66 protein-coding genes are annotated in these 44,660 nt (G+C 64.3%); 31 read left to right on the forward strand and 35 right to left on the reverse strand.

Annotation, left to right across the window (positions count from 1 at the left end):
• Positions 1–958: 958 nt before the first annotated feature.
• The 11 genes from JQ566_RS33120 to JQ566_RS33170 all read right to left on the reverse strand — a co-directional run bounded on the left by JQ566_RS33120 (position 959) and on the right by JQ566_RS33170 (position 8,797).
• Positions 959–1,768, reverse strand: a complete 810-nt coding sequence (locus JQ566_RS33120) for a DNA adenine methylase (RefSeq protein ID WP_212380347.1) — start codon at positions 1,766–1,768, stop codon at positions 959–961.
• A gap of 386 nt (positions 1,769–2,154) precedes the next feature.
• Positions 2,155–2,928: a phage head morphogenesis protein gene (locus JQ566_RS33125; RefSeq protein WP_212380211.1), complete on the reverse strand. Its 774-nt coding sequence runs from the start codon at positions 2,926–2,928 to the stop codon at positions 2,155–2,157.
• Entirely contained in the window at positions 2,921–4,576 is a 1,656-nt protein-coding gene (locus tag JQ566_RS33130; protein ID WP_349643375.1) for a DUF935 domain-containing protein, read from the reverse strand. The genes JQ566_RS33125 and JQ566_RS33130 overlap by 8 nt, the downstream gene beginning before the upstream one ends.
• Positions 4,534–6,168: a terminase large subunit domain-containing protein gene (locus JQ566_RS33135; protein ID WP_212380213.1), complete on the reverse strand. Its 1,635-nt coding sequence runs from the start codon at positions 6,166–6,168 to the stop codon at positions 4,534–4,536. The genes JQ566_RS33130 and JQ566_RS33135 overlap by 43 nt, the downstream gene beginning before the upstream one ends.
• Positions 6,165–6,563: a hypothetical protein gene (locus tag JQ566_RS33140; RefSeq protein ID WP_212380215.1), complete on the reverse strand. Its 399-nt coding sequence runs from the start codon at positions 6,561–6,563 to the stop codon at positions 6,165–6,167. Before JQ566_RS33140 ends, JQ566_RS33135 begins: the two co-directional genes overlap by 4 nt.
• A 20-nt stretch (positions 6,564–6,583) precedes the next feature.
• Positions 6,584–6,799, reverse strand: coding sequence for a hypothetical protein (locus JQ566_RS33145; protein WP_212380217.1), 216 nt, complete (start codon positions 6,797–6,799; stop codon positions 6,584–6,586).
• Positions 6,796–7,179 carry a hypothetical protein gene (locus JQ566_RS33150; RefSeq protein ID WP_212380219.1) on the reverse strand — a complete coding sequence of 128 codons (384 nt, stop codon included), beginning with the start codon at positions 7,177–7,179 and terminating at the stop codon, positions 6,796–6,798. The genes JQ566_RS33145 and JQ566_RS33150 overlap by 4 nt, the downstream gene beginning before the upstream one ends.
• Positions 7,176–7,793, reverse strand: a complete 618-nt coding sequence (locus JQ566_RS33155; protein WP_212380221.1) for a DUF3486 family protein — start codon at positions 7,791–7,793, stop codon at positions 7,176–7,178. Before JQ566_RS33155 ends, JQ566_RS33150 begins: the two co-directional genes overlap by 4 nt.
• Positions 7,794–7,799: 6 nt before the next feature.
• Complete coding sequence (locus JQ566_RS33160) at positions 7,800–8,096, reverse strand: VpaChn25_0724 family phage protein (protein ID WP_212380222.1); 297 nt, start codon at positions 8,094–8,096, stop codon at positions 7,800–7,802.
• A complete protein-coding gene (locus JQ566_RS33165) occupies positions 8,093–8,500 on the reverse strand; it encodes a hypothetical protein (protein WP_212380224.1) in 408 nt (135 codons plus the stop codon). Before JQ566_RS33165 ends, JQ566_RS33160 begins: the two co-directional genes overlap by 4 nt.
• A 3-nt stretch (positions 8,501–8,503) precedes the next feature.
• Positions 8,504–8,797 (reverse strand): hypothetical protein, encoded by a 294-nt coding sequence (locus JQ566_RS33170; RefSeq protein WP_212380226.1) that lies wholly within the window; start codon positions 8,795–8,797, stop codon positions 8,504–8,506.
• On the opposite strand from JQ566_RS33170, the gene JQ566_RS33175 reads away from it, so the two are divergent.
• A complete protein-coding gene (locus JQ566_RS33175; RefSeq protein ID WP_212380228.1) occupies positions 8,787–9,218 on the forward strand; it encodes a hypothetical protein in 432 nt (143 codons plus the stop codon). The two genes, JQ566_RS33170 and JQ566_RS33175, sit on opposite strands and share 11 nt — an antisense overlap.
• A gap of 14 nt (positions 9,219–9,232) precedes the next feature.
• On the opposite strand, the gene JQ566_RS33180 is transcribed toward JQ566_RS33175, so the two are convergent.
• The 21 genes from JQ566_RS33180 to JQ566_RS33280 form a co-directional block, all read right to left on the reverse strand.
• Positions 9,233–10,117 carry a glycoside hydrolase family 108 protein gene (locus tag JQ566_RS33180; protein ID WP_212380229.1) on the reverse strand — a complete coding sequence of 295 codons (885 nt, stop codon included), beginning with the start codon at positions 10,115–10,117 and terminating at the stop codon, positions 9,233–9,235.
• On the reverse strand, positions 10,114–10,455 hold the full coding sequence (locus JQ566_RS33185; RefSeq protein WP_349643376.1) for a septal ring lytic transglycosylase RlpA family protein: 342 nt from the start codon (positions 10,453–10,455) through the stop codon (positions 10,114–10,116). The genes JQ566_RS33180 and JQ566_RS33185 overlap by 4 nt, the downstream gene beginning before the upstream one ends.
• A 121-nt stretch (positions 10,456–10,576) precedes the next feature.
• Positions 10,577–10,963, reverse strand: a complete 387-nt coding sequence (locus JQ566_RS33190; RefSeq protein WP_212380231.1) for a helix-turn-helix domain-containing protein — start codon at positions 10,961–10,963, stop codon at positions 10,577–10,579.
• On the reverse strand, positions 10,960–11,211 hold the full coding sequence (locus JQ566_RS33195; RefSeq protein ID WP_212380233.1) for a hypothetical protein: 252 nt from the start codon (positions 11,209–11,211) through the stop codon (positions 10,960–10,962). The genes JQ566_RS33190 and JQ566_RS33195 overlap by 4 nt, the downstream gene beginning before the upstream one ends.
• 3 nt (positions 11,212–11,214) lie before the next feature.
• Positions 11,215–11,787, reverse strand: coding sequence for a GcrA family cell cycle regulator (locus JQ566_RS33200; protein ID WP_212380235.1), 573 nt, complete (start codon positions 11,785–11,787; stop codon positions 11,215–11,217).
• Positions 11,788–11,799: 12 nt separating this feature from the next.
• Positions 11,800–12,189, reverse strand: a complete 390-nt coding sequence (locus tag JQ566_RS33205) for a hypothetical protein (RefSeq protein WP_212380237.1) — start codon at positions 12,187–12,189, stop codon at positions 11,800–11,802.
• 1 nt (position 12,190) lies between these two features.
• Positions 12,191–12,922, reverse strand: a complete 732-nt coding sequence (locus JQ566_RS33210; RefSeq protein ID WP_212380239.1) for a regulatory protein GemA — start codon at positions 12,920–12,922, stop codon at positions 12,191–12,193.
• Positions 12,923–12,925: 3 nt separating this feature from the next.
• Entirely contained in the window at positions 12,926–13,399 is a 474-nt protein-coding gene (locus tag JQ566_RS33215; RefSeq protein WP_212380241.1) for a hypothetical protein, read from the reverse strand.
• Positions 13,396–13,779, reverse strand: a complete 384-nt coding sequence (locus JQ566_RS33220; protein ID WP_212380243.1) for a LexA family protein — start codon at positions 13,777–13,779, stop codon at positions 13,396–13,398. Before JQ566_RS33220 ends, JQ566_RS33215 begins: the two co-directional genes overlap by 4 nt.
• Positions 13,776–14,345, reverse strand: a complete 570-nt coding sequence (locus JQ566_RS33225) for a host-nuclease inhibitor Gam family protein (protein ID WP_212380245.1) — start codon at positions 14,343–14,345, stop codon at positions 13,776–13,778. Before JQ566_RS33225 ends, JQ566_RS33220 begins: the two co-directional genes overlap by 4 nt.
• Before the next feature lie 6 nt (positions 14,346–14,351).
• Positions 14,352–14,744 carry a hypothetical protein gene (locus JQ566_RS33230; protein ID WP_212380247.1) on the reverse strand — a complete coding sequence of 131 codons (393 nt, stop codon included), beginning with the start codon at positions 14,742–14,744 and terminating at the stop codon, positions 14,352–14,354.
• Positions 14,741–15,070: a hypothetical protein gene (locus tag JQ566_RS33235; protein WP_212380249.1), complete on the reverse strand. Its 330-nt coding sequence runs from the start codon at positions 15,068–15,070 to the stop codon at positions 14,741–14,743. The genes JQ566_RS33230 and JQ566_RS33235 overlap by 4 nt, the downstream gene beginning before the upstream one ends.
• Before the next feature lie 5 nt (positions 15,071–15,075).
• Positions 15,076–15,474: a transcriptional regulator gene (locus tag JQ566_RS33240; protein ID WP_212380251.1), complete on the reverse strand. Its 399-nt coding sequence runs from the start codon at positions 15,472–15,474 to the stop codon at positions 15,076–15,078.
• Positions 15,471–16,133: a hypothetical protein gene (locus JQ566_RS33245; protein ID WP_212380252.1), complete on the reverse strand. Its 663-nt coding sequence runs from the start codon at positions 16,131–16,133 to the stop codon at positions 15,471–15,473. Before JQ566_RS33245 ends, JQ566_RS33240 begins: the two co-directional genes overlap by 4 nt.
• Positions 16,133–16,921: an AAA family ATPase gene (locus JQ566_RS33250; protein ID WP_249139954.1), complete on the reverse strand. Its 789-nt coding sequence runs from the start codon at positions 16,919–16,921 to the stop codon at positions 16,133–16,135. The genes JQ566_RS33245 and JQ566_RS33250 overlap by 1 nt, the downstream gene beginning before the upstream one ends.
• Positions 16,922–16,949: 28 nt before the next feature.
• Entirely contained in the window at positions 16,950–19,121 is a 2,172-nt protein-coding gene (locus JQ566_RS33255) for a DNA-binding protein (protein WP_249139956.1), read from the reverse strand.
• A 56-nt stretch (positions 19,122–19,177) separates the two neighbouring features.
• Entirely contained in the window at positions 19,178–19,351 is a 174-nt protein-coding gene (locus JQ566_RS33260) for a hypothetical protein (protein ID WP_212380258.1), read from the reverse strand.
• Positions 19,348–19,791: a hypothetical protein gene (locus tag JQ566_RS33265; RefSeq protein ID WP_212380260.1), complete on the reverse strand. Its 444-nt coding sequence runs from the start codon at positions 19,789–19,791 to the stop codon at positions 19,348–19,350. Before JQ566_RS33265 ends, JQ566_RS33260 begins: the two co-directional genes overlap by 4 nt.
• A complete protein-coding gene (locus tag JQ566_RS33270) occupies positions 19,788–20,036 on the reverse strand; it encodes a hypothetical protein (RefSeq protein WP_212380262.1) in 249 nt (82 codons plus the stop codon). Before JQ566_RS33270 ends, JQ566_RS33265 begins: the two co-directional genes overlap by 4 nt.
• The gene (locus tag JQ566_RS33275; RefSeq protein ID WP_212380263.1) at positions 20,033–20,194 is read right to left on the reverse strand and encodes a hypothetical protein; all 162 of its coding nucleotides are present in this window, start codon (positions 20,192–20,194) and stop codon (positions 20,033–20,035) included. Before JQ566_RS33275 ends, JQ566_RS33270 begins: the two co-directional genes overlap by 4 nt.
• Positions 20,191–20,415 (reverse strand): hypothetical protein, encoded by a 225-nt coding sequence (locus JQ566_RS33280; RefSeq protein ID WP_212380266.1) that lies wholly within the window; start codon positions 20,413–20,415, stop codon positions 20,191–20,193. Before JQ566_RS33280 ends, JQ566_RS33275 begins: the two co-directional genes overlap by 4 nt.
• 104 nt (positions 20,416–20,519) lie before the next feature.
• Here JQ566_RS33280 and JQ566_RS33285 point away from each other — a divergent pair, with 104 nt between their 5' ends.
• The 9 genes from JQ566_RS33285 to JQ566_RS33330 all read left to right on the forward strand — a co-directional run bounded on the left by JQ566_RS33285 (position 20,520) and on the right by JQ566_RS33330 (position 25,516).
• Positions 20,520–20,774, forward strand: coding sequence for a hypothetical protein (locus JQ566_RS33285; RefSeq protein WP_212380267.1), 255 nt, complete (start codon positions 20,520–20,522; stop codon positions 20,772–20,774).
• Between the two features lie 2 nt (positions 20,775–20,776).
• On the forward strand, positions 20,777–21,754 hold the full coding sequence (locus tag JQ566_RS33295; protein WP_249139957.1) for an XRE family transcriptional regulator: 978 nt from the start codon (positions 20,777–20,779) through the stop codon (positions 21,752–21,754).
• A 13-nt stretch (positions 21,755–21,767) separates the two neighbouring features.
• Positions 21,768–22,220 (forward strand): hypothetical protein, encoded by a 453-nt coding sequence (locus JQ566_RS33300; RefSeq protein ID WP_212380273.1) that lies wholly within the window; start codon positions 21,768–21,770, stop codon positions 22,218–22,220.
• A 188-nt stretch (positions 22,221–22,408) separates the two neighbouring features.
• On the forward strand, positions 22,409–22,636 hold the full coding sequence (locus JQ566_RS33305; protein ID WP_212380275.1) for a hypothetical protein: 228 nt from the start codon (positions 22,409–22,411) through the stop codon (positions 22,634–22,636).
• Positions 22,633–22,878 (forward strand): hypothetical protein, encoded by a 246-nt coding sequence (locus JQ566_RS33310; RefSeq protein ID WP_212380277.1) that lies wholly within the window; start codon positions 22,633–22,635, stop codon positions 22,876–22,878. Before JQ566_RS33305 ends, JQ566_RS33310 begins: the two co-directional genes overlap by 4 nt.
• A 38-nt stretch (positions 22,879–22,916) precedes the next feature.
• Positions 22,917–23,495 (forward strand): hypothetical protein, encoded by a 579-nt coding sequence (locus tag JQ566_RS33315; protein WP_212380279.1) that lies wholly within the window; start codon positions 22,917–22,919, stop codon positions 23,493–23,495.
• Positions 23,496–23,517: 22 nt separating this feature from the next.
• Positions 23,518–23,790: a hypothetical protein gene (locus tag JQ566_RS33320; protein WP_212380281.1), complete on the forward strand. Its 273-nt coding sequence runs from the start codon at positions 23,518–23,520 to the stop codon at positions 23,788–23,790.
• Positions 23,791–24,015: 225 nt separating this feature from the next.
• Positions 24,016–24,429: a hypothetical protein gene (locus JQ566_RS33325; RefSeq protein ID WP_212380283.1), complete on the forward strand. Its 414-nt coding sequence runs from the start codon at positions 24,016–24,018 to the stop codon at positions 24,427–24,429.
• Positions 24,430–24,790: 361 nt separating this feature from the next.
• Positions 24,791–25,516 (forward strand): hypothetical protein, encoded by a 726-nt coding sequence (locus tag JQ566_RS33330; RefSeq protein WP_212380286.1) that lies wholly within the window; start codon positions 24,791–24,793, stop codon positions 25,514–25,516.
• A gap of 116 nt (positions 25,517–25,632) precedes the next feature.
• On the opposite strand, the gene JQ566_RS33335 is transcribed toward JQ566_RS33330, so the two are convergent.
• From JQ566_RS33335 to JQ566_RS33345, 3 genes are read right to left on the reverse strand one after another with little or no spacing between them, the layout of a single operon-like run.
• Complete coding sequence (locus tag JQ566_RS33335; RefSeq protein WP_212380288.1) at positions 25,633–26,001, reverse strand: hypothetical protein; 369 nt, start codon at positions 25,999–26,001, stop codon at positions 25,633–25,635.
• A gap of 18 nt (positions 26,002–26,019) precedes the next feature.
• Positions 26,020–27,369, reverse strand: coding sequence for a phage head spike fiber domain-containing protein (locus JQ566_RS33340; RefSeq protein ID WP_212380290.1), 1,350 nt, complete (start codon positions 27,367–27,369; stop codon positions 26,020–26,022).
• Positions 27,362–27,640 (reverse strand): hypothetical protein, encoded by a 279-nt coding sequence (locus tag JQ566_RS33345; protein ID WP_212380292.1) that lies wholly within the window; start codon positions 27,638–27,640, stop codon positions 27,362–27,364. Before JQ566_RS33345 ends, JQ566_RS33340 begins: the two co-directional genes overlap by 8 nt.
• A 188-nt stretch (positions 27,641–27,828) precedes the next feature.
• On the opposite strand from JQ566_RS33345, the gene JQ566_RS33350 reads away from it, so the two are divergent.
• The 21 genes from JQ566_RS33350 (at position 27,829) to JQ566_RS33450 (ending at position 44,186) form a co-directional block, all read left to right on the forward strand.
• Positions 27,829–29,016 carry a phage protease gene (locus JQ566_RS33350; protein WP_212380294.1) on the forward strand — a complete coding sequence of 396 codons (1,188 nt, stop codon included), beginning with the start codon at positions 27,829–27,831 and terminating at the stop codon, positions 29,014–29,016.
• Positions 29,017–29,057: 41 nt separating this feature from the next.
• Positions 29,058–29,438, forward strand: coding sequence for a capsid cement protein (locus JQ566_RS33355; RefSeq protein WP_212380296.1), 381 nt, complete (start codon positions 29,058–29,060; stop codon positions 29,436–29,438).
• Between the two features lie 44 nt (positions 29,439–29,482).
• A complete protein-coding gene (locus JQ566_RS33360; protein WP_212380298.1) occupies positions 29,483–30,457 on the forward strand; it encodes a major capsid protein in 975 nt (324 codons plus the stop codon).
• Positions 30,458–30,466: 9 nt separating this feature from the next.
• Positions 30,467–30,970 carry a hypothetical protein gene (locus JQ566_RS33365; RefSeq protein WP_212380300.1) on the forward strand — a complete coding sequence of 168 codons (504 nt, stop codon included), beginning with the start codon at positions 30,467–30,469 and terminating at the stop codon, positions 30,968–30,970.
• 149 nt (positions 30,971–31,119) lie between these two features.
• Positions 31,120–31,320 carry a hypothetical protein gene (locus JQ566_RS33370; protein WP_212380303.1) on the forward strand — a complete coding sequence of 67 codons (201 nt, stop codon included), beginning with the start codon at positions 31,120–31,122 and terminating at the stop codon, positions 31,318–31,320.
• 11 nt (positions 31,321–31,331) lie between these two features.
• On the forward strand, positions 31,332–31,490 hold the full coding sequence (locus tag JQ566_RS33375) for a hypothetical protein (RefSeq protein WP_212380306.1): 159 nt from the start codon (positions 31,332–31,334) through the stop codon (positions 31,488–31,490).
• A 1-nt stretch (position 31,491) separates the two neighbouring features.
• Positions 31,492–31,683, forward strand: coding sequence for a hypothetical protein (locus tag JQ566_RS33380; protein ID WP_212380309.1), 192 nt, complete (start codon positions 31,492–31,494; stop codon positions 31,681–31,683).
• Complete coding sequence (locus JQ566_RS33385) at positions 31,680–31,844, forward strand: hypothetical protein (RefSeq protein WP_212380312.1); 165 nt, start codon at positions 31,680–31,682, stop codon at positions 31,842–31,844. The genes JQ566_RS33380 and JQ566_RS33385 overlap by 4 nt, the downstream gene beginning before the upstream one ends.
• Positions 31,841–32,269 (forward strand): gp436 family protein, encoded by a 429-nt coding sequence (locus JQ566_RS33390; protein ID WP_212380314.1) that lies wholly within the window; start codon positions 31,841–31,843, stop codon positions 32,267–32,269. Before JQ566_RS33385 ends, JQ566_RS33390 begins: the two co-directional genes overlap by 4 nt.
• Positions 32,269–32,829: a phage virion morphogenesis protein gene (locus JQ566_RS33395; RefSeq protein ID WP_212380317.1), complete on the forward strand. Its 561-nt coding sequence runs from the start codon at positions 32,269–32,271 to the stop codon at positions 32,827–32,829. The genes JQ566_RS33390 and JQ566_RS33395 overlap by 1 nt, the downstream gene beginning before the upstream one ends.
• Positions 32,826–33,266, forward strand: a complete 441-nt coding sequence (locus JQ566_RS33400) for a phage tail terminator protein (RefSeq protein WP_212380320.1) — start codon at positions 32,826–32,828, stop codon at positions 33,264–33,266. Before JQ566_RS33395 ends, JQ566_RS33400 begins: the two co-directional genes overlap by 4 nt.
• Positions 33,263–33,418 carry a hypothetical protein gene (locus JQ566_RS33405; protein ID WP_212380323.1) on the forward strand — a complete coding sequence of 52 codons (156 nt, stop codon included), beginning with the start codon at positions 33,263–33,265 and terminating at the stop codon, positions 33,416–33,418. Before JQ566_RS33400 ends, JQ566_RS33405 begins: the two co-directional genes overlap by 4 nt.
• A gap of 3 nt (positions 33,419–33,421) precedes the next feature.
• Complete coding sequence (locus JQ566_RS33410; protein ID WP_212380326.1) at positions 33,422–34,351, forward strand: phage tail tube protein; 930 nt, start codon at positions 33,422–33,424, stop codon at positions 34,349–34,351.
• A gap of 40 nt (positions 34,352–34,391) precedes the next feature.
• Positions 34,392–34,691 carry a hypothetical protein gene (locus JQ566_RS33415; protein WP_212380328.1) on the forward strand — a complete coding sequence of 100 codons (300 nt, stop codon included), beginning with the start codon at positions 34,392–34,394 and terminating at the stop codon, positions 34,689–34,691.
• A gap of 92 nt (positions 34,692–34,783) precedes the next feature.
• Positions 34,784–35,167, forward strand: a complete 384-nt coding sequence (locus tag JQ566_RS33420) for a DUF1799 domain-containing protein (RefSeq protein ID WP_212380329.1) — start codon at positions 34,784–34,786, stop codon at positions 35,165–35,167.
• A complete protein-coding gene (locus JQ566_RS33425; RefSeq protein ID WP_212380332.1) occupies positions 35,164–37,746 on the forward strand; it encodes a phage tail length tape measure family protein in 2,583 nt (860 codons plus the stop codon). Before JQ566_RS33420 ends, JQ566_RS33425 begins: the two co-directional genes overlap by 4 nt.
• Position 37,747: 1 nt before the next feature.
• Positions 37,748–38,383, forward strand: coding sequence for a hypothetical protein (locus JQ566_RS33430; protein ID WP_212380334.1), 636 nt, complete (start codon positions 37,748–37,750; stop codon positions 38,381–38,383).
• The gene (locus tag JQ566_RS33435) at positions 38,380–39,060 is read left to right on the forward strand and encodes a hypothetical protein (protein ID WP_212380337.1); all 681 of its coding nucleotides are present in this window, start codon (positions 38,380–38,382) and stop codon (positions 39,058–39,060) included. Before JQ566_RS33430 ends, JQ566_RS33435 begins: the two co-directional genes overlap by 4 nt.
• Positions 39,057–39,515: a GNAT family N-acetyltransferase gene (locus JQ566_RS33440; protein WP_212380340.1), complete on the forward strand. Its 459-nt coding sequence runs from the start codon at positions 39,057–39,059 to the stop codon at positions 39,513–39,515. The genes JQ566_RS33435 and JQ566_RS33440 overlap by 4 nt, the downstream gene beginning before the upstream one ends.
• A gap of 1 nt (position 39,516) precedes the next feature.
• The gene (locus tag JQ566_RS33445) at positions 39,517–42,441 is read left to right on the forward strand and encodes a phage tail protein (protein ID WP_212380343.1); all 2,925 of its coding nucleotides are present in this window, start codon (positions 39,517–39,519) and stop codon (positions 42,439–42,441) included.
• 17 nt (positions 42,442–42,458) lie between these two features.
• The gene (locus tag JQ566_RS33450; RefSeq protein ID WP_212380345.1) at positions 42,459–44,186 is read left to right on the forward strand and encodes a hypothetical protein; all 1,728 of its coding nucleotides are present in this window, start codon (positions 42,459–42,461) and stop codon (positions 44,184–44,186) included.
• The last annotated feature ends 474 nt before the right edge of the window (positions 44,187–44,660 follow it).

Raw genomic sequence — 44,660 nt, forward strand, 5'->3', positions numbered from 1 at the left:
CTGGAATTTGGCGCCGCCGCACGAAAGCCGTCGTCTGGCGCGCACTCGTCTCAAGCTGCTCAGCTCCACCCAGCTGCTGTGACGCGCAGTTTCATATGGCACCTCCCGGGATCAGCCGGGATTATCCGGGAAACAGCGGGAAGTGGTTGGAATACAAGGGCTTGCGCGGCCCTTGGCGCGAGTTGACGGGGCAGACGGCGCGTAGGTTCAGATGTCACCCTGCGGCGTCGGCGCGCTCGGAAAGCCTGAAAAACAAGGGAGCGGCCCGCGAACTCGGACTCAAAACCGGGCTTTGGCGCCGGGGAGTCCGAGTTTGGCTGAATCGCCGCAAAATGCTTGCTCTACAAGGGTTTGGCGGCGACCCGCCGAACCGGCTCCGAGGCGAACCCGGACCCGGAACCCGGACTCATCAGCGGAAATATTTCTCGAAAGAAAGCTACTGCTTTTGAGGTGCCATTATCGCCTGAAGAACGGCGGCGCACGCTCCCGGCGGTACTCCGAAGCGTCGGCAAACTGACGAGAGAACAGTTGCGCCCTCAGCAGGGCTAGCCTTTGCAATCGTCGAGTTCACCTCCTCGATCGTGCCCTGTCGGGGGCAATACAGCTGATCCAGCTTGCGGTGCTCTTCACCCATGTATTGGGAAGCGCCAGTTAATTTGATGCAGTTCGAACCGGAGAAGGACCAAGCCCCCTGTTGGCAGATCAACCTTCTACTGGTCACACTCCCGGGCGGCCCTCCAGTGGCAAAGCCCGCTTCAGCTTTCAGACTTGGACACTCGCATATCGTGGCGCCCTCGGTGTATTCGAGTCCGGCATTCTTGCACGGTGGGAATTGTCCCGATTGCGCATTTGCGACGGGAATCATCCAGAGCGCCAGCGCGACAGCGAGGTAGGATCGATACATCGGAATTCTCCAAACTGACTCTTCCAGGTTGTATGGCCTATCCCCTCCAACTGTCTATGTTTTCCCGCTGCCCCCCGTAATGATCAACTCCCGCGCCTGGTGCGCCTTGTTGCTGCGGGCGACCGAATAGGTCAGGCGCACAGGTCGCTGGCGGAAGCCGGCGAAGGTTTTCCGGATCTCCGGGACGTCGTTGATCGACATGATGAAGCGCCCTTTCAGGCCCCTTAAGACCTCCGCCATCTGCGCATATTCCGAGCGCTCGAACAGGCCGGCGCCGTAGTCCTTCTCGCCGCCCCAATACGGCGGGTCGAGAAAGAACAGCACGCCCGGCCGGTCGTAGCGGCTGATGAACTCCGCCCATGGTAGGCACTCGATCGTGACACCGGCAAGCCGCTCGTGCAGCTCGTCCAGCATCGGCGCGAGCTTGGCCACGTTGAAGCGAGCACCGGCCGGATCGACACCGAAATTCCGGCCCGCAACCTTGCCGCCAAAGGCGGTTCGTTGGAGGAAGAGAAAGCGAGCGGCGCGCTCCAGGTCAGTCAGCGTCGACGGATCGGTTGCTTTCAATCGCTCGAACTCGACCCGCCCCGTGATCTGCCACTTCAGCATGTCCATGAAGGGCACGTAGTGGCGCTGCAGGATGCGAAAGAACGTCGCCACGTCCCCAGATCGGTCGTTGATGATCTCGCCCTTCCTCGGCCGGCGCCGGCGTAGGAAGACGCCGCCCATGCCAACGAACGGCTCGGCATAGGTGTCGTGCGGAATCCGCTCGATGCTGGCGACGATCGTCTTCGCCAATTGCTTCTTGCCGCCGATATAGCCCGCGGTCGGCTTCACCGGCTTGTAGACAACCCTTGAACCCATCTCTTCGAATCGCTCCGGCCCGCCTACGGTCGCCGTGCTGCGCAGCAGCGGCGGGTCGGCGAGGACGGTTGCTCTCGTCGTGCGGGTCAGTCTGCCAGGATAGGCCCGCGGTTGCAGCGTTTGCGCGCTGTCGACCCCCGCCACTACCGTGGCCAGGGAAAGTTGTTTCGGTACTTGACCGCTCAGATTGGGCCGCTAGTCTCTGGCCCGCCGGGGATGGCAATCTGCGACCTAAAAGGATCGAGCGATGCCAATTCCTAGTATCCTTCAACACATCATGAAACGTGCTTCGGAGGCGCCAAGCGCGGTCTCCAAGATGATCATTGAAAGCAGTCTGCGCCGCGCCGCCAGCGAGCGTGGATTGATGTCGGAGGACTCTCCTAATCCTACTCATCCACCGCCTCGTCGAGACTAGCTGGCAACTCGCCGGGCCGGTACGCGAAGCCGGGATCGATGCCTTCGGGCACCGAGACCGTCTTTAGGCTGCCATCGGATAGCCGCACCGTCTTCTCCACCATCTTGATCGGCGGCGCCTGGTCGGAAACCTTGTAGCCGTAGCGGCGCAAGTCGTCGTCGGAGAGGCTGTCGACCCAGCAATGGCAGCCCCAGCCGTTCGGCGGGTAATGGGTCTGCCACCATGGATCGTCGACGGGCAGAATCGTGCCGTCCCAGCTCTTATGCAGCGGGCGCGGATGCTTCTGGCCTTCGAGATGGCGATAGATCAAATACGGCCGCGTGCGCTTGACGCGCTGGATCTGCTCCCAGCGGCCGGCCGCATAGGCCGTCGACATGTTGGTGTCGAAGATCACGCGGCTGCGCCAGCCGCGCGAGCCGTTGTAGCTCCAGCCGTGCTCCTCGACGATGCGGTCGAAGTCCTTGCGGAAGGATTCCAGCGTCTCGCCGTTCTCGATCGCCTTGTTGACGGCGTCGTGGAAGTCGGCGACCAGGCCGTCCGTCATCGCGCCGGCGACGGTGAAGCTCGCCGAATGCTCCTGTTGCCAGAGATCGGTCCAGGCGGCGGTCGGAATGTTCACTTTCCGCCTCAGGAAATCGATCGCCTCCATCGGCTTGACAGCGAACGGAAGCACCTCGGCATGCAGCGATGCCCAGGAGCAGCCGCAGGGGCGGCGCAGGATCGGCGTTCCGTGGCTCTTAAGCATCGGGAATGTTCGATCGGCCCATCAGGTTGGCGACGGTGCGCGAGATCCGCATCAAAGTGGCAAGGTTGCGCTCGGCTATGCCCGGATTGAACCGCTTCAGCTCGTTCTTCACTTCATCAAGGGAGCTGCATCGCGCAATGACCTCTCGAAGCTCGTGGATCAGCGCCTCGACACCTGGCCCCGCGAGCCTTTCCACCTGCTCGGTGAGATAGGCGATCGGATCGTGCGCTTCGTGCAGGCGAAACGCTGAATTGAGTGCCGGTTGCTCGGCAGGATTTCCGACCGGGTTGCCGAGTGGACTCGTCAGGCCTGGTGACGATGACGGCGCCGTCAAAAGCTGGGCATTCGGAGGCGGAATCGGAATGCCGAGCAGCCCATTGAAGAACGTTCTCTCCACCTGCAACCCCATCGGCACGAGCTTGTCGACGGAATTGACGATCAATTCGACGTTGGCCTCTTCGGCTCGGCCGATCTTGACCTTGGGATACTTCTTCTGAGGCCCGAACTGAAGCTGCACTGCGGGGCGAACCAGGTCGCGATTGAGAATGGCATCAATCGCCTTGGCGTCGGCGCGCTCGATGTCTTCCTCGACCTCGCGATGTTCCTTGCCGACGGCGTGCCCACCGGCAATCGCGTCTGTCGTCGCGGTCTGCCCGAGCACGGCCTTCGAGATCTGCTGATCGAGCCAGTTGACGCGCTTGATGTAGAGGTCGCTGCCGGTCCCGACGTTCTTGGACTCGATGAAATCGATATCCATCATCTCGGGGATGATGGCCGCGCAGTCGCCCGCGATGTTCGCGACCGCGTTGAACAGCGTGTCCTTATCGGCTTGTGAAGAGCCGGCTGGATATTTGCCGACGCGCACCGGCTGCCCGAAGGTCTGGGTGAAGATTGCCCAATCTCGCTGGGTAAATGCCTTGAACATCCACGCCCACAGCGCAATGCGAGCGATGCCGGAGCGCACCGGCAGGCCGGACTTGGCCCGGATCACCGTGTTGATGAATTTGAACGGCGGGAATGGCGCTTCGCCGAGCGATCCTGTGACATGTCCGACCCCGTCGGCGTCATAGCCGCCGATGATCAGCGGCGTGGAACCGTCGCGGCGATCGAAACGGAACCAGCGCGGATCGCGCCAGGCGAGCTGCGCAACGCTCCAGTCGCCTTCCGACGTGTCCCAGACGATCTCGACGCAGCTCCAGCCTTTGCCGATCGCATCCAGCATGTCGAACAGCTCGGCCTGGATGGTCTCGCGCTTCACGATGCCTTCAATGAAGACGGCGTGCTTCTTCGCCTCGGCCGACTCGTCGGCGGCCTCGACCGTGATGTCGAGCTGCGCCACCTGACGCTTACGCTTGCCGAGCACGCCGACATAGTGAAGATCGCGCTCCTCGATCGTCTCAGCCAGCTCGAAATAGCGCAAGGGATCGCCGTAGTCGGCCGCGCGCAGGATGTTGGCGAGCCTAACGGGGTTGAGGCCGTCGCCGGGATAGCCGGTGATCGGCGAACGGACGCCGGTGGTCGACGGCGCGGCGATCTCCTTCGTCAGGATCTCGCGTTGGATTGGCCGACCGTACTGATCGACGATCGACGACGTTGAAACCGCCATTAAATGCCTCCCCTCAGGCGTGCGCCGAGCGGCGTGCGCCACATTCCATCGCCTTCCTGGTCGCCGAAGATGCCGTTCTCTTCAGGGAGCGCCTCCGGCGACGCCGGACGGTAGGCGAACTCGATCAGGTCGGACCGCGTCTGCGCGTAGGCCAGCACCAACGCGATGGCGAGATCGCCGTGGCGCTTCTTGCCGTCCGCGCCCTTGGTGCGGACGTCGGGTACACGCGGCACTCCCTTGATCGTCTGGACGGTCGCAAGATCGTCGATGCCGTCCGCGTCCTTCGGCAGCAAGATGCTGCCCTCCTCGAACGCGCCCTTGAGCGGCGGAAAGTTCTCCAGGTACCACTCCGTCGACATCTTGACCTGCTCGATGCGGAGTGGCCCGTACTTCTGCGCGGCGACCTCGGCGAGGTAGGCGCCATTGCCGGAAGCGTCCATCTTGCCGCCGACGAAGCGCGGTAGGCCATCGCACAGATAGAACAGCACCTGCTTTTGCTGCTCGAACGGGATGTTCGACATCTCGATCCAGAACGGCACGGTCCGCCGCAGCGTCTTACCGATCTCGATCGGCAGCAGCACCGAGAGGTCGAGGTTGCGGGCGAAGTCCTGGCCGAAGGCGTGTTGGCGCTCCGGATCGAGCTTCTTCAATAGAGGTTCAAGATGCTCCTTGCACCAGGCCAGAATGTCGGCCTCGCGGTGCTCCTTCGGCAGGAAGGTGAACTCGGCCGGGCGCGACAGCCGCAGCACCGGCGCGTCCAGCACCATCCGCGCCTCGATCAGGGCGCGAGCCAAGTAGATTCCGCCACCTTCCGACGGCACGCAGAACAACTCTTCGTCGGCGTCGTCGCCATAGGACGCGACGATCTCGGCGCGCCACTTCGCTTCGGCTTCCGGCGACCACTCCTTGCCAGTCACGAGGCAAATGCGCTGGTAGAGGCCGTCCTTCAGCGCATCGTCGAAATCGTACTTTTCGACGTGGTAGGGCTTGCGGCCCGCGCGCGCGTCCTCGATCAGCTTGTTGAAGGCATTGGCGACGCCGTAATGCGTCGAGATCACCAGCACGCGGCCGCCCCACATTAGCAGCGCCAGCGCGGCCTTCATCATGGCGTCGAGATCGTCGTGGAACGCGGCCTCGTCCAGGATGACGAAGCCCTGCATGCCGCGCAGCGAGCGCGGGCGTGACGGCAGCGCGATGATCTCGAAGCCGGAGGCGAAGCGGATGCGGAAGGCCTGGATGTTGCTGTCGGGATCGCCGTCGTCGAAGACGAACTCCTGCACCTCGGAGGCCGCCTGCTCGAAGCTCTTGGCCCACATGCCGCAGACGTCAATGAACTCCCGCGCCATCTCCTTGTTGTAGCCGATGTAGAACACGTCCATGCCGCCGGCCGACTTGACGGCGGCAGCGGTCAGCGCGGCATCGGATGCGACGCCCCAGGTCGCCCCGATGCGGCGGGACTTTTCGCAGATCGTGACGGCGTGCTCCGAGGTCGAACGGAGCAGACGCTTCTGGTAGCCGAGCAGCACGCCTTCGACGCCACCGGCGTCGCGCGCGAGCTGCGCGCCGACCGCAAGGCCGGCGCGGCGCGTTTCTGCCCATTCGGCATCGGTGATGGTGCGGGCGACCGTGTTCATTCGTCGCGCGCGTTCTCGTCGAAACCTTCGTCGTCGTGCGTCGGCTCTTCCTCGCTGGTGACGGGCTGATCGTCCTCGACGGGTCCGTGATCACGATAGGGAATCGCCGGCACGAAGTAGCGCTCGGCATAGCGCATGACCGTCTTCTCGTCGGTCAACGTGTATGAGAAGATCGAGCCGACGCCGTAGAAATGGGTCGACCAGGTCACCTCACCATCGGAAAGCGAATAATGCTCTCTGCCGCCAAGCTTTGGCACGTCGATCCGTAGCATCTTTCCGCCGAACTTCTCTTCCTCGCGCGCACGCCCGACGTGGCGGCGGTGTCCTAAGATCTCGACGATGGCCCATTCCCAGCCTTCATCGATCGCCGCGGTTTCAGTGATTGGCTTGTTCACGGAATGCCTCCTGTAAGATTTCAATGAAACGATTGGTTCGGCCAACGAGGGTCGGCCGGCAACTTGGCGACTTCGGTCGGTCGATCGAGGAAGTCGGGTCCGTTCAGGATATTGCGAACCTCCCACCACGCTCTCCAACCAGCGGCGTACTCCGGCGAGGCGTCGTTGAAGAGCGGCTCGCCATCGATCGCGTCGAAGAATCCGTCGCAATAGGCCGGGTGTTCTTGAAGGATCATGCTATCGGCCTCACAACCAGGGACCGATGAAGAAGCGCGTCAGCTAACGCGTCGCCAACGAGCAGCTCGGCGATCTGCTTGCCGCGTTCCTCGCCGAGATGGAGCGAGACGCCGTAGTCCACGTAGGGGTTGGCGCGTAGCCCGTCGACGACGACCACGCCATCCCACGCCGCCAGCCGCTTGGGATTGATCCTGCGTAGTTCGCTCGCGAAGCGCTCTCGACTATGGCTGATTGCCGGCGTTTCTCGACTGTTCATCTCGCATCTCCCTCCTGACTGAAAGATGTGGTTCACAACAAAACGGATCGACGCCGCCACGCCGATCCCGGCGAAGGCGATCCAGAGCAGCAGGATCACGGCGCCGCGTGCTTTCTCGCTCATGTCTTCTTCCTCTCGATGCCGAGAATCTTGCTCTTGATCGCGTCGACCGTCTCGGCCGACAGTCCTTTCGCCTTCGCGACGGTCTCGACCGCCTCGGTCGCCTTGCTCTTCAGCTCGGTCTCGATCTTGCGGCGGCCGTCCGCGCTGATCTTCTTGGCTTCCTCGGCATGCTTCAGCGCGCGCGAGGTCATCATCAGCATTTCGGCGGTGTCACCATCTGCGCCGAGCTCGCCGGCGTTGCCGAGCATCTCAAGCACGAGGGTCTTGATGGTCTCGGCCACCATCAGCGTCAGCGAGCTGTCACCGGCCTCGTCCAGCTTCGGCGCGAGGATTGCCGCGATCTCGCGGGTCTCTTCCAGCCGCCGGCCGAGCAGCGCCACGCGCATGGCGGTCCGGTTGAAGGCGGAGCGCGAGATCACAGGCACCTCTGCGCTGACGTCGTGAGCCAATGAGGCCGCCTTCAAACGGGCGTTGAACTCGTCGAGGATCTCGAGCTGCGAGAGCTTGCGCTCCTTGAGCTGCTCGAACGCCCAGACCTTGGCTTCGTCCGCCCAGTCCGGCAGCTTGTCGATCTCCGCCAGCCGGCCGCGGCGCGCCTTTGCGTGGGGTGCCATCGGGCGCTAGCCCTCCGGCGGGCTGGAACGCTTGATGCCTTCGATCACCAGGCGTCGCTCGACGTGTTCGAGGCCCTTGGGCGTCAGAGTGACTATGACCACGGTGCCGGCGCTCACTTTCGTCACCGCGCCCATGTCAGTCAGCCAATTCAGCTCATCCCTGATCCAGTCGCGGGATTTGGCGATGGCGAACATCTCCAGCACTTCCTGAAGCATGCTGTCGCTCGACGAATAGTTCGGCTGTTTCTGCAGCTCGCGCAGGATGATCAGCCGCGCGTGCTCTCGAATGATGTCCCGGCTCATCGGTCAAACCCCGCCTGTTCCAGAATTTTCTCCTGCAGCCGGTCGGCGATCGATGCGATCGGCCGGATGCGCTCCGAGAGAACGCCGACATCGCCGCTCAACTTGCCGATCAGGTTTTCGAGCCTGTTGACGGTCGTATGGTCCGGCAGATGACGAAGATCGGACTCGATCCGCGTGGCGCGGTCTTCGAGAATGTCGAGCTTGCCAACGGCGATCGACACGGTCTCCTTGCTGGCCTTGCCTTCGAGGCCGGACTTGATGTCATCCACCTTGTCGGTGATCCGCTCCTCCAGAACGGCGAACCGCTTTTCGTTCTCCTTTGACCTGCCATTGAAGAACGAATGCAGGAACGACGCCGCGGCAATCAGGATGGCGACCCACGGCGCCCAGTCGTTGACGTTCACGCTTCACTTCCCCCTTGCGAGCCGCTCGCGCTGCCGTCTCTGGCACTCGCGCGACGCGTCGATGTTGGCGTTGGCTTCACCGAGCGCGACGGCGTATTCGCCGATCTTCTGCCACGGGTCGATTTTTTCGGTGACGACGGGATCATCGACGTTCCGATCCAGGTCTTCGCAGGCGGGCGACAAGGCCACGCTTTGCTTTGGCGGCGTGGGCGCCGGCGCGCTGCTTTCGACGTTGGAGGTCGCGCACCCACTCAACAACGCCAGGGCGAGGAGGACAAACGGCGGCATGAGGATCATTGCCAAACTTCTCCTGGTACTCTCTGAGCCGCGCCTTCGTGAGCGACGCCGCGGCTTCCGCCGCGGTCTTCAGCTCGGCGGCGTCGTCGGCAGTATGTTTCTGAGCCGAGAGCTGGAATTCGGTCCAGGCGAGATCGCCTCTGGCGCGCTCCAGCTCGTTGCGCTGATCGGCGTCCCGGTGGCCGATCAGGAAGATCAGCGCGGCGGCGCTGGCGAGGCAGACGACCCGCGCCAGCTTGATGAACGGCGCGGCGGCAGGAACGAATTTCTCGACGAACGGCACATGCGCGATGACGTAGGCGGCGATGCCGACCACGGCGATGATGATCAGCGTCAGCGGCGCCGTCGCGAGCTGCCAGAACAGCTCTGCGGAGAAGCCGTTGATGGTCTCGACGACATCGAGGACGCATTGCGCGGGTGAGAGGATGCTGCAGCTCATGCCGGCGCCCCCGCCGGCACGTCGGCGAGCACGTCGCCGTCGATCGCGCGATTGGCCTTCTTGCTCTTGAAGCTAGACCAGAACGAGTAGACGAGCGCGCCGAGCGAAGCCACGAGACATAGGATCACGATGGCGGTATAGACCTTCGTGATGATCTCCGACGTGTATGCCGCCGGCGCGATCGTGTCGCGCGCGCTTTCGAGCACGGCGACGACAGAGCCACCACCGACGCCGGCCTTGACGGCATCGTTGGCGTCGACCGCCGGCTGGGCCACGTCCGAGGCATAGGCCTTGGCGTCGCCACGCTCCTGATGCGCGGCCACCGGCTGCGGGCCGACCGATCCCATAGCCCAGGCCTGGCCGATCTGCTTGACGTTGGCGATACGCTTCGACCAGCCCCTGCCGAAGTCCTCCCAGGTGTCGAGGTGCTGAAGCATGCCGAGACGACGCGACAGCAGCTCGGCGATCAACGCATCATGGTCAGGATGGTTGTTGATGGCCGCGAGTGTGGCCTGACCCAGGTGCCCGTCGCAATCGTTCATGCGCAGCGCGCGTTGCAGCCACATGATGGCGCGCGGCGGGCCGGAGTTGACGCCAGAGTCGAACATCACGAGATCCAGACCGGCCGGAAGTTCGTCGCCCCGAACCGCGTCCCAATACTGCAAGCGGTAGATCTCGTTCCGCTCGGCGATCCACTCCGGCGTGCCGCGCATTTCGGGGACGAGCTTGTGCCGGGGCCGGCCTTTCTTGTCACGGAATCCGTCGTAGACACGCTGGATGATGCCTTCCAGCGTGACACCGCCCGGATCGCGCTTGTGGTTCGACCAACCGCCCTCGTAGACGAGGATCACCGGCATGCTCTTTGGGAAACTCTCTCTCATTCGAGCATCTTTCCGAGCTTCTCGATGATGACGTGCACGCGGCCGGCATCGATCATCCCCAACACGCGAGCGGAGCCCCGTGAGAGGTCGATGGCGACGCCGGTGGATTTGGCAGGTCCCCGGTCATTGACGCGGCAGATGACGCTCCGGCCGCGCCAGTACACGCGCACCAGCGTGTCGAAGGCAAAGGTCGGATGGGCGCAGGTCAGGTCGTCGGCGTCATAGGTCTCGCCGTTCGCGGTGTAACGGCCGCTCTCGTCGCCGTACCAGGTCGCGACGCCGGCATAGATCATCTCCGTGCGGGCAGGCGCGGCGAAAACCGACAGCACGAGGGCCACGCATGCCCTTTTCAAAGCTCGTTTGAATGATGGTTGAAGCAAGCTGGCCCCCGGCTGAGGAGGCCACAATCCCGGAATTGCCCGGAATTGACCAAACTGACAGCTGTCAGTGGATCAAAGCTTAGAAAAGCGAGCCTTGGCCGTCGTCACGGCGGCTGCGCTCACGATGCCGGTGAACCGTTCGCTGTGATACGCCGACTTCGCGCGCGATGGTCTTGGAGGACTTGTTGTCCGCCTGGGCTTGCGCGATGTCCCGGACGATGGCGCGCCGGAAGCGCGCATAGGAGCCGTGCCCTGCCTGCGGGATGTCGCAGGTATCTCCTGCGAAGCGCTCCAGCAATTTCGTCGTAGCTTCCAGGCCGATGCACTGGACGAGCCAGTGATCGGGATGGACCTTGCTTGGGAAATAGACTCGGGTGCCGCCGGCATGCGCCGCAATCTGCAACGCTTTTGCGTTGCCGACAAGCTCGGCGATCTCCGCCAGCACGCCGGGCAGCACCTCGTTCATCGCTTCGGCTTCATCCGCTTCGGCTTCATCGCCGGGGTCAGGACGGTGACGACGACGCCTTTGACGACGACATAGTGCGTGCCGTCGGCGGCGATCGTCATCTCCTTCGCGCCGAGTTGCTCGGCTGCGCCGGCGGCGCGGTTGAGCGACTCCGCAAGGTGCCGGCGCACGGCCTCGACATCGAGGCCGCCGACGCGTTCGAGAAAGCGGAGCAACGCATGGTCGCAGACGCGCAATGGCCGGGCCATGGCTCACCCCGCGCGCCAGGCCGCGCCAGGCCCAGCATTGGCAAAGAAGCCAGCGCCTTTGCGAGGCCGCACGTCGCGCTGTTGCGATCGGAACAGGTGCGACGGGCAGTAGGGAATGCCGGCGTCGTCAGTCTTCGGCGCCCCGCAGAAGAAGAACTCCGGCGTTTGCGGATCTCCGACCGGCCAATGGCAGCACGCGCTGTCGAGCTGGGCCAGCGTGCGGCGCTGCCCGACCGGGATCTGCTGATCGATGATATTAGGCGGCGGCGCATCTTTCGGAGGCAGCTTCCTGACGCTCACCACCGGACCGCGTTCAGCCGTTGCGGATCGGCTTCGCCGGCGCTCGGCTCTGGCCTGGCCGGCCGCCCGGCTCACCTTGCGATCGGCGTCCTTGAGGCCGTCGCGGTTGATCTTGCCGATCACGGCATTGCGCGTGACGCCTCCGATCAGGCAGGCGACCTGGGCCGCCGACTTGCCACTGTTGAAGAGTGCCTTGGCGACGCTGATGCGCGTCGCCGTCCAGCCGCGGCCGGCTTCGGCCTGGGCTTGCGCGAGCTGCGGGTGATGCACGGTCATGGGCGGGCGCTCCTATGCGAGCGCCCAGGGCGGCAGCGTGATCTCGATCGAGCCGGTCTCGTCGTCGACCAGCTCCGCCGCGCAGTACTCCTTCTCGCGCGGCTCGCTACCGAACCGTTCGATATGGCCGCAGAAGAACCGCGCGCCGCCCTTGCCGTTGAATTGCGCGGCAATCAGGCCCGTTGCATTGGGAGCGAGACGGATCACGCCGGCTTCCTCGTCGGTGCCGATCAGGAGATCGTACTTGTCGCCGTCACCGATAGCGGCCTGCGCCGCGAACTCCTTCGACAGATTGACGATGAAGGCGGGCCGGCCCGACTTGCTGCCGCCATGAAGCATGATCGATGCCGGCAGGCCGGCGCGGCCGGAACGGATGATGGTTTCGAGCTTCTCAAAGGCCATTTCAATCCTCCTGGTGATGCTGAGACTGAGCAATCTTGGCCAGGGCGCTGCGCAGCTTGTTGCCGAGCGCCTTCTGGACCTCGTCGTAATCGCGAGAAGACATCGTCTCGAACGGCCGATTCTGGCGGACGATCTTGCCGGCATAGAATTGCAGATCCTCCATGGGGTCGACGGCCTGGCCGATCGCCTTGACCGCGCCGACCTCGATGAGCTTCTTCCACTGTGCCTTGAGGATGGCGCGCTTGCTGGCGATGACGCGGTCGCCTTCGGTGAGGTCTTCGAGATCCTTACCGCTCGGCCACTCGACGCCGCCATCGCGCTCGAGCCACGACTTCAGCCCCTCGATCGCGCTGGAGGCAGCCTGCGCATCCTTCAGGAAGCGCACATGAGACACGCCGGTCTGCCGCTCCAGGAAGGCCAGCATGGCGCGATCGGTGCGCTCGCGGACGATGCCGAGATTGTAGCCGGCGATCCACAATGCGCGCAGCTTGCCGCCGATCGCGCTGTCGAGGCCCGCGACGGCGCCGCGGATCGCGGCCTCGCCGGCGACGCTGCGCAGATCCTCGATGACGCGGCCGGCCTCGCTGGTCGTCAGCTCCTTGGCGGAGCGCTTGCCATTGGCGCGCTGTGCGAGGAAGTCCCGATAGGTGTCGTCGTCGAACTTGGCTTTCGATTTCAGCACGTGGATGGTCGAGATCATCGACGTGGTCGCAAGATGGGCAGACAAGGGCATGGGTTACTCTCCTGTTGAACTCTTCTTGGTCGCAAAGCCGTTGGGACCGCGCCGGCCGATCGGCACGATCGCGAGTTCGAAGCCGAGCACGTTGAGCGCGGCGTCGAGGGCGTCGAGCTGCGGCATGTGATGCCGCCGCCAGTTGATGAGGGTGCTGCGGCAGATGCCGACCGGCGCCGCGATCCTCTCGCAGGAGGCGCGCTGCCTCTTCATCTCGAGAAACAGCCCGCGCACGAGCGGATGAACGTGCCCGGCGGCGACGTCATTGAGCCCGTTGGCCACGCCGACGCGCCGCTTGGCCTGGAAGGCCGGATCGAGATTGCGAGCCTTCAGCTCGGCGCTCTTCGCCGCGCGCCGCGCCTCGCTCCAGCCGGCGCTGCGGCGGGCTTTCGTCATCACCACATTGTTGAGCGTCGTCATGCGCGCGGCCTGCGCCGCGCGACGCTCCGGAGTCCATCCTGCCGACGTGCCGCTCATGCCGCGACCTGGCCTTCGGCTTCGTCGAGGAAGAGCGCAACGGCGTCGGCGACGACGTCCTCGGGCTTCTCGCCGTGCTCGGTGCAGTAACGGCGCAGCGCCGCATCGAGCGCGAGCGGCAGCTGATAGCCGCCGGTGCGCGGGGTCGGCTTCTCCAGCACGGTGATGGAGTGTGCCCGGTTCGGCAGGAAGGTGATCCAGCCGCGCTCCTGCAAGGCGTGAAGCAGCTCGGTGACGCGGCCGGTCGATTTGAACCCGAACATCGTGGCAATCTCCCTGTAGCTCGGCGCCTGGCCGAATTGCTTGATGTGGCTCTTGATGATCTCAAGGCACTTCCGCTGCGCCCTGGTAAGACCAATCTGGATGGGTGCGTTGCTCATGCCGCCGACTCCGACAGCTCGGCGCCGAACGGCTCGACCTCGAAGATCTCGCTGCCCTTCGGGATGCTGACGCCGGGAATCGTGCGCGCGAGGTCGGGGTTCTTGAGCATGGCCTCGCGGTCGATCTCGATCTTCACGCGAAGGAAGTTGCCGTAGGACGCCGCAACGCCTTCGAGATCCGCCGCCTCGGCGATCATCTTCTTTTCGTTGATGAGGTCGATCACGGCGTCGTCGCCGCCGCTGATCCTCACCTTCGGCGGATTGAAGCGCCATTTGACGGTGCCGGTTCCGAAGTCGACCGTCTTGGTGCCGGTGTTGGCGAGCAGCTGCTGACGGTTGGCCTCGCAATACATGTGCAGGCCGCGGAACAGGTCGAGCGCCTTCTTCACGTGTGGCCTGGACTCGTCCTCCGCCGCCGTCTTGACGTCAGCCAGCTTCTTCTGCATGGCCGTCTCGATCGCCGCGACCTGACGCGCCACGTCGCCATATTCCGCGATCATGGCCGCCGCCTCGTCGCGGTTCTGCGGAATGCGGACATCGGCTGCCGCGGCCTTCGCTTTCACCATGGATAGTCACTCCTGTTGTGCTGGTACGGTTGCGGGGGAACGGCCGAAGCCGAGCGCCTCTAACGAAGCGCCGACGACGGCAATCTTGTCGCGGGTCTCGCGGAGCAGCTCGGCGCGTGCCGTGCTGCCTTTCGGCTGCTCGTCCATGAGGTCGGCAGTCCGAAACATGTCGTAGGTGAGATCGGCGATATCCTGGAGCCGCAGCAGGTACGCCGCCATGGCGATGATATCGACGGTTGAGGCCTGCATCGCGAAGCGCTGCTTGGCCTGGTGCGAGGCGTGGCCGGTGATCTGTTCGGCCACGCGGCCGGGATCGACTGCCGCGATCTGCGCGGCGAGCCTGGTCTCGACGAGTTCGGCGGCTGAGGCGGACAACGCGCCGCGTTGCTCGGCGCTCATGAGGCGCCTCCGTCCGGCCTCTGGCCTGAGAGGATGCGAGCAACGATGCGATCGAGCCGCTTCTTGGAAAACGAGACGACGTTCGGGCCGGACTCGCCGGCCATGTCGAGCGGCGCGATGTTCGAGGGCGGCAGCTCCGTCCGCGCCTCCGCTTCCAGCGCCGCGTCGAACGTGTCGTTTGCGACGCCCAGCTCCATCAGCCCGACGCGGGCCATCACCGCGCGCAGCTCGCGCTTGAACTCGGCCGCCTCGTAGGTGGTCATCGGCGCGCGACCGGTGATCATTGCGTCGAAGCGCTCATAGAGAGCTTGCAATTGTCTGGTCACGCCCATCATCGCGCACCGTCCGGAATGCGCGAGTTCGGGCACTTCGGGATGCCGCCGATACCGCGGCAGGAGCGATAGCAACGGCCGCTGGCCTCGGAGGAGAACGGCGGTCCATTCTTTTGCAGGTCGAGACACTGGTCGCGCCCGATCTCGCCATAGACCGGGCACATGACCTTCACGCCGAGCAGTGCGCCGCGCACCTTCTGCTCGACGGCCCCCAGGTCACCTTTGTAGTTATTGGCGAAGACATGCGAGAGCACGGCGGCGGAATAGCCGATATTCTTCGCCGCGCGCGTCGCGGTGACGCGATCGGCTTCCTCCGCCAGTACCTGAATCCAGTCCGGTGCGGGAGTGCCCCAGGCCAAGCGCGCCTTCTCCACGAAGGTCTGCTTTTCGTACCTCACGACTTCACCTCCTTCGCGATCGACGGCTCGCCCACGAACTTCTTCAGGTTCGGGTCCCAGACCGTCTTGCCGTTGATCTGCTTGAGGCTCGGCGCCAGCGGGCCGGTGTTCATGCCTGGCTTGAGCCGCCAGGCCGCTGCGCCGCCGCGCCCCTTGACGCCGCCGCGCCGCGTCGTCCTGGTGACCGCGAGATAGCCGGCGCTGTGCAGCTGGCGGACGAAACGGCCCGCCGTCTGCTTGTTCGGCTTCACGTCTTCGGTCGTGGCGGCAAACATCAGCTCGGCCAGGCTGAAGCCGGTCGCGAGGTTGCGCATCGCGATCCAGAGTTGCTCATGCACCGTCAAGGCCGGCACAACGCTGCCGTCAGGGCGCAGCCGCGGCGCCTTCGTGGGGTGCTTCAAGAGCTTGTAAAGCGGCGTCGGATACTTGCCCTTGATGCCGTGCTCGCGGGTCGTAATCTGCTCGGCAAAGCCGGCCCTGGTCAGGGCCGTCAGATATTTCGAGATGCACTTGACCGAGACGTTGCTCTCGCCGTCGACGTCGGCGACGGTGAAGCAGCCTTGCTCCTTGTCGAGCCGGACCATGATCTCCCAGAAGCCCTCGTAACCGCGCGGCACGCGGACCGGGAGGTTCGCCGTTTGGAAATGCTCTTTGTGCATCAGGCGACCCTCAGGGTGGTCCGGCGCGGAAACTGCTCGATGTCGCGTGGCGCCGGCGGCTCGCCGGTGTAGAAGTCCTGGTTGCCCCAGACCTTCAGGTCGAGCACCTTGTGGCCGCGGTTGCGGGCATGCTCGGCCGCCTTTTCGAGGTTGACCACGATGCGGCGCGCACGACCGCCGGAACGCTGGCGGATGGTGTCGAGCAGATCGTCCTCGATCCTGACCTTCGGCACGAAGGCGTTGGAGAGCACGCGGGTGTCGTCGAGATCGCAAGGCTGTGCCGGAAACCACTCCAGTACCCGATTGTGCATACGCTCGACCGTGAGCAGCTTGGCCGGAAGCTTTTCCTCGCCGATCAGGATGACCGGCACACCGGATTCCTGCTGAAGCTCGCGGATGACCTCGATCATGTTCTTGTCGACCAGCTTGTCGGCTTCGTCGACGATCAGCGGGCGCGTGGCATCGGCGCCGAGCGAAGCCTTCGCCAGCTCGGCCAGGTCGGACGCGCTCCAGCTTTTGCGCACCGTCTCGCCGCATTCTTTCAGGATGTGGCGGAGCAGCGTGCGGCGTGTCCAGGTCTCGCCGACCTCGATGCGGCGCGCCTTCACCTTCATCTGCACGTACATCGAGGCCCAGCTCTTGCCGAGGCCGGAAGGCCCCTGGCAGACGCCGAAGCCGGGCAGATGCGGTGCGCGCTCGATCAGCTTCACCGTCATCGCCATGAAGCTGGCGACGTTCTTGAGAGCGACGGGTCCTTGAACTTGGCCTTGTATGTTTGCGTTCGTCATGGAGTCCTGACCTTTCCATTGGTTTGACTTAAGAAGACGAGGCAGCCTCGTCGGTTGATGCGATCTCGCCGGCGACGCCATTCAGCGCGCCGTAGACGGCGAGGAAGCCGCGGTACACGGAGCCTTCGCGGAAGCTGCCGAGCCAGAGCAGCTCGTCCGGTTCGACGAATTCGCGACGCGCGATGCGCGCTTCGAGCGCGCGGGCGCGATTCCAGAGTTGATGATTGGTCTCGGCGGCGCGCAGCGGCGTGACGTTGACGTCGGGAGCCTTGGTCTCTTCGGCGCGGAGCTTTTCGGCGAGCGCTGCGATCTCCGGGGCGTGGCCGGTCTCGACCACCGTGTGCGCATCGCGCGCCGCGGCGAGCGCCGGCGTGTCGTGCGCCTCGACCGGCTTGGGGAACTCGATCAGCTTACCTTGCGCGGCCAGCGCCTGCCGGTGGATCGCACCGGCGAAGTCCTTCGCCTTGATCTTGCGCGCGGTCCGCTTGACCTCGGCCATGGTCTCGTCGTGACGGCGCTTCTGCTCGGCACGGGCCATGGCGATGGCCTTGGCGGGATCGACGCCGGCGAGCTCCGGCGCGATGGCCTGGCCGAGATAGGTCTCGCCGTCCTCGGTGTAGACATAGGCGCGGCCCATGTCGTGGGCGTCCATGCGCACGAACACGGTGTCGCCGACGTTGAGGAAGCCGCCGAGATAGTGGCTGTCGTTGATGCGCAGGCCGGTCTTGGTGACGGTGCGCAGTCCGTTCTTCCCCGCGACCGGCGCCAGCAGCATGTCGAGCGCGCGGACGTCTTCGATCCTGCGGATGCTGCCGGCCGCCATCGCGGCGGCCTCAAACGGCGTGCGGCCCTTGAGGCCATCGTTGGACTTGGTGCCGTAGACATCGGCGCACCAGGCATCCAGCTTGGCCTGCAGCTCGGCGGCCGATAGCGCGACCTGGAACATGTCCTCCGGAGCTTCGCCGAGGCGCTGCGAGAACGCCTTGCGATTCTCGATCACCTTGCGGTCGGCGACGCTGTGGCCGATGAAGCCTTCCAGCGTGCGCATCAGGCCGCGCTGCAGCGTGCCGATGGCGCGCTCGACATGACCCTTCTGCTCGGGCGAGAACGGCGCCGAGGTCTCGTGATCGATGCCGAGCGCGGCGAACAGCCGGCGCGTGGTGTGTGCGATGAAGTCGCTGCCGTTGTCGGTCTTGATGCGCTCAGGCACGCCCCAGGCGAGGATCGCTTTGCGGATCAGCAGGCCGACCGCCGCAGCGCGCGGTGTCGCGCTCACCAGCGTGATCATGCGGCGCGAGAAGATGTCGAGGCAGACATAGATGGTCTGGCGCCCATCGGTGGTGAGCACGTCGGCAGGGCTCGCGTCGATCTGCCAGATCTCGTTGAGCCGCAGAGCGGGGTTGGCGACGCGGGCAGAAAAGCGGATCGCGCTCTTGTAGCCGTCCGGATTGCGGATCTGCTCGATCTCGTTGCGGAAGGTGGTTCGCCAGCTCTTCAACGCCGCTTGAAAGGTGCGTATCGGCGGCAGCGCCACCGGATTGCCGGCGATGGTGATTTGCGCGAAGGCGTCGGCGACCAGGTCGCGAATATGGTGCGTCGTGAGGTGCGGCTGCTTGGCGACCAGGGCGAGGATGTAGGTGCGCAGCTGGCCGTCATTGGCGCGGTCGAGAACGCCGGTGCCGCGGCGCGCGGCGGCGCGGTTGACGGCGAGCTTGTTCTTGTGCCCGGCCTTGGCGGCGGCACGCCAGCGCGCCAGCGTGCGCGGGGTGAGGCTCTTCACCTCGGCTTTGATCCAGGGCGCGACCTCGAGCTGCGAGGTGTTGTAGAGATCGCAGAGCTGGCGATCGGCGCGCTTGTGACCGACGCCGGCTTCGCGGGCGATGCGCTCGGCCTGGCCGAGCAGCGCCAGGCGCGCGTCGCGCGCATCGGCGGCACCGGCGCTGACGCTCGAAGCTTCCGGCTCGCTGGCCGCCTCACGCGCCATCGCCGCCGGGATCTCGACCGCCTCGATGTGCCTGCCGACATAGGCCGCGCGTGCTTCCGCAGGAAGCGACTCCAGAGCATATTCCAGTCCACCGCCGCGGCCCGCACGCGGACGCGACTGCCAGCCCTGCTTCTTTGCCGTGCGCTTGACCGCGCGCTCGGCAGAGGACAAGCCCGGCAGCTTCTCTGCGGCGATCTCTGCGGCTGACAAGAACATCTTCACGTCCAAACTTCCCCCGTGCCCAATTCTGGGCGAGCCCTGCGCCAGCGCGTTCAGCGCAGGCGGTCGTCGTAATCCGAGTGTTGCGGCCAGAGCGCGCTGGCTTCATCGTGGCCGAGCGCCTTGCCGCGTGTGATCCCGCGGCGGTAGCTCGCGTAGGACGCGGCGATGAGAACCGGCAGGTAGAGCACCGCCAGCAGAGTGGTGATGATGTCGAGCTTGCTCACTTGCTGGCCCTCCATTGCGCGTCGGCGTCTGCGATTTCCTGCTGAAGCAGATCTTTCAGCTGCTCCTTGCGCACCTCGCGCCGGAGCAGCGGCTCGTACCTCGCCTCGACGGCGACGAAAGGCGTGCCTTCGAGCGCGGCGTTGAGCAGGCGTGCATCGCCGGTCACCATCGCGAGCGCGATCAGGCGATGCGCGGGAATGTTGTTCCGCTCGTTGGCCTCGGACGAATATTGGTAGAGCGTGCCTGCGGTGACGCTTTCGTCGAGAAACGCCGTCATGCCGGCGGCGATCTGCTCGCGCGACTGACCGGAATCCTTGATCGCCGCGGCGACCGCCTTGGAGATCCGGCTCGCCACCTTCGGCGAACGTACGCGGTCGTCGGCGAACCGGTCGACCACCGGTGCGAGGCGATGGTCCTGCTCGTCGCGACGCCGGCTCACTTGCGCGCCTCCGGCAGAGGGAGGACGGCCCAGGGCTTCAGGCGGATGGTGATGCTGGCGATCGTGTTGAGGTAATCGCAGACGAGCCGTGCAACGTGCCGGTCGTCATAGGCTTGCGCCTTGTCATGCCGGCCTGTCGTCTTCGGCAACGGAAGCAGCTGCGCCGTGCGGCGGGTGTTGGCGAAGCGGCCCGTGAAGAAGCGCTGCCGCGGTCCGTCCATGCGGGTGACGCAGTGCTTCGTCATGGCCGCACCGTCGCGATCGAAACCGCGGGCTGCACGCGTACGACGCCCGCCGAGCGGCGCTGGTCGTGCGCGCTGCCGGCGATCAGCACGATCGACGCGACCGTGAGCACGGCGACCGCGATCAGGCAGCGCAGATGCAGGGCTGTGCGCGTGCTCATTCGCAAAACCCCTGCATCCTCGCGAGCACGCGCGGCATGATCAGCGTGTAGGCGTCGCCAGCGGCATTGGCGCCGATGGCGATGCCGTCATAGGCGAGTGCGTGTGTGCTGCCATCGGCGCGGTCGCGCACGACGAGGTGAACGCGACTGACCTCGATCAGATCGACCGTGATCTCGACGTTGGTGTCGGGATCGAATGCGGAGCGCGGCCCGTGACTCATGTACGCCCCCTCATCGACTCAAGGCAGGCCTGCGTTTCTGAGTCTCGCTGCGCGGCGCATCCAGTAGAAGTACGAGCGCCGGAGAGTTCAGTCAGGAGTACCCGATGGCGCCGCGCCGACACGATCACCGCAGACCGCTGCTCGATCCCCACGGGCTCAGTGACGACTTCGCCTCCGGCTGCGACGTGCAGGACCATGAAGACTGGCTGCGCGTAGTGTTCTGGGTGGATGGGCCGGGTAACAGCCACGGCGCCCGCTGCAAGGTGCGCAGCATCGTGCTGCCGCGAGCGTCGCTGCATCAGGTCGTCTTGGATTTGCGCGACAGCGTCGGCTATGGCCGAGAAACGCGACGGCATTGACCATGCGGCAATCATGCTGCGCGCTCCTCGGCCAAAAAAACGCGGTCATCCCATCGCAACCGGCGGCGGCGCGCTTCAGCGCGGATCAATCTGACGTGCCTGAGCGATGGCTCGCCGATGTCGGCTTCCCAACGCGAGATCGTCGCCTGTCGAACGCGACAGATCTTCGCCATCTCCTCCTGGGTGACGCCGAAGACCTCGCAGCGGATGTGCTTGATGGGGTTCATCCATCTATGGATATCCAAAAAAGGATAAAAAATCAACCAACAAATCGCGGTATGGATTGGAAACCGGGATATACAGAAATGTATATTTCAGGGATGGAGATAAGCCACTTAATACAAGGGCTTCTGACCGCCCGGGGCTGGACGCAAGAAGATCTGGCCGCCGCCGTGGACACGAAGCAGAACAACGTGTCCCGTTGGCTCGCCGGCGTGGAGCCGCGCGGCAAAGCGCGAGACCGCATCATGGAACTCGCGCGTGAGTCGGGTCTCATCGAGGGTGAGCGTGATGGCGTCACGATCATCGCCATCATGGGCAAGATCGGAGCCGGAGCGGTCATCGACCCGGATTATGAGCAGGTGCCTCCAGAAGGTTTGGAGCAAGTCGAGCTTCCGATCGCTATCGCGGATGACGTGATCGGCTTCCGCGTGGAGGGCGATTCGATGTTGCCCAAATATGGAGACGGCACGGTCATCGTGGTCCACCGAGGTCAGGTCCAGTCGGTCATGAGTCTCGTCGGCGAAGAGGTTGCCGTCCTGACATATGATGGCAAGCGCTACCTCAAGACACTGAAGCCCGGATCAGGGCGCGACCTCTACAATCTGGAGAGCCTGAACAGTTCGCGCGCCATCACCGGCGTAAGGATCAGATGGGCCAGCGCGATCGTAGCGATCATCCCGCCGAGGCAAGTGCGCCGTGTCGGTCGCACGAAACCGACGAAGTCCGCAGCGCGGCCGCAACGCGGAGTATCGAAGTGACGAGGAGCGAGTGATGGAATACGTCCGTTTTGCTGTGAAGTTCACGGCCATCGCGCTGCTCTTTGGTGCCATCGCTGGCTATGCCTATCTCGTCTCTACAGGGGACCTTCCAAAGCCGGACCTGACCTGGGTCGGCGGGTCGCTCAATACGGGCGGGTCGATCGTCCTCTTCCTGGTCGTCGCTATTTTGGTCGTACTCGCGGCCATGGCTCCGATCGTCTACGCGGCGCGATCCGGCGATGTCTTCACGTTCCTCATCTGCATCGTGGCTTTGGTCGTGTGCGTCGGCCTCTTCATCCAGAGCCGGACGGTGATGGACCAGGTGCTCGCCGCGATCGTCTACTTCACCAGCGCCTTCATCGCGGTCATCGTCTTTGCCGCCGCCCGGATCGAGGCCGCAATCAAAGGTGGGCCCGCCGGCGGCGAGAAGCACGCCGGACCAGTCCGAATCTCGCGACCCGATTAGAAGCCCTCCCATGCGTTTGAGCCTTGGAACGGACAAATCCGCCCGGAGGTCTTTGAAGATAGAATTGAAGCTCCTGAGGCCCGGCGCGGGCCGGTTTGACGCCATCCCCTCGGTCCCCGTCGGCCCCAGGGGCGCCGCCCGGGCTGTTTCACGGGAAACTGGGTGTTTCACAGCCTTGAGGACTACCCATGCCCATCATCCCCGACTGTGACCCCAACGAGGCCTATGAGGTGGTCCCGATGAAGCCTGAGCCCCATGGCCCGCCGCCGGGATGGTGGACGGTGACCTGCAACGGCATCCCGGTCTACCATTTCGGGCCTCAGCGGCGGGCCGATGCCGAACGCTATGCCACCGACCCGGCGTACCGGCTGAGCCGGGAGCGGCAATACCTGCATGACCGGGGGCCGACACGATGAAGAAATTCGCCACGGACTACGCCAACCCCGAGCTTGCCGCTCGCAAGCTGATCGAGATCGCTCCCGGCGTCGAGCCGGTCCAGGACGGCCGCATCCACATCGAGAAGATCAACGCGCCGTTCCTGTACGAGCACAAGGCCAAGGGCAGCGAGTTCGGCGCCGGCATCAGGTTCGCCGTCGAGCGCGGCTGGCTGGAGCTGCACGAGAGCGGGACCTATGTGCGGCTGAAGGCGGCGGGCTAGGATTTGTTGGCGCGCTGATGGGCCTGAAGGGGGAAACGATGGCAGATGACAATCAACAGACCTTCGAGGAACGCAAGTGGGCTCGTGAGCAGCAGATCGAGGAGGAAAAGTGGAAGACTGAGAAAAGGCGCGAAGACGCGCATCGTGCGCACGATAAAAGCACCGAATTCCATACTTACATCAACCAGGCCACGATCGATGCCGGGAGCCTGGCCCTGCGAACACTGGTGCTCATCAACGGTGGTGCGGCCGTCGCGATCCTCGCCTTTCTCGGCGCAGTTGCTTCCAAGGACAAGATCGACTTCGTCCAGATCGGTGCCGTCGCCAACACGCTCAAATACTATGCCGCCGGAGTGGCGTCGGCTTTCGTGGCGATGACCCTCGCATATTTGACCAACTACCTGATGGTGTCGGTAGAGACCTTCAAAAACAAAATCTATGTGCACCCGTTCGTGGTCGAAACAGACCGGTCCCGTAAGATGGCGCGGCTGAATAGGATTTTCCACGTGCTCACGCTTCTTGCGTCGCTTGGTTCTCTGGGGTGCTTCGTCATAGGCATGTGGTCAACGAGCGCCAAGGTTACGTCGATGATCGAGAGCAGAGTCACGAAGCCGTAGGCTGCCACCCGGCGATTGTCAGATGCCCTGGTCCGCGCGCTTCGACGATCCGATTCCGCTGCCCGACGGCGGCGAGCTGACGACGCTGCTCGATGCCGGGCGATACATCGCAGGACTGCCGGCGAAGATCCAGCAGCGGCCGGAATGGCAGGCAGCGACCGAGGCGCTGCTCCTGGTCGCCGAACGCGACGGGCCGGTAATGATGGCGCGGATCGGCATGATGCGTGCGCTCAACGGCGAAGCGCCGGGAATAGAGATGGTGAAGCTACCGGCGAGATTAGTCCGCCATCCCTGAGACAGTGAACGCCTGGCGGCGTAATGAGCACGTCCCCGTAGGGATAGGAGGCCTTTTGTAAAGGGTCCGGACTTGTGGCGGATTACGCCGGTGCTAGGCTGCCGGCCATGAACTGGCATCGGGGGCCTATTCACCGCTCTTTGATCTGGCTGGCCGTCCTTGCGGCCGCGTTGCTCGATGTGCTGTTCGCTAGGTGAGCGCCAGCCCGGGAAAGGGGGAACTACCATGAGAGTTGAGACCGAGCTGGGCCACGCCCTCCGCATCGAGCGAAGCAAACAACAACGCCTTTTAAGAACGCATCGCAGCCAACAGGCCCCCACAAGGGCCACCAAGTTTTGGCGCCGCGTGTTCTTGCTCGATATTCCTGATCTTCAGGGCAAGTTGGCACGAAACGAAAGGCGTAAGCTTCTGAGTACATTTTGCAACAACGTAGGTGTCGCATTGATGGTGACCGCCTACGTCACGCCTTTGATATCAATTCTTACAAAAGCGTTTGAGCAGGACGCTGAGAAAGCGCTGGGGTTCTACATGCAATTGCTTTTTCAAAAGCCGACGCTAGTGGTCATGATCTGCGGAGTCTTAGGGGGCACTTTGTGCCATTCGCTAGGGTTAGCGGTCTTACGTGGCTTAGAAGATTGAGGCAGGTCACACGCCCCTGAGAGGAGCGAGCTGGAATCCCTGAGGGAGTGGACGGCGCCGCGTTTACGGTTAAACTCCCCGGACTCAACCTTGGGGGGGAAAGTTGATGTCCACGGATTGGCGCCTTGAACTCTACGCGAAGACGAGCGGCGAGCCGCCGAAGCGTTGGACCGAAACTGACTTCACGTCTGTTCTAGCGCATGCCAGGGAGGGTCTATCGCGGCTCGAAACGCATACTCTGCGGATAATGCCGCCGGACACCGCGACTGCCAGCGAACTGCGTGAGTTGGCTGAGATCGGCATCGAGCCAACATTCCCTCCGCCACGAGAGAGGTAAAGGCGCGGACACGAAGGGGGCAACATGCTCGAAAAGTTTCCGTCAATGGTCGCGGCAGCCACCTTTATCGTGCTGTCTTTGGCGGTCACTCACGAGTGGGGCTACTACGCACAATTCGATCCGCACATCCAAGGCTTGGTAGCGCCGAGCGATTACCTCAAGAGCGCCTTGCTTTGGTTGCCTACCATCGCCATCACCTACTTCGTCATGGCAACATTGACCGTGCTGCAATGGCGCGCAGCAGATTTTAACCTTCGTCCCCAACGGGGCGAGTGGATGCTCCACCTTGTCGGCCTAAACTTCGTAGCGCTGTCAGCGATTAGTTTTTTCTACAACTCACCGATCGAAGCTTGGACCGTTTATAGCATTGCCATCGCCTATTTGTGGTCGCTGATTGTAGGCTACGTGGCGAGACACGAAGAGGTGCCAAAGCGGTTCACTTTTGGCGCGCTATTGCTCATCATGTTTTTGCCGACGGGTCTCGCGTTTGCCTATTCCTTCGGAACAAGCGAGGGCAGGAGAGATCTCTCGAAAAGGAACGAACCAACCTACACTCTAACCATCAAAGGCAAGTACGAGCGCACACGCCCTGTAATCCTCTTAAGAGCTTTGGATAAGGGGGCTCTGGTACGCGATCAGAACGAGGTTCAGTTTTACGGCTGGGGTGACGTGCTTTCGCTGCAGCTATCGCCCCAGCCATCGGACAGTTCACACAGCTGCCGACTCTTTGGCGTTCATTGCAAACCGTAGCTAGACCGGCCAGGCATTATTGAGCCAGCCCGGTGCCTTGGGCGAGAGCGAACCGGCTCCCCTGAGAGGAGTGAGCGTTAGCGACGGCCGCCCCTCAGGCAGCGACGGGGAGCGGACTATTCCGGCGCTGCGCCGTTCCACGGGTTATAGGCGCCAGCCGGCACAGGCGAGACGAACAACGCGGACATGTCATTGCCGGTATAGGTGCCTCCAAGGATCACAGCGCTCATATTGTCCCAAGCTAGGCGACAGTTGGGATGCTGCGCCAGTGCCGTGTTCGCGTCGTCGGTCGCGATGATGATCCAAAAGCCGGCTTGCGAGGCTTGCAAGATAAAGACCGAAGTGTTCGGAAATGTCCGGCTCTGGTCCCAGCCGCCCGGAAAAGGGAATTCGCCGCCCTCCGTTGGGGGCAGCCAATAAGCACCAACGACCACATCGTTCTGTGCAGCCTGTTCGTCGTCGAATTGCAGCAAATGCAGCTTCATAGCTTGCGATCCCATTTCTTATGCAGCAAGATTTAGAGCGGCGGCGTCGGACAGTCTTGTCCTCCAGAGCGCTGCCCGCGACAGATAGAGGCTGCTCATATTCCCACCGTTGTTCGAGCCAAGATACGCCGTCGACGCGCCATTATTTCCGATCGGGTTGGCATCGGAAGTAACTGCGGCGGAGCCCGTCATGGTAACGGTCCTGCCTGTCGCATCCCACGTCGTCACGGCATTGCGAACGCCGGTCGTCCAGTCAGCTAATACCCCAGTGCTCGAAAGCGACGCGGTGCCATTCCACGCTTGCCACCTTCCGTTGCTGCCGTTGGCCATCGGGCTTCCAAAAGTTTGTGAAGCACCAAACCCGATCGATCTTGGAACGCTCTCTCCAGCCGTGCCGAACCCATTCACACGAGCACTAAAGAACGCTGATCCCGCAGGGGACAGTGACATAGATGAGGCCAACCCCAGCAAGGTGATATTGTCGCTAGCGCGCACCGCTGTGCTCGCGGTGGTCGGAATATAGCTGGTGGCGTAAGCAGAGTTTTCCATCTGCGCATTGGCAAGATAGACGCCGGACGTCCCGTCACCTGCGAATGAGCCATACACATTGATGTAGATGGCACCGAACGCGGGGACCCCGGCCTGAGTAGCCGCGGCCAGAGCAGAGAACTTGAGCCTGCGCCAACCGTTTGCAAGAAGTTCGGAACTCCAAGATGAGAGCCCCCCGGTGTTCGACCACGTGTCGGTCGAAGCATCGTATTGTATCGCGGTCGTCCAAGGAAATGGTGTGTTATGCGGCTTCTCGAAGCGAAGTATGTTGTACCCTGCGGGCTTAAAGTAGATCGACCACGTATAGTATTGCCCTGATGTGAAGGTGACAATGTTCAAGCCGCTGTCGGCTTTCAGATAGTGGCTGGCACTGGTCGTTGTGGGGACAAGAGCCACCACGTTAAACAGCGGGTCGGGGCCTGCAACAGTGCTTCCGCTGATGAAGTTGGGCTTACTCCAATTTGCGGAAAAGTCTCGGCTCTGAACCAGATTGTTGGTCTTACCTACTTCGAGCAGCGAGCCTTTGTCGCTGCGTGGAAATACGTTCGCCCCAAGCGAAACGAGAATGCCGGAGGCTGTCGTCACATACTTGGTGGAAGCTCTCGACGTCGAAAACAAATCCGAGGCCGAGACTAGCCCAACGCCGCGAACCCAATAACGATCATTGTCGATATCGGCATCAACATCGGCCGGGACGTCACCTGCCCGCAGCACCCAATCCGGCGGCGGGTTCGCTATCCCAAGGTCAATCAACGACGCCGGCTCAACCGCGAGCGGGTGCGTCAGCGGTCGTGTCAGAGGTTGCGTGATGCTAGCCACTGAAGACGCCGCAGGACGTGCTGCCAGCCAGGCGGCTGAAACGATAGGTGCCAGGAGCCTGGATCAACAGCGCCGGCTTGTCGGTGTTGATGTTGTCGACCTTGAAGTACTCGCCGGTGTCTGCCTTCAGCAGGATGTCGACCGAGGCATACTTGCCGACATCGGGCCCGGCGGCATCTTTCAGGCAGACGGTGAGAGACGAGCCGGCTGCGATGACGACATCAGCGGAATTCGCGGCGCCGGTGCCGGTCGCGAGGATCTCGGTCGGCATTTCAAATCCCCTTCAAGCGAGCGCCGGGGATGACGCAAAAATTTACCAGCATGGGATTGTGTGGCACTGCGCGATGCTCCAGCGTTGACGGCGAGCGTTGCGCTACACTTACGGCGGCGACCTCGAATTCCGCACCCTGACACGTGTCAGGGTTACGAATCCCGCGCCGGTGCGGCCATTGTGGCGGCATGTCGGGACAAAACACAAGCACAGCGCTCAACATCATTCGCGGCGTCGGCGTCGAGATCGCCTTCAACGCGCAAGGCGCCGTGCCCGAATGGATCATGATCGTGCCGGCCGGCAAAGGCGGCGTGATCGAGACCGTCGACGGCCGCGGTCCTTACCTCATGAAGGATGCGGCCAAGCTCGCCAGTGAGAGCATGAAGGCGGCGCCGGGTGGCCAGTTCGTCCTCGACGAAACGCACGCGACGGATCTTGCTGCGACCGAAGGGCGGCCGGCGCCTGCGCGCGGCTGGTTCACCGATCTGCAGGCGCGCGCCGATGGCATCTATGCCCGCGTCGACTGGAATGCCGCCGGCAAGGCGCTGATGGCCGACAAGGCTTATCGCTTCATCTCGCCCGTGTTCGCCCACGACAAGGCCGGCAACATCATGCGGCTGCTGCGGGCGTCGCTCACCAACACACCTAACCTCGTCGGCATGGCCGCGCTCAACGCACAGGAGACTTCTGACATGGATTTGCTCGCCCAGCTTCGCCAGGCGCTCGGCCTCGCTGACACGGTCGATGAGGCCGCCGTGATCACCACGATCAAGAGCCTCAATGCCGGCGGCACGGCGATGCAGTCGATCTCGACGGCGTTCGGCCTCGCCAAGGATGCGAGCGGTGAAGTCGTGCTCAGCGCCGCCAGGAAGGCGGGCGAAGCGCTCGCCTCGATCGCCAAGGCGGCGGGCCTTCAGAATGCGAGCGATCCCGCGGCGGTCGTCACGGCGGTGGAGAAGCTCGCGACCGGCGTACCCGACCAGGTCAAGGCGCTTCAGAGCGAGCTGACGACCGTCTCGACCCGTCTCAAGACCGTGATCCAGACATCGGCGACGAAGGATGCCACCGTGTTCATTGACGGCGAGATCGGCAAGGGGCGCATGGGCGTGAAAGGCCTGCGTGAGCACTACATCGCGCGTCACTCATCCAGTCCGGAAGAAGCGGCCGTCGTTGAAAAAGAGATCGCCGCGCTTCCCATCATGCCGCTCGGCCCGATGCTGACAACTACGCCGCCCGGCGAAACCAAGTCTCTGGCGAGCGACCCGGTCGCGCTCGCAGCCGCCGCGACCGCGCATCAGAAGAAGCTCGCGGAGCAAGGCCAGGCCATCGACTACGCGACCGCGGTCACCTTCGTCGCCGCCAACGGCGTGAAGTAGTCGCAGCCACCCATCGAACAACTGGAGCCGAGAGCGCGCCCATGATCCCCACCTTCATCCGGTCCTACATCACGACAGCCGACGTCGCGGCCTTCAAGTTCGTCAAATTCTCCGACGCCGCCGCCTCGAAGAAGGTCGCGACCGCGAGCGCGGCCACCGATCCCATCATCGGCGCATCCGACAGCCAGGGCGGCTCCTCCGGCAACACGGTCGACGTGATCCGCCGCGGGCTCGCCCAGGTCACGCTCGGCGGTACCGTCGCGGCGGGTGACCCGCTCACCTCGGACGCCAGCGGCAACGCCATCAAGCTCGTCGCCGCCTCCGGCGTAATCAAGCGGCTCGGCGGCTTCGCCGAAGAGCCGGGCGTCGCCGGCGATGTCATCGACTTCATGGTCGCCGACGGCATCGTCCAGCTGCCGTAACCGCCCCCCGCCAAAACCCCGCATCACCAGCTCACGAGAACATCATGGCTCCCAATCGTCCCTTCGTCGTCGATCCGGTCCTTACCGCCATCGCGATCGGCTACCGCAATCCCGCGCAGACCCTGATCGCGGATCTCGTGTTGCCGCGCGTGCCGGTCGGCGGCGAGAAGTTCAAGTGGACGCTCTACAACCTCGCCGAAGCCTTCAACGTTCCCGACGCGCGGGTCGGTCGCCGTGGCCGTGTTCAGCAGCTCGAGTTCGGCGGCACCGAGCAGAACGACGCGGTCGACGATTACGGCCTCGACGCGCCGATCCCGAACTCGGATATCGATTCCGCGGCGAATGCGCGCGCGCACGGCCTCTCGGCCTATGATCCGGAGGCGCATTCGACGCAGATGCTGACCGACACCATCAACAACATCCGTGAGGTGCGCGTCGCCGGCATCGTCCAGAACGCTGCCAACTACAACGGCGCGCGCCAGATCACGCTCTCCGGCACCTCGCAGCTCTCGGACTACACCAACTCCGATCCGCTCGGCGTGATCAAGACCGGTTGCGAATCCACCCTGGTCTATCCGCCGAACATCATGGTGATGGGCCGCGCGGTGTGGTCGAAGCTGTCGAGCCATCCCAAGGTCGTCAATGCGGTGAAGGGCAACCTCACCAACTCCGGCATGGTCACGCGGCAACAGTTCGCCGAGCTGTTCTCCGACCAGGGTATCACGCAGGTGCTGGTCGGCGATGCCTATTACAACACCGCCAAGCCCGGCCAGGCCGCCTCGCTCGCCCGAGCCTGGGGCAAGCACATCTCGCTGATCTACGTCAATCCGATCGCGCAGCCCGAGGCCGGCGGCATCACGTTTGGTCTGACGGCCACCTACGGCACCAAGATCGCCGGCCGCATCGAAGACAAGGACATCGGCCTTCAGGGCGGCGTGCGCATCCGGTCCGGCGAGCGTCTCAAGGAGATCGTGGTCGCCCAGGACGTCGGCTACTTCATCCAGAACGCAGTCGCCTGAGGTCGCGCAATGGTAACGAAAGCAGAAAAGGCGGCCGCAGCCGCCGCGAAGGCCGAGGCCGAAGCAGTCGCGCGTGAGAAAGCCGCCGCCGACGAGGCGGCAGCGGCCGCCAAGGCAGAGCTGGAACGCGCGGATCGTCTGGCCGCCGAACAAGCCGCTCGCGAGAAGGAGGCGGCGGATGCCGCCGCTGCCGCCAGGGCCGAAGCCGAGCGCCAGGCCGAGCAAGCGCGGCTCGCCGAGGAAGCTCGCCTTGCGGAGACCGCGGCCCGGGAGAGAGCGGAAACGGACGCTGCCGCCGCAAAGGTCGCAGCCGAGACGCGCATACGCGCAGCCACTGACACGGCGCGCGCGGCGCAGTCCGGCGAGCTGCGCGCCTTCCGCGTGCAGCGTCCGCTCAACCACGATGGCGAAGAGCGCGAGATCGGCTCGTTCGTGGCGCTCACACGCAAGCAGTTCATCGCCCTCAAGGCCGCCACCGTCGTCGACGGCGAATGGCCGGAAGATCAATCCTGAACTCACCTGTTCCAATTCGTGTGACGCCCCAGATCAACCACGCAACCTGATCCGGAGTCCTGACAGACAGCGGCACACGAGTCCCTCGGCCGGCGGGCTTGGCCTTTCACCGCCGGCCGAGGGTCCAGCTTTTCCAGGAGACCGTGCCGATGGAATCCGAGATCGACGAACAAGCCTACCAGCTCGGCAAGCAGGCCTTCGACGCCGGCGCTTCGCTGCGCTCGATCCTTGCCGCCTGCCACGCCCAGCCGCCGGCGGACGAGGAGAAGACCTTCTCTAGCCTCGTCGGCTATGTCGACGGCGCCTTCGATCAGCTCCGCGCCATCAGCAAGGCCTTGAAGGCATCTTGAACGAGGCATCCATGTTCTTTGTCGTGAGAACCGACGTGTCCGCGCAGGATGGCATGCAGCGGGTTTTTGGCGCCTTCGACACGCGCGCAGAGGCGGAGCGCTTCATGGTGACTCTGCAGGCTCACATGCGCGGGGAATTCGCCGTCTATGAGGCTTCGAAGGTTTCTTGAAATGCACGAGATCGGCAACGCCCTGGTCGGCCTGTTCGTGTTCGCAGCTTTCGCGGCGCCGGCACTGTTCGGCTGCCTGGTCGCGTTGGTCTTCGCGACCTTCGGGTTCTCCGCGCTGGTCTACGCCGGCATCGCCATGGCCGGTGTCGTCGCTGGGTTGGTCTTCGCGATCTGGGTCAAGGTGCGTGCATGAGCGTCCTGCCCGAGCAACGCCAGCCGCGTGAAGTCGTCGTCGATCACGGCGACGGCACGGTCTCGCCGTTGATGGAGGCGCGGTTCCTTGAAGTCGTCGACGGCATCGTACGGGGCCGCCGCGCCGGCGACGTGTTCCGCAAGCGCGCGGAGGCCGCATGACCTACGCCACGCAAGACGACCTGGTCAAACGCTTCGGCGAGGAGATGCTGATCCAGCTCACCGACCGGGACGAGCCGCCGGCGGGCGCGATCGACGCGGCCGTAGTGGCGAAGGCGCTCACGGACACGGATGCGCAGATCGACGGTTATCTGCTCGGCCGCTACCTGCTGCCGATGGCGTCCACGCCGGACCTGATCGTCGATCTCGCCGAGGCAATCGCGATCTACAAGTTGCATCGCGATTCCGTCGCCGACAAGATCCGCGACGACTACACCGACGCCCTGAAGACGCTGCGCGACATCTCGAACGGCACCATCCGCCTCAACGTCGCCGGCGTCGAGCCCGCGTCGTCGGGAGCGAGCGGTGTCCGGACCACCGACCGGCCGCGCGACTTCACGCCCGACAATCTGAAGGGCTTCATCTGATGGCGGGCGTGCAGCTCCAGGTCGACCTGAAAGACAACGAGATTTCGCTTGCCGTTCTCGGCGAGCTGATCGCGCGCCTCGACGATCCGACGGCCGTCTACGAGAGCATCGGCCTGGCGCTGGCCAAATCCACGCATCATCGCTGGGACCAGGGCATCACGCCATCGGGCTCGCCGTGGCCGAAGAGCCTGCGTGTCATCAAGCACGGCGGCAAGACGCTGATGCTGTCGGCGCGGCTCTACCGGTCGATCGCGACCAACGCGTCGCGGACCGGCGTCGAGATCGGCACCAACGTCGTCTATGCCGCGATCCATCAGTTTGGGGGCGTCGTCAACAAGGACGCGCGCGACGCGGTGCTGCACTTCAAGGTGAACAAGCGCACCGGCACGTGGCGCTTTGCCAAGGCGAACAAGCGGGCCACGCTGGCGCAGAAGCGGCGGATCGGCGCGCACAGCGTCAGGATTCCGGCGCGGCCGTTCCTCGGCCTCGACCAGGACGATCCGCGGACGATCCGCACCATCTTCGAGAATTACCTGTCGATCGGAGGCAAGCTGCAATGAGCACGCTGGAGCAGCTCGTCTCTGATCGCATCAAGGACCGGGTGCCGGCGCTCGCGGGCCGGATCGAGGACATCGCTGCGCTGGCGGCACTGATCGCCGCTGAGGCGCTGCCACAGCACGACGTGTTCGCGTTCGTCTGCCCGCTCGGCTTCGACGATAAGGGCGGCGCATCATCGACCGGCTTTCACACGCAGATGATCGAGGACGCCATCGGCGTCGTGCTCGGCATCAAGGCGCGCGGCGACGCCAAGGCGAAGAAGGCGCTGCCCACGATCGGCGAACTGAAGAAGGCCGTGATCGAAGCCGTCGCGGGCTGGGGGCCCGACAACAGCGCCAACGTCTTCTTCGTCCGCCGCGGCCGGCTGCTCTCGGCCGACAAGGGTCTGGTGCTCTACCAGCTCGATTTCTCTTTGACCGACCAACTGAGGATCACATGAGCGACGACACCAAGCACGAGCAGCCGTCCGCGGGCGGCCGCTACATCAGGCAATCCGATGGCTCGCTCGTGCGCGAGCAGCCCGAAGCTGCGGCGCCGGCCGAGCCCGAGACCACCGACGCGGCGCCCGCCGCGCGCACCAAGAGGAAGTGAGCCATGCCGATCTATTATCGCAAGATGGTGCTGCTCGCGAAGATCGAGACCAGCTACGCGACCGACCCGACGCTCACCGGCGCCGCCAATGCCTTGCTGGCGCGCAACGTCACCATCGCCGACATGGAAGGCAACGACGTCTCGCGTGACCTGGTGCAGCCGAACTTCGGCAACCAGCCGACCGTCCCGGCCGACTTGCACGTGACGATCGAGTTCGATTCCGAGCTGGCCGGCTCCGGCACCGCCGGCACCGCGCCGGCCTGGGGGCCATTGTTCCGCGCCGCCGGCTGCGCCGAGGTGATCGTGCCCGCGACCTCGGTGACCTATTCGCCGATCACCGACTCGATCGAGAGCGCCTATCTCAAGTTCTGGATGGGCGCGACCCTGCACGCGATCAAGGGCGCACGCGGCACCGGCAAGCTCAATGTCAACGCTCAGGGCATTCCCTTCGTGCATTGGAAGTTCTGGGGCCTTTACACGCCGCCGAGCGAAGTGGCCGCGGCCGTGCCCGTGTTCACGGCCTGGAAGAAGCCGCTGATCGTCAACAAGGCGAACACGCAGTTCACCGTCAACGCCGTGGCGCTGGTGATGCGCAGCTTCTCGCTCGACCTCGCCAACCCGGTCGAGCCGCGTCTCCTGGTCAACAAGGAGAGCATCGAGCTGACCGACCACAAGGAGGAGATCGAGTTCACCGCGGAAGCCGTGCCGGTGACCACGATGGACATCCACGGTCTCGCCAACAGCCAGGCGACGGTCCCGGTGTCGCTGATCCACGGCGTGACCGCTGGCAACATCATCACCTTGAGCGCGCCGACCGCGCAATTCCAGCGGCCGAGCGGCTACCAGAACAGCCAGGGCATCGCCGAGCGCGGGCTGAAGATGCTGGCATTGCCGAATGCTGGCAATGACCAATGGTCGCTCGCTGCGACCTGATCCAAACGCACACGTACCCAGATCCAGTCAGGAGGATTGATTGTTCAAGATCGTCGAGACCCGTACCTTCACCCACGACGTCAAGATCATGCTGCCGGTCGACGGCGGCTTCGTCGAGGAGACGTTGAATACCACCTTCAACTATTTGCCGGCGGACGAGCTCGGCCCGGGTTTTCTGGAGAAGGCCGTGGTCAGGTTCAACAACTTGGTCGACGACAACGAGCAGCCGGTCACCTGCACCGATGAGCTGCGCGCCAAGATTCTCGCCAGCCCGAATGTCGTGCACGGGCTCACCGACTACTATTCGCGCGTCATCCAGAAGGTCGCGCCGGGAAACTGAAATGGGCTGCCAGGCGCTGGGTCGCCGATGCGCGATCGGCGGGGTCGGAGCAGCCCGACGACGATCTCATCCAGGGCATGGCCGAGACGGGCATGGATGCAACGTCACTGGCGACTCTGCGCGATGCGCTCGACGACAATGCCGGCGCTTCCGCCGCACCGGACCGTGATCCATTCGCGAAGGTGTGGGCCAGGGCGAATGCCTTCGACGGCATCTGGCCGGAGCACGTCGCGATCGTCAGGGCCTTCCTCGCGGTGTCATCGCAATGGCGGGTCACGCCGGTCAGCGGCGGCGGCATGATGACGCCGGCCGGCAACGTCATCGCGCCGACCGTGCCGCTCTACATCGGGCTGGACTATGCGGCGGCGCGCGCCGGGCTAGAGGCCGAGCTGATCGAGGTGACGCCGACGATATGGCAGGGATTGCGGGTGATGGAAGCCGAAGCCTGCAAGGCATTGAATGAGGATCTGAGTTGAGAGTTTCGCTCGTCATCGACGGTGATGCCTCCGGCGCCAAGAAGGCGGCGCAAGAGACGAGCGCTGCCGTCAAGGACGTGGGCACCTCGGCGACGAGCGCAAATGCCGCCACGAAGTCGGCGAACGACAACGTCGCCAAGAGCGCCGGTCTCGCGCGGCACGAGATGATCAACCTCTCGCGCCAGATCCAGGACGTCGGCGTGTCGCTGGTCTCCGGCCAGTCGCCGTTCATGGTGCTGGCGCAACAGGGCACGCAGGTCGTCGACATCTTCGCCAACTCGACCGGCACGGTCGGCGGCTTCTTCGGCCAGGTCACGAGCGGCCTCGGCAAGATCCTGACGCCGGCGCGCCTGGTCGCCGGCTCGATCGCGGCGATTGGCCTCACCGCGGGATCGGCCGCGATCAGCTGGCAGGATTCGCAGAAGACCATCGTGGCGGGCCTGCAAGGCATCGGGCGGGCCTCGGGTGCAACGGTCGGCGACATCAACACGATCGTCACAGCAACCGCGTCGCTTGGCGAGGTCTCGACGTCGCAAGCACGTGAGTTCGCGACGGCGCTCGCTTCGACCGGCAAGATCGGCGTTGAGAACATCGACCTCCTCACGAAGCAGGCCAAGAGCTTCGCCAATGTGCTGGGTACCGACATTCCCAAGGCCGGGGAATTCGTCGCGAAGGTGTTCGCATCGCCCGGCGAAGGTGCCAAGGAGCTGGCGCAGCGCATCGGCGGCATCGACGCGTCCACGATCAAGTACATCGCGACACTTGAACAGCAGGGCAACCGTCAGGCTGCGATCAAGGCGCTGTCAGACGCAATTGCTCCGGCACTCTCCAAGGCCTCGGATCAAACCGGCTTCTGGGCGAGCCAATGGAATCGGGTTGAGGTCGGCGCCAGCCGCGCCTCGGAGGTGATCGGCAAGGCTTTCGGCCAGGTTGGCGTCAACGGCCTCGACAGCCAGAGCGAGTCCGCGCTGGAAAAGCAGCGCAAGGAGCTGGAAGCGCTGATCCAGACGGCGCAGACGGCAAAGCTTCCGGCTTTCGACGTCTCGCAGATGGTCGAGCAGCTCGCCGCCGTCAACGACGCGCTGACGAAGATCCAGCAGAGCCGCAAGGCCGCGCTCGGCGTCGATGCCGCGCAGACCACGCTGCAGGCGTCGCCGATCGTCGACGCGCTGGCGCCGGCGCCGGCCATCATCAGGAACGTCACCGCCAATCTCGAACTGCTGACCAAGGTCATGAACGACCCGGCGTTCGAGGCCTTCCGGCAGAAGGTCGGCGAGCAGCTGCCGCTGGCGCTGGCGCGTCTGCAAAACCAGGCCTCGGCGCTGGCGCTGAACCCGCGGCTCGCCGATCCGGTCCAGTCGCAGATCGACAGCCTGACGCTCCAGAACAAGCTGCTGTCGGATCAGTCGCCGGCGATGCGCCAGCGCGTCGAATCCCAGCTTGCCTACAACGAGGCAATCAAGGCGGGAGCATCCGCGGAAGAAGCCGCGACAATCGCGCGGGAGCGAGGCAAACAGGCCTACGGCGGAGTCGCGACGGACATTCAGCAGGCCCAAACGCGCCTCTCACTCTATGGCCAGACCACCACGGCCGCGGAGGCACAGCGCGCAGTCGAGCTGAACCTGCAGGCTGCGCATCTGCAAGGCATCGACATCGACAGCCGGCGCGCCGCGCTGCTGAAGCAGCTGGCGGCCGACCAGGCGATCGGCGTGACGCAGATCCGCGCAAGCACCGATGCACAGAACATCGAAGCCGCGACCGTCGGCATGTCGGCCGGCAAGGCGGCCGAGTACGCCGCCGCGCAGAACGCGATCAACGAGGCGCGGCGATCGGGGCGTGAGCTCACGCCGGAGAACATCAGCCAGATCGAGCGCGAAGCCGCGGCGCTCGGGCGTGCCACGTCCAACGCGGATCTGCTGAGGTCGGCCTATACCGGGCTGGTGCAGGGTCCGCTGCAAACCTTCAACTCGTCGATCGCCAGCGGCGCGAGCGCGATGGACGCGCTCAAGAAGGCCGGCGTGAGCGCATTGAATGCGCTTTCAAGCAAGCTGATCGATATCGCCGCGCAGAATCTCTGGGGCTCCGCGTTCGGCGGCTCGGGCGGCGGCGGGCTGCTCGGCCTGATCGGCCTCGGCGGCGGCGGTGGCGGCGGAATCGGCACGATGCAGGTCGGCAGTCAGTTGTTCCCGACTGTCGGATTCGATGCCGGCGGCTACACCGGCCGCGGCGGGCGCCTGGAGCCCGCCGGCATCGTGCACAAGGGCGAGTACGTGTTCGACCAGGCCTCGGTCGGCCGCGCCGGCGTCGGCTTTTTGTCGGGGCTGCATCGCAGCCTGCGCGGCTACGCCGACGGTGGCCTGGTCGGCGGTTCATCCGCCGGCGGCTGGAGCGGCTCCTCCGGGCGACAGAAGGTCGAGGTCGTCGTCTCCTTCGACAACAACGGCAACCTGCAAGCCTTCGTGAAGGACGTCTCGATGCAGTCGGCCGCCGACACGCTGGGCAGCTATGTCGGCAGCCCGCAATTCGTCGACCACGTCGGCGACGCCGCGACCCGCGCTGTCACGCAGCGGAAGTTCTGACATGGCGATCACCTTTCCCCGCTCGGACATCCTCACCCTGGTCGGCTTCGAGCAGCCGTTCACGTTCGAGCCCGTGTCGCAGCAGGAGCAGAGCCGGCTCGCGAGCGGCGTGACGATCGGCAAGGATCTCGGCCCGGCGCTGTGGTTCGGCAGCTACACCACGGAGGAGCTGCACAACGACGACATGGTCGACTACCAGGCCGTGCTGGCCTCGCTCGACGGCATCATCAACCCGTTCGAGGGCTGGGACCTGCGCCGGCCGGCGCCGCGGCTCTATCCCGGCGGTGTCGGCGCCAACGACGGCGTGTTGGCGTCCGTGAACGCCAACAACAAGGCGCTCGCATTGTCCGGCCTCGTCGTCGGACAGGTGATCTCGCGCGGCGATTATCTGTCGTTCGACTACACGGGTGGGCGCGCGCTGCACCAGGCGATGGAGACGGTGACGGCGAACGGCGCCGGCGTGACGGCGCAATTCGAGGTGCGGCCGCACTTGCGCGCCGGCTGGACGCTGTCGACGGCGGTGAACCTGACGGCACCGCGCGGGATATTCACCCTGATGCCCGGCTCGCTGACGCCAACGCAGACGCGCGGCAAGTTCGGCCGGCTCAGCTTCAAGACCGGGCAGTACCTGCCATGACGCTGTCGGTCGACGCACCGGGCCATTCCGAGAATTTTACGGCGCTGCAGGCGCGCCTATTGTACAAGCGCGACTTCATCTGGTTCGTGGTGCGCGACCGCGTCACCGGCAATCCCGTCACCGACGGCTACTGGTCGGATGTCGGCTCGATCGACGCCGACGTGATCGATCCCGACACCGGCTCGACCGTGACGCGCACCTTCGCCGGCGCCAGCGGGCTGATCTCGATCTCGGATATTCCGCGGGTCTCGAACCTCACGGTCCAGAACGTCACGATCAAGCTGGCGCAGGTCGCCGACCGCGTCAACAACCTGGTGCGGGGCTACGACTGCAAGCAGGGCAAGGTGCAGATCTCCTGCGGCCTGTTCAACCTGAACTCGCACGTGATGGTGGCGCCGGCGTTTCCGCGCTTCGTCGGCACGATCGACGCTGCGCCGATCACGACGCCGCCGGCGGGGCAAAGCGGCGACGTCACGCTGACCTGCACCGGCAACACGATCGAGCTGACGCGGTCCAATCCGGACACGCGCTCCAATGCGTCGCAGCATCTGCGCGACCCATCGGACGATTTCCTGCGCCACACGGCGACGGTGTCGGAGTGGCAGCAATATTGGGGGAAGTCGAGCGGCCCGATCGATGTCGTCGGCATGGCCAGGTCGGCGGGGCTGTTCAAATGATCCGCAGCGGCACGATATCCGATACGGCAAGGGCGGTGGAGCTGCTTCGCGATTCCCACGCTGCCGCGGGGTTTGACGGCACAGGCGCCAGCGGCTTCGAGGTCGCTTTTGAGACCTCTTACGCCGAGCGCCTCTTCGTTCAACATCTGGAGATGATGAACGGCTGCGCGTTGGTCAACGACATTCAAGGCCGAGCCGAAGGCATCCTGCTGGCGGTCGCGCACGAGCACCCGTTCGGACCGGTGTGGCTCGCAAGCGAGACGGCATGGTGGATCGACCCTGAGCATCGCGGATATTCCGCCTTTGCGATGCTCGACGCCTACGAGGCATGGGCGCGCGGCAAGGGCTGCAGATTTGCCGGCATGGCCGCCATGGGCGACGATCCCGTCATCGCCAGGCTCTACGAGCGCCGCGGCTATGTCAGAGCCGAGACGCACTTCTTGAAGGCGGTTTGAAATGGCGATTTTCACAGCCATAGCGACTGCAACCCTTGCTGCTGTCGGCATCACCAGCACCTTCGCGATAACTGCGCTGGCAACTGGTCTCTCGCTAGCAGCGTCGGTCGCTCTCTCCTATGCCGTGAAGGCGCTGTCGGGAAAGCCGCAGCAGAGCACCGACCATTTCGGCGTCCAGGGCCAGATCGCCGGCGGCGGCGCGGTGCCGCGCTCGTTCGGGCTCGGCCGGCACGTCACCGCCGGCTCGCTGGTTTACGCCAACACCTGGGGCAACGGCTACGAGACCCCGAACGCGTTCCTCTCGCTGGTCATCGCGGTCTCGGATCTGGCGGGCGAGAAGCTGCTCGGGATGGAGGTGAACGGCAGCAAGGTGACGCTCGCGCTGGGCGATGCGCTCTACAGCAATTTCAGCCCGACCAGCCTCGGCTACCAGGTGCCTGAGTACATCAAGCTGCACGAGGGCGAGAGCTCGCCGACCGCGCACCTCTTCGTGAAGTACTACGACGGGACGCAGACCGCGGCGGACGGCGCCATGATCAACGCGTCGTCGATCGAGCGGCCCTACACCAGCGCGCATGTCGGCAAGGGCATGTGCTATGTGGTGGTCCACGCCTTGATCGACGAGAACCTCTGGAACGGAATCCCGACCTTCAAGTTCGAACTGTCAGGCATTCCGCTCTACGATCCCTCGAAGGATTCCACGGTCGGCGGCAGCGGCGCGCATCGCTTCAGCGATCCCGCGACCTGGGGCGGCGACGGCGACGACTATCCGGTGGTACAGGCTTACGCCATCCTGCGCGGCATCTCTTATCAAGGCACCTGGCTCTACGGCTTGCAGAACACGGCGGCGGCGCGGCTTCCGGTCGCCAACTGGATCACACAGATCGGCAAGTGCCGCAGCGCCGTGATCGGCGCCTCCGGCCCGGAGCCGAGCTATCGCACCGGCGTGCAGATCAACGTCGATGCGCAGCCAGTGAATGCGCTGGAAACGCTGATGACCGGCTGCCAGGGCAAGATCTCGGAGGTCGGCGGCTTCTACAAATGCCATGTCGGCGCGCCCGACTCGCCGAGCTTCAGCTTCACCGATGGCGACATCCTCTCGACGGAGAGCCAGACATTCCGGCCGTTCTTTGCGTTGGCCGACAGCGTCAACGGCATCCAGGCGACTTACCCTGATCCGTCGCAGGGCTGGAACACGGCGACGGCGCCGCCCTATTACCGCACCGACCTGGAGATCCGCGACGGCAACCGCCGGCTGATGGCCAGTCCCGCCTTCGATGCCGTGCCCTATCCGGAGCAGGTGCAGCGGCTGCAGAAGTCGGCCGTCGAGGAAGCCCAGCGCGCGCGCGGGCACACCATCGTGCTGCCGCCGGCGTTCTGGCTGGTCGAGCCGGGCGACGTCGGCGAATGGACCAGCGCGCGCAACGGCTATGTCGACAAGCTGTTCCGCGTCGACGGCGGCACCGACAAGGCCAATCTCGACGTGGTCCTGATGCTGACCGAGGTCGACCCGTTCGACTACGATTGGGACACCGAGGCCGACTTCAAGCCGGTCACGCCCGGCGGCACCGTCTCCAATCCGCCGGCGCCGCAGGGCGTGGCGCTATGGGACGCGCAACCGTACACGCTGACGGATGGCACGGGGCTTGCGCGGCGCCCGGCCATCCTGATCGCCTGGGACGGCTCGCAGCCGGGTTGCAACGGCCTGAAATACGAGGTGCGCCTTGCGGCCGACGGATCGTCGGTGACGCGCGGCACGGTCAACAGCTTCAGCGCCGGCAACCGGATCATTCACGACGGAGTCCTGCCGGCGACCACCTATCAGGTGCGCGGGCAATATATCCCGACGACGACGCGCGACATGCTGTGGTCGGACTACGTCACGGTGACCACGCCGGATATTCGCTATTCAATGGCGGAGTTCGATGCGGCGATCAAGGCAGAGATGACGACGATCCGGGCAGCTTACCAGGATCAGATCAACGAGGCCCTCAATCGCTTCGCCTCGGTCGCGGCGGATATCGCGGCGCGCGCGCCGCTCGACAAGATGGAGTTGCGGTCGCAGCTCGCGGCGCGGGCGGGCGATGCGCTGGCGCAGATCGACGACGTTCGCACGGTCGCGGTGACGACCGCGGCCGCCTACGCCTCGTTCTCGACCATGGCGACGGCGACATGGGGATCGACCAGTGCGTTCGTCACGCAGTCCGCGATAGCGATTGCGACGCTGGAAGATTACGCAGCGGCGTCTTGGGGCGTCGAGGTCGGCGTCGACGGCGTCATCACCGGAATGATCCGGATCGATGGCGGCGCCGGCTGGTCTGCCGTCACCATCAGGGCCGATAAATTCCAGCTCCAATTGCCGGGCTACAATGGCGATGCTCCGATCAGCCCGTTTACGGTGGGCCTGATCGATGGCGTGTCGAAGATCGGCATGAGCGGCCTGCTGGTGCATGACGGCACGTTCTACGGCTCGCGGATCGTTTCGGGGTCGGTCGCCACCTTGCAGCTCGCGGTGAACGGCGTCGGCATCGAGCAGCTGATCGACGGCGCGGCGAGCAATTCGGATGCGGCGTCGGGCACGCTTTCGGGTGTTGGCGGCGGCACGCTTGCTTCAAAGACCGTCACGATCAAAGGCGGCAGGGCGATCGTCATGGGGTTTCTGACGTCGACCGTGACGGATGAGGCGTCGTCGAGGGCTATCATCGGCGATTTGATCGTCGATGGTTCGACGGTCAAGAGCGGCACGACGGAATCGGCGATGAAGTTTCATTCCCTCATCGACGATTCAAAAATCTTCGCGCGCGTTCCGCCGCTCGCGATCGCTGCGCACGTGACGGGTCTCTCCGATGGCAGCCACACATTCTCGTTCGCGGCGAGCCTTGGCAACTGCACGGGCACGCTGATCGTTCTCAACCCGCGAAGGTGACCTGAAGGATTCCAGAGATGACTGCACTTGTTCCGTATGAGACCGGGACCGTCTCCGTTGCGGCTGACGGCACTGCCGTGACTGGCGTGGGAACGATCTGGTCAGGCACCAATGTTCGTCCCGGCGACCGGTTCGACAGCGGTCATTTCTCGGCGCTGATCGTCGAGGTCGTCGACGAGACGCATCTGACCATTACGCCGTGGCCTGGCTCGACGCTCAGCGGTGCGCCCTACAAGATCTGGCCGAACTATCCGCAGCGCGTCGTCGGTGCGGAGGCAATGGCGACGGTCAACCAGCTGGTTGCGGCGCTCGACGTCGACGGCTTCATCTGGTTCGTCGCTGCAGATTTGACCGAGCCGGATCCGTCGCTCGGCAATGACGGTCAGTACGCCGACCAACCGACGACCGGCAAGAAGTGGGTGAAGGTCGGCGGCGTCTGGACCTATCTCGGCATCTTCAAGGCCTTCCAGTTTACCGGCGCTTACAACGTGGTGACGACCTACTCGGTCGGGGACGTCATGACCGATGCTGGATCGTCTTACGTCTGGATCAATCCGACGCCCGGCTCCGGCCACGCTGCTCCGAACCCGACCTATTGGCAGTTGCTCGCCGCCAAGGGCGAGACGGGCGCGGCCGGTCCGACCGGCGCCGGCTACGGCGGCACCTCGACGACGTCGCGCACGATCGGAACCGGGTCGCAGGCCTTCACCACGCAGGCCGGGCTCGCCTACCAGGACGGCGCGCGCGTGCGTGCCAGCTCGGCGGCGAACACGTCCAACTGGATGGCGGGTCTCGCGACCTATGCCGGCACGACGCTGACCATCAACGCCGACGAGACCAACGGCAGCGGCACGCATGACGACTGGATCTTCAACGTCGTGGGTGAGTCTGGCGCTGGCGATCTGTCCAGTGCGAACAATCTGTCCGATCTAGCCAACAAATCGATGGCGCGTGACAACCTCGGTGTGCCTCAAAGCTACGGCCAGTGCCGGCTGACTTTGTCGGGCGGCAATCTCGTCCTGTCTCCGCTGAACGGTAATCTGCTGACGGTCAACGGTACGCCGTCAGTGGTCCCCGATGCCGGTGTCTCGCTCGCTGCCACGGGTCTCTCGCCCGGCACCACCTATTTCATTTATGCCACCGCGAGCGGCGGAACGATAAACGCGCTCGAAGCGTCGACGACAGCGCATGCGACGTCAACCACCGCCGGGAATAAGGGCACCGAGATCAAGACCGGCGATAACACTCGAACTCTGGTTGGTATAGCGCGCGCAGTGACCGGCCCGGCATGGGTCGACAGCGGTTCGCAACGGTTCGTGCTCTCATGGTTCAATCGTTCAGGTAAGTCAGGTGTTGCAAATACTACAGCCACCCGATCAATCACAAATGCGAGTTGGACTGAGTTTCACTCAGAGCTTAGAGTCGAATTTCTTACCTGGGCTGATGAACTGGTTGAGGTTAATCCAAGCGCATCCGGGTATGTGGGTGTTGCAAGCCAAGTTACCTTCTTTGCCATAGGCTTTGATGGAACGACTCCTGAACCTGGAATGAGTACAATCTCAGATGGTTCGGGTTCTGGCGGTTCTTTGAGGCCGCTATCACTAAGCGCTAGACGTAGACTCTCGGAAGGATACCATTACGCAACACTTTTGGGCGGAAATAACGCGTCTGCACAGGCGAGCATCTATTTTGGCTCAGCGGCAGACGGTTCACGTTCAGCAAACATAGTAAGCGTCATGGGCTGATCACGAGAGCGGTCGGACACGTGCAGGGCTTCATCCACTACACGGCGATCGCGCGGCTCTAAGCGGCCGGACTGCCTCCCGGAGCGCGCCGACCGGCCGGACCCGGGTTCCATGGGTATTTGGGCGGGGGTTCCACCCCACCTAACGGGGGTGACATTTGAACCTGCGCGAGGTGACATTTGAAATTGCGCGCTACAGCTGCGCAACCACTCTCGTCCAGTCCTCGTTCAGAAGCGATTCGTCTGCCATGCCCCTTGGAATCACGTGTGATTCCAACACTCAAGAATAAACTTAACGCCTATGGGGAAGGCCGGGTGCCAGCTCGCACCCGCGGTCCGCTGCGCGAGAAGCACACGCAGGAAGAACCGCACAGCAGCATACAGGTGTAGCCAATCACTCGGCCTTCCCTGCGCAGTGGTTTTACGGCTTATGCCGCGCTCTCCCGGGAGCCGAATTCCTTCTGGCCTCCCTCAC

It is taken from the genome of Bradyrhizobium sp. SZCCT0231, from assembly GCF_018130245.1.
Classification (GTDB): Bacteria; Pseudomonadota; Alphaproteobacteria; order Rhizobiales; family Xanthobacteraceae; genus Bradyrhizobium; species Bradyrhizobium japonicum_F.

Bases quoted from the DNA above. Each gene is read 5' to 3' on its own strand.
- JQ566_RS33400 (WP_212380320.1), top strand. From the start codon at position 32,826: ATGAGCACGCTGGAGCAGCTCGTCTCTGATCGCATCAAGGACCGGGTG.
- JQ566_RS33170 (WP_212380226.1), bottom strand. From the start codon at position 8,797: ATGATCCTCATGCCGCCGTTTGTCCTCCTCGCCCTGGCGTTGTTGAGT.
- JQ566_RS33225 (WP_212380245.1), bottom strand. From the start codon at position 14,345: ATGGTGAAAGCGAAGGCCGCGGCAGCCGATGTCCGCATTCCGCAGAAC.
- JQ566_RS33145 (WP_212380217.1), bottom strand. From the start codon at position 6,799: ATGATCCTTCAAGAACACCCGGCCTATTGCGACGGATTCTTCGACGCG.
- JQ566_RS33435 (WP_212380337.1), top strand. From the start codon at position 38,380: ATGACGCTGTCGGTCGACGCACCGGGCCATTCCGAGAATTTTACGGCG.
- JQ566_RS33215 (WP_212380241.1), bottom strand. From the start codon at position 13,399: ATGAGCGGCACGTCGGCAGGATGGACTCCGGAGCGTCGCGCGGCGCAG.
- JQ566_RS33375 (WP_212380306.1), top strand. From the start codon at position 31,332: ATGTTCTTTGTCGTGAGAACCGACGTGTCCGCGCAGGATGGCATGCAG.
- JQ566_RS33380 (WP_212380309.1), top strand. From the start codon at position 31,492: ATGCACGAGATCGGCAACGCCCTGGTCGGCCTGTTCGTGTTCGCAGCT.
- JQ566_RS33345 (WP_212380292.1), bottom strand. From the start codon at position 27,640: ATGCCGACCGAGATCCTCGCGACCGGCACCGGCGCCGCGAATTCCGCT.
- JQ566_RS33335 (WP_212380288.1), bottom strand. From the start codon at position 26,001: ATGAAGCTGCATTTGCTGCAATTCGACGACGAACAGGCTGCACAGAAC.
- JQ566_RS33295 (WP_249139957.1), top strand. From the start codon at position 20,777: ATGCGGCAATCATGCTGCGCGCTCCTCGGCCAAAAAAACGCGGTCATC.
- JQ566_RS33405 (WP_212380323.1), top strand. From the start codon at position 33,263: ATGAGCGACGACACCAAGCACGAGCAGCCGTCCGCGGGCGGCCGCTAC.
- JQ566_RS33135 (WP_212380213.1), bottom strand. From the start codon at position 6,168: ATGAACACGGTCGCCCGCACCATCACCGATGCCGAATGGGCAGAAACG.
- JQ566_RS33325 (WP_212380283.1), top strand. From the start codon at position 24,016: ATGAGAGTTGAGACCGAGCTGGGCCACGCCCTCCGCATCGAGCGAAGC.
- JQ566_RS33175 (WP_212380228.1), top strand. From the start codon at position 8,787: ATGAGGATCATTGCCAAACTTCTCCTGGTACTCTCTGAGCCGCGCCTT.
- JQ566_RS33205 (WP_212380237.1), bottom strand. From the start codon at position 12,189: ATGGCCTTTGAGAAGCTCGAAACCATCATCCGTTCCGGCCGCGCCGGC.
- JQ566_RS33120 (WP_212380347.1), bottom strand. From the start codon at position 1,768: ATGGGTTCAAGGGTTGTCTACAAGCCGGTGAAGCCGACCGCGGGCTAT.
- JQ566_RS33310 (WP_212380277.1), top strand. From the start codon at position 22,633: ATGAAGAAATTCGCCACGGACTACGCCAACCCCGAGCTTGCCGCTCGC.
- JQ566_RS33385 (WP_212380312.1), top strand. From the start codon at position 31,680: ATGAGCGTCCTGCCCGAGCAACGCCAGCCGCGTGAAGTCGTCGTCGAT.
- JQ566_RS33190 (WP_212380231.1), bottom strand. From the start codon at position 10,963: ATGAACGAGGTGCTGCCCGGCGTGCTGGCGGAGATCGCCGAGCTTGTC.
- JQ566_RS33195 (WP_212380233.1), bottom strand. From the start codon at position 11,211: ATGGCCCGGCCATTGCGCGTCTGCGACCATGCGTTGCTCCGCTTTCTC.
- JQ566_RS33220 (WP_212380243.1), bottom strand. From the start codon at position 13,779: ATGAGCAACGCACCCATCCAGATTGGTCTTACCAGGGCGCAGCGGAAG.
- JQ566_RS33300 (WP_212380273.1), top strand. From the start codon at position 21,768: ATGGAATACGTCCGTTTTGCTGTGAAGTTCACGGCCATCGCGCTGCTC.
- JQ566_RS33280 (WP_212380266.1), bottom strand. From the start codon at position 20,415: ATGAGTCACGGGCCGCGCTCCGCATTCGATCCCGACACCAACGTCGAG.
- JQ566_RS33390 (WP_212380314.1), top strand. From the start codon at position 31,841: ATGACCTACGCCACGCAAGACGACCTGGTCAAACGCTTCGGCGAGGAG.
- JQ566_RS33440 (WP_212380340.1), top strand. From the start codon at position 39,057: ATGATCCGCAGCGGCACGATATCCGATACGGCAAGGGCGGTGGAGCTG.
- JQ566_RS33150 (WP_212380219.1), bottom strand. From the start codon at position 7,179: ATGAGCGAGAAAGCACGCGGCGCCGTGATCCTGCTGCTCTGGATCGCC.
- JQ566_RS33320 (WP_212380281.1), top strand. From the start codon at position 23,518: ATGCCCTGGTCCGCGCGCTTCGACGATCCGATTCCGCTGCCCGACGGC.
- JQ566_RS33350 (WP_212380294.1), top strand. From the start codon at position 27,829: ATGTCGGGACAAAACACAAGCACAGCGCTCAACATCATTCGCGGCGTC.
- JQ566_RS33420 (WP_212380329.1), top strand. From the start codon at position 34,784: ATGGATGCAACGTCACTGGCGACTCTGCGCGATGCGCTCGACGACAAT.
- JQ566_RS33200 (WP_212380235.1), bottom strand. From the start codon at position 11,787: ATGACCGTGCATCACCCGCAGCTCGCGCAAGCCCAGGCCGAAGCCGGC.
- JQ566_RS33365 (WP_212380300.1), top strand. From the start codon at position 30,467: ATGGTAACGAAAGCAGAAAAGGCGGCCGCAGCCGCCGCGAAGGCCGAG.
- JQ566_RS33355 (WP_212380296.1), top strand. From the start codon at position 29,058: ATGATCCCCACCTTCATCCGGTCCTACATCACGACAGCCGACGTCGCG.
- JQ566_RS33180 (WP_212380229.1), bottom strand. From the start codon at position 10,117: ATGAGAGAGAGTTTCCCAAAGAGCATGCCGGTGATCCTCGTCTACGAG.
- JQ566_RS33155 (WP_212380221.1), bottom strand. From the start codon at position 7,793: ATGGCACCCCACGCAAAGGCGCGCCGCGGCCGGCTGGCGGAGATCGAC.
- JQ566_RS33245 (WP_212380252.1), bottom strand. From the start codon at position 16,133: ATGCACAAAGAGCATTTCCAAACGGCGAACCTCCCGGTCCGCGTGCCG.
- JQ566_RS33250 (WP_249139954.1), bottom strand. From the start codon at position 16,921: ATGACGAACGCAAACATACAAGGCCAAGTTCAAGGACCCGTCGCTCTC.
- JQ566_RS33285 (WP_212380267.1), top strand. From the start codon at position 20,520: ATGGCGCCGCGCCGACACGATCACCGCAGACCGCTGCTCGATCCCCAC.
- JQ566_RS33360 (WP_212380298.1), top strand. From the start codon at position 29,483: ATGGCTCCCAATCGTCCCTTCGTCGTCGATCCGGTCCTTACCGCCATC.
- JQ566_RS33305 (WP_212380275.1), top strand. From the start codon at position 22,409: ATGCCCATCATCCCCGACTGTGACCCCAACGAGGCCTATGAGGTGGTC.
- JQ566_RS33450 (WP_212380345.1), top strand. From the start codon at position 42,459: ATGACTGCACTTGTTCCGTATGAGACCGGGACCGTCTCCGTTGCGGCT.
- JQ566_RS33445 (WP_212380343.1), top strand. From the start codon at position 39,517: ATGGCGATTTTCACAGCCATAGCGACTGCAACCCTTGCTGCTGTCGGC.
- JQ566_RS33370 (WP_212380303.1), top strand. From the start codon at position 31,120: ATGGAATCCGAGATCGACGAACAAGCCTACCAGCTCGGCAAGCAGGCC.
- JQ566_RS33270 (WP_212380262.1), bottom strand. From the start codon at position 20,036: ATGACGAAGCACTGCGTCACCCGCATGGACGGACCGCGGCAGCGCTTC.
- JQ566_RS33430 (WP_212380334.1), top strand. From the start codon at position 37,748: ATGGCGATCACCTTTCCCCGCTCGGACATCCTCACCCTGGTCGGCTTC.
- JQ566_RS33255 (WP_249139956.1), bottom strand. From the start codon at position 19,121: ATGTTCTTGTCAGCCGCAGAGATCGCCGCAGAGAAGCTGCCGGGCTTG.
- JQ566_RS33160 (WP_212380222.1), bottom strand. From the start codon at position 8,096: ATGAGCCGGGACATCATTCGAGAGCACGCGCGGCTGATCATCCTGCGC.
- JQ566_RS33210 (WP_212380239.1), bottom strand. From the start codon at position 12,922: ATGCCCTTGTCTGCCCATCTTGCGACCACGTCGATGATCTCGACCATC.
- JQ566_RS33125 (WP_212380211.1), bottom strand. From the start codon at position 2,928: ATGCTTAAGAGCCACGGAACGCCGATCCTGCGCCGCCCCTGCGGCTGC.
- JQ566_RS33395 (WP_212380317.1), top strand. From the start codon at position 32,269: ATGGCGGGCGTGCAGCTCCAGGTCGACCTGAAAGACAACGAGATTTCG.
- JQ566_RS33315 (WP_212380279.1), top strand. From the start codon at position 22,917: ATGGCAGATGACAATCAACAGACCTTCGAGGAACGCAAGTGGGCTCGT.
- JQ566_RS33230 (WP_212380247.1), bottom strand. From the start codon at position 14,744: ATGAGCGCCGAGCAACGCGGCGCGTTGTCCGCCTCAGCCGCCGAACTC.
- JQ566_RS33410 (WP_212380326.1), top strand. From the start codon at position 33,422: ATGCCGATCTATTATCGCAAGATGGTGCTGCTCGCGAAGATCGAGACC.
- JQ566_RS33275 (WP_212380263.1), bottom strand. From the start codon at position 20,194: ATGAGCACGCGCACAGCCCTGCATCTGCGCTGCCTGATCGCGGTCGCC.
- JQ566_RS33330 (WP_212380286.1), top strand. From the start codon at position 24,791: ATGCTCGAAAAGTTTCCGTCAATGGTCGCGGCAGCCACCTTTATCGTG.